At 69.3% G+C, this 53,060-nt stretch carries 62 protein-coding genes and 1 pseudogene (2 of these 63 cut by a window edge); 32 read left to right on the top strand and 31 right to left on the bottom strand.

Annotation, left to right across the window (positions count from 1 at the left end; genetic code table 11):
- On the top strand, window positions 1–3,095 hold the 3' portion of the coding sequence (locus ACLNEE_RS01140) for a DNA polymerase III subunit alpha (protein ID WP_411422915.1). 448 nt of this gene lie to the left of the window's left edge; 3,095 of the gene's 3,543 nt are visible here — the last part of the coding sequence; the start codon falls outside the window, past its left edge; the stop codon is at window positions 3,093–3,095.
- A gap of 18 nt (window positions 3,096–3,113) precedes the next feature.
- Here the strand turns inward: ACLNEE_RS01140 and ACLNEE_RS01135 are convergent, their stop codons facing one another.
- The 3 genes from ACLNEE_RS01135 to ruvA all read right to left on the bottom strand — a co-directional run bounded on the left by ACLNEE_RS01135 (window position 3,114) and on the right by ruvA (window position 4,612).
- Window positions 3,114–3,542, bottom strand: a complete 429-nt coding sequence (locus ACLNEE_RS01135; RefSeq protein WP_411422916.1) for a photosystem II biosynthesis protein — start codon at window positions 3,540–3,542, stop codon at window positions 3,114–3,116.
- 8 nt (window positions 3,543–3,550) lie between these two features.
- The gene (gene rpsO / locus ACLNEE_RS01130) at window positions 3,551–3,820 is read right to left on the bottom strand and encodes a 30S ribosomal protein S15 (protein ID WP_411422917.1); all 270 of its coding nucleotides are present in this window, start codon (window positions 3,818–3,820) and stop codon (window positions 3,551–3,553) included.
- A 144-nt stretch (window positions 3,821–3,964) separates the two neighbouring features.
- Window positions 3,965–4,612: a Holliday junction branch migration protein RuvA gene (ruvA, locus tag ACLNEE_RS01125; RefSeq protein ID WP_411422918.1), complete on the bottom strand. Its 648-nt coding sequence runs from the start codon at window positions 4,610–4,612 to the stop codon at window positions 3,965–3,967.
- Between the two features lie 21 nt (window positions 4,613–4,633).
- On the opposite strand from ruvA, the gene ACLNEE_RS01120 reads away from it, so the two are divergent.
- Window positions 4,634–5,095, top strand: coding sequence for a hypothetical protein (locus ACLNEE_RS01120; RefSeq protein ID WP_411422919.1), 462 nt, complete (start codon window positions 4,634–4,636; stop codon window positions 5,093–5,095).
- Here ACLNEE_RS01120 and ACLNEE_RS01115 read toward each other — a convergent pair.
- On the bottom strand, window positions 5,046–5,933 hold the full coding sequence (locus ACLNEE_RS01115; protein WP_411422920.1) for a DMT family transporter: 888 nt from the start codon (window positions 5,931–5,933) through the stop codon (window positions 5,046–5,048). The two genes, ACLNEE_RS01120 and ACLNEE_RS01115, sit on opposite strands and share 50 nt — an antisense overlap.
- 79 nt (window positions 5,934–6,012) lie before the next feature.
- On the opposite strand from ACLNEE_RS01115, the gene dnaG reads away from it, so the two are divergent.
- Window positions 6,013–8,136 (top strand): DNA primase, encoded by a 2,124-nt coding sequence (gene dnaG / locus ACLNEE_RS01110; protein WP_412006686.1) that lies wholly within the window; start codon window positions 6,013–6,015, stop codon window positions 8,134–8,136.
- 6 nt (window positions 8,137–8,142) lie between these two features.
- On the opposite strand, the gene ACLNEE_RS01105 is transcribed toward dnaG, so the two are convergent.
- The 4 genes from ACLNEE_RS01105 to ACLNEE_RS01090 form a co-directional block, all read right to left on the bottom strand.
- A complete protein-coding gene (locus ACLNEE_RS01105) occupies window positions 8,143–8,652 on the bottom strand; it encodes a DUF1993 domain-containing protein (protein ID WP_411422922.1) in 510 nt (169 codons plus the stop codon).
- 95 nt (window positions 8,653–8,747) lie between these two features.
- Window positions 8,748–9,032 carry a CDGSH iron-sulfur domain-containing protein gene (locus tag ACLNEE_RS01100; RefSeq protein WP_411422923.1) on the bottom strand — a complete coding sequence of 95 codons (285 nt, stop codon included), beginning with the start codon at window positions 9,030–9,032 and terminating at the stop codon, window positions 8,748–8,750.
- Complete coding sequence (locus ACLNEE_RS01095) at window positions 8,984–9,868, bottom strand: hypothetical protein (RefSeq protein WP_412006685.1); 885 nt, start codon at window positions 9,866–9,868, stop codon at window positions 8,984–8,986. Before ACLNEE_RS01095 ends, ACLNEE_RS01100 begins: the two co-directional genes overlap by 49 nt.
- A 146-nt stretch (window positions 9,869–10,014) precedes the next feature.
- Window positions 10,015–10,362, bottom strand: coding sequence for a sll1863 family stress response protein (locus tag ACLNEE_RS01090; protein WP_411422925.1), 348 nt, complete (start codon window positions 10,360–10,362; stop codon window positions 10,015–10,017).
- Window positions 10,363–11,066: 704 nt separating this feature from the next.
- Here ACLNEE_RS01090 and ACLNEE_RS01085 point away from each other — a divergent pair.
- A complete protein-coding gene (locus ACLNEE_RS01085) occupies window positions 11,067–11,318 on the top strand; it encodes a hypothetical protein (protein ID WP_412006684.1) in 252 nt (83 codons plus the stop codon).
- 87 nt (window positions 11,319–11,405) lie between these two features.
- Here the strand turns inward: ACLNEE_RS01085 and ACLNEE_RS01080 are convergent, their stop codons facing one another.
- From ACLNEE_RS01080 to ACLNEE_RS01045, 8 genes are all read right to left on the bottom strand, one after another.
- The gene (locus tag ACLNEE_RS01080; protein WP_411422927.1) at window positions 11,406–12,698 is read right to left on the bottom strand and encodes a Y-family DNA polymerase; all 1,293 of its coding nucleotides are present in this window, start codon (window positions 12,696–12,698) and stop codon (window positions 11,406–11,408) included.
- Window positions 12,699–12,704: 6 nt separating this feature from the next.
- The gene (locus tag ACLNEE_RS01075) at window positions 12,705–13,097 is read right to left on the bottom strand and encodes a LexA family protein (RefSeq protein WP_412006683.1); all 393 of its coding nucleotides are present in this window, start codon (window positions 13,095–13,097) and stop codon (window positions 12,705–12,707) included.
- A 234-nt stretch (window positions 13,098–13,331) separates the two neighbouring features.
- Entirely contained in the window at window positions 13,332–13,685 is a 354-nt protein-coding gene (locus ACLNEE_RS01070) for a hypothetical protein (RefSeq protein WP_412006682.1), read from the bottom strand.
- Between the two features lie 100 nt (window positions 13,686–13,785).
- Complete coding sequence (locus ACLNEE_RS01065) at window positions 13,786–14,091, bottom strand: DUF805 domain-containing protein (protein ID WP_411422930.1); 306 nt, start codon at window positions 14,089–14,091, stop codon at window positions 13,786–13,788.
- A gap of 108 nt (window positions 14,092–14,199) precedes the next feature.
- The gene (gap, locus tag ACLNEE_RS01060; protein WP_411422931.1) at window positions 14,200–15,201 is read right to left on the bottom strand and encodes a type I glyceraldehyde-3-phosphate dehydrogenase; all 1,002 of its coding nucleotides are present in this window, start codon (window positions 15,199–15,201) and stop codon (window positions 14,200–14,202) included.
- A gap of 36 nt (window positions 15,202–15,237) precedes the next feature.
- On the bottom strand, window positions 15,238–15,630 hold the full coding sequence (locus ACLNEE_RS01055; protein WP_411422932.1) for a hypothetical protein: 393 nt from the start codon (window positions 15,628–15,630) through the stop codon (window positions 15,238–15,240).
- Window positions 15,631–15,632: 2 nt separating this feature from the next.
- The gene (locus ACLNEE_RS01050; protein WP_411422933.1) at window positions 15,633–16,100 is read right to left on the bottom strand and encodes a hypothetical protein; all 468 of its coding nucleotides are present in this window, start codon (window positions 16,098–16,100) and stop codon (window positions 15,633–15,635) included.
- Window positions 16,101–16,133: 33 nt separating this feature from the next.
- A complete protein-coding gene (locus ACLNEE_RS01045) occupies window positions 16,134–16,718 on the bottom strand; it encodes a pentapeptide repeat-containing protein (RefSeq protein WP_412006681.1) in 585 nt (194 codons plus the stop codon).
- An 80-nt stretch (window positions 16,719–16,798) separates the two neighbouring features.
- Here ACLNEE_RS01045 and ACLNEE_RS01040 point away from each other — a divergent pair, with 80 nt between their 5' ends.
- On the top strand, window positions 16,799–17,197 hold the full coding sequence (locus tag ACLNEE_RS01040) for a YraN family protein (RefSeq protein WP_411422935.1): 399 nt from the start codon (window positions 16,799–16,801) through the stop codon (window positions 17,195–17,197).
- Between the two features lie 17 nt (window positions 17,198–17,214).
- Here the strand turns inward: ACLNEE_RS01040 and ACLNEE_RS01035 are convergent, their stop codons facing one another.
- On the bottom strand, window positions 17,215–17,553 hold the full coding sequence (locus ACLNEE_RS01035; RefSeq protein ID WP_412006680.1) for a hypothetical protein: 339 nt from the start codon (window positions 17,551–17,553) through the stop codon (window positions 17,215–17,217).
- A gap of 82 nt (window positions 17,554–17,635) precedes the next feature.
- Between ACLNEE_RS01035 and rsmA the strand changes: the two genes are divergently transcribed.
- The 7 genes from rsmA (at window position 17,636) to ACLNEE_RS01000 (ending at window position 23,732) form a co-directional block, all read left to right on the top strand.
- On the top strand, window positions 17,636–18,550 hold the full coding sequence (gene rsmA / locus ACLNEE_RS01030) for a 16S rRNA (adenine(1518)-N(6)/adenine(1519)-N(6))-dimethyltransferase RsmA (RefSeq protein ID WP_412006679.1): 915 nt from the start codon (window positions 17,636–17,638) through the stop codon (window positions 18,548–18,550).
- Entirely contained in the window at window positions 18,543–19,478 is a 936-nt protein-coding gene (gene ispE / locus ACLNEE_RS01025) for a 4-(cytidine 5'-diphospho)-2-C-methyl-D-erythritol kinase (RefSeq protein ID WP_411422938.1), read from the top strand. Before rsmA ends, ispE begins: the two co-directional genes overlap by 8 nt.
- Window positions 19,475–19,870: a DUF3082 domain-containing protein gene (locus tag ACLNEE_RS01020; RefSeq protein ID WP_411422939.1), complete on the top strand. Its 396-nt coding sequence runs from the start codon at window positions 19,475–19,477 to the stop codon at window positions 19,868–19,870. The genes ispE and ACLNEE_RS01020 overlap by 4 nt, the downstream gene beginning before the upstream one ends.
- A 160-nt stretch (window positions 19,871–20,030) precedes the next feature.
- Window positions 20,031–21,014: a pyruvate dehydrogenase complex E1 component subunit beta gene (locus ACLNEE_RS01015; protein ID WP_411422940.1), complete on the top strand. Its 984-nt coding sequence runs from the start codon at window positions 20,031–20,033 to the stop codon at window positions 21,012–21,014.
- Between the two features lies 1 nt (window position 21,015).
- Complete coding sequence (gene secD, locus ACLNEE_RS01010; protein ID WP_411422941.1) at window positions 21,016–22,530, top strand: protein translocase subunit SecD; 1,515 nt, start codon at window positions 21,016–21,018, stop codon at window positions 22,528–22,530.
- Between the two features lie 46 nt (window positions 22,531–22,576).
- A complete protein-coding gene (gene secF / locus ACLNEE_RS01005; protein ID WP_411422942.1) occupies window positions 22,577–23,536 on the top strand; it encodes a protein translocase subunit SecF in 960 nt (319 codons plus the stop codon).
- Between the two features lie 22 nt (window positions 23,537–23,558).
- Window positions 23,559–23,732: a hypothetical protein gene (locus ACLNEE_RS01000; RefSeq protein WP_411422943.1), complete on the top strand. Its 174-nt coding sequence runs from the start codon at window positions 23,559–23,561 to the stop codon at window positions 23,730–23,732.
- Between the two features lie 58 nt (window positions 23,733–23,790).
- Here the strand turns inward: ACLNEE_RS01000 and ACLNEE_RS00995 are convergent, their stop codons facing one another.
- The 3 genes from ACLNEE_RS00995 to psb28 are packed head-to-tail and all read right to left on the bottom strand — an operon-like array spanning window position 23,791 to window position 26,243.
- Window positions 23,791–24,822 (bottom strand): AI-2E family transporter, encoded by a 1,032-nt coding sequence (locus ACLNEE_RS00995; protein WP_411422944.1) that lies wholly within the window; start codon window positions 24,820–24,822, stop codon window positions 23,791–23,793.
- Complete coding sequence (locus ACLNEE_RS00990) at window positions 24,806–25,864, bottom strand: AI-2E family transporter (protein ID WP_411422945.1); 1,059 nt, start codon at window positions 25,862–25,864, stop codon at window positions 24,806–24,808. The genes ACLNEE_RS00995 and ACLNEE_RS00990 overlap by 17 nt, the downstream gene beginning before the upstream one ends.
- A gap of 13 nt (window positions 25,865–25,877) precedes the next feature.
- A complete protein-coding gene (gene psb28 / locus ACLNEE_RS00985; RefSeq protein ID WP_411422958.1) occupies window positions 25,878–26,243 on the bottom strand; it encodes a photosystem II reaction center protein Psb28 in 366 nt (121 codons plus the stop codon).
- A 125-nt stretch (window positions 26,244–26,368) separates the two neighbouring features.
- Between psb28 and ACLNEE_RS00980 the strand changes: the two genes are divergently transcribed.
- Both ACLNEE_RS00980 and ACLNEE_RS00975 read left to right on the top strand, forming a co-directional pair.
- Window positions 26,369–27,091 (top strand): GUN4 domain-containing protein, encoded by a 723-nt coding sequence (locus ACLNEE_RS00980; RefSeq protein ID WP_411422946.1) that lies wholly within the window; start codon window positions 26,369–26,371, stop codon window positions 27,089–27,091.
- 56 nt (window positions 27,092–27,147) lie between these two features.
- On the top strand, window positions 27,148–27,585 hold the full coding sequence (locus tag ACLNEE_RS00975; protein WP_411422947.1) for an ATP-binding protein: 438 nt from the start codon (window positions 27,148–27,150) through the stop codon (window positions 27,583–27,585).
- On the opposite strand, the gene ACLNEE_RS00970 is transcribed toward ACLNEE_RS00975, so the two are convergent.
- Entirely contained in the window at window positions 27,551–27,847 is a 297-nt protein-coding gene (locus tag ACLNEE_RS00970; RefSeq protein ID WP_412006678.1) for a DUF6439 family protein, read from the bottom strand. The two genes, ACLNEE_RS00975 and ACLNEE_RS00970, sit on opposite strands and share 35 nt — an antisense overlap.
- A gap of 116 nt (window positions 27,848–27,963) precedes the next feature.
- Here ACLNEE_RS00970 and ACLNEE_RS00965 point away from each other — a divergent pair, with 116 nt between their 5' ends.
- The 3 genes from ACLNEE_RS00965 (at window position 27,964) to ACLNEE_RS00955 (ending at window position 29,709) form a co-directional block, all read left to right on the top strand.
- Window positions 27,964–28,251: a hypothetical protein gene (locus ACLNEE_RS00965; RefSeq protein WP_411422949.1), complete on the top strand. Its 288-nt coding sequence runs from the start codon at window positions 27,964–27,966 to the stop codon at window positions 28,249–28,251.
- Window positions 28,252–28,317: 66 nt separating this feature from the next.
- The gene (locus ACLNEE_RS00960; RefSeq protein WP_411422950.1) at window positions 28,318–29,268 is read left to right on the top strand and encodes an FkbM family methyltransferase; all 951 of its coding nucleotides are present in this window, start codon (window positions 28,318–28,320) and stop codon (window positions 29,266–29,268) included.
- A gap of 183 nt (window positions 29,269–29,451) precedes the next feature.
- Window positions 29,452–29,709 carry a hypothetical protein gene (locus ACLNEE_RS00955; protein ID WP_411422951.1) on the top strand — a complete coding sequence of 86 codons (258 nt, stop codon included), beginning with the start codon at window positions 29,452–29,454 and terminating at the stop codon, window positions 29,707–29,709.
- Window positions 29,710–29,715: 6 nt separating this feature from the next.
- Here the strand turns inward: ACLNEE_RS00955 and ACLNEE_RS00950 are convergent, their stop codons facing one another.
- Both ACLNEE_RS00950 and glnA read right to left on the bottom strand, forming a co-directional pair.
- Window positions 29,716–30,588, bottom strand: coding sequence for a phytanoyl-CoA dioxygenase family protein (locus ACLNEE_RS00950; protein WP_411422952.1), 873 nt, complete (start codon window positions 30,586–30,588; stop codon window positions 29,716–29,718).
- A gap of 64 nt (window positions 30,589–30,652) precedes the next feature.
- Window positions 30,653–32,071, bottom strand: coding sequence for a type I glutamate--ammonia ligase (gene glnA / locus ACLNEE_RS00945; RefSeq protein ID WP_411422953.1), 1,419 nt, complete (start codon window positions 32,069–32,071; stop codon window positions 30,653–30,655).
- A gap of 207 nt (window positions 32,072–32,278) precedes the next feature.
- Between glnA and ACLNEE_RS00940 the strand changes: the two genes are divergently transcribed.
- Window positions 32,279–32,809 carry a globin family protein gene (locus tag ACLNEE_RS00940; protein ID WP_411422959.1) on the top strand — a complete coding sequence of 177 codons (531 nt, stop codon included), beginning with the start codon at window positions 32,279–32,281 and terminating at the stop codon, window positions 32,807–32,809.
- Window positions 32,810–32,877: 68 nt separating this feature from the next.
- Window positions 32,878–34,071, top strand: coding sequence for a pyridoxal-phosphate-dependent aminotransferase family protein (locus tag ACLNEE_RS00935; protein WP_411422954.1), 1,194 nt, complete (start codon window positions 32,878–32,880; stop codon window positions 34,069–34,071).
- Here the strand turns inward: ACLNEE_RS00935 and ACLNEE_RS00930 are convergent.
- Window positions 34,025–34,549: a nucleoside deaminase gene (locus tag ACLNEE_RS00930; protein ID WP_411422955.1), complete on the bottom strand. Its 525-nt coding sequence runs from the start codon at window positions 34,547–34,549 to the stop codon at window positions 34,025–34,027. The genes ACLNEE_RS00935 and ACLNEE_RS00930 overlap by 47 nt on opposite strands.
- Before the next feature lie 71 nt (window positions 34,550–34,620).
- Here ACLNEE_RS00930 and ACLNEE_RS00925 point away from each other — a divergent pair, with 71 nt between their 5' ends.
- Together ACLNEE_RS00925 and ACLNEE_RS00920 are read left to right on the top strand one after the other, a co-directional pair.
- Window positions 34,621–36,051: a pyridoxal phosphate-dependent decarboxylase family protein gene (locus ACLNEE_RS00925; RefSeq protein WP_412006677.1), complete on the top strand. Its 1,431-nt coding sequence runs from the start codon at window positions 34,621–34,623 to the stop codon at window positions 36,049–36,051.
- Entirely contained in the window at window positions 36,048–36,320 is a 273-nt protein-coding gene (locus ACLNEE_RS00920; protein WP_412006676.1) for a hypothetical protein, read from the top strand. Before ACLNEE_RS00925 ends, ACLNEE_RS00920 begins: the two co-directional genes overlap by 4 nt.
- Here the strand turns inward: ACLNEE_RS00920 and ACLNEE_RS00915 are convergent.
- The 4 genes from ACLNEE_RS00915 to ACLNEE_RS00900 are packed head-to-tail and all read right to left on the bottom strand — an operon-like array spanning window position 36,256 to window position 41,124.
- Window positions 36,256–37,809 (bottom strand): YcjF family protein, encoded by a 1,554-nt coding sequence (locus ACLNEE_RS00915; protein WP_412006675.1) that lies wholly within the window; start codon window positions 37,807–37,809, stop codon window positions 36,256–36,258. The two genes, ACLNEE_RS00920 and ACLNEE_RS00915, sit on opposite strands and share 65 nt — an antisense overlap.
- 3 nt (window positions 37,810–37,812) lie before the next feature.
- Window positions 37,813–39,984: a transglycosylase domain-containing protein gene (locus ACLNEE_RS00910; protein ID WP_411422558.1), complete on the bottom strand. Its 2,172-nt coding sequence runs from the start codon at window positions 39,982–39,984 to the stop codon at window positions 37,813–37,815.
- On the bottom strand, window positions 39,965–40,432 hold the full coding sequence (gene lspA, locus ACLNEE_RS00905; RefSeq protein WP_411422557.1) for a signal peptidase II: 468 nt from the start codon (window positions 40,430–40,432) through the stop codon (window positions 39,965–39,967). Before lspA ends, ACLNEE_RS00910 begins: the two co-directional genes overlap by 20 nt.
- Window positions 40,429–41,124 (bottom strand): biotin transporter BioY, encoded by a 696-nt coding sequence (locus tag ACLNEE_RS00900; protein ID WP_411422556.1) that lies wholly within the window; start codon window positions 41,122–41,124, stop codon window positions 40,429–40,431. The genes lspA and ACLNEE_RS00900 overlap by 4 nt, the downstream gene beginning before the upstream one ends.
- On the opposite strand from ACLNEE_RS00900, the gene ACLNEE_RS00895 reads away from it, so the two are divergent.
- Window positions 41,123–41,494, top strand: coding sequence for an NAD(P)H dehydrogenase assembly family protein (locus ACLNEE_RS00895; RefSeq protein ID WP_411422555.1), 372 nt, complete (start codon window positions 41,123–41,125; stop codon window positions 41,492–41,494). The genes ACLNEE_RS00900 and ACLNEE_RS00895 overlap by 2 nt on opposite strands.
- A 60-nt stretch (window positions 41,495–41,554) precedes the next feature.
- On the opposite strand, the gene ACLNEE_RS00890 is transcribed toward ACLNEE_RS00895, so the two are convergent.
- Window positions 41,555–42,436, bottom strand: a complete 882-nt coding sequence (locus tag ACLNEE_RS00890) for a ferritin-like domain-containing protein (protein ID WP_411422554.1) — start codon at window positions 42,434–42,436, stop codon at window positions 41,555–41,557.
- A gap of 107 nt (window positions 42,437–42,543) precedes the next feature.
- Between ACLNEE_RS00890 and ACLNEE_RS00885 the strand changes: the two genes are divergently transcribed.
- Window positions 42,544–43,032, top strand: a complete 489-nt coding sequence (locus ACLNEE_RS00885) for a hypothetical protein (RefSeq protein ID WP_412006674.1) — start codon at window positions 42,544–42,546, stop codon at window positions 43,030–43,032.
- Between the two features lie 15 nt (window positions 43,033–43,047).
- Here the strand turns inward: ACLNEE_RS00885 and ACLNEE_RS00880 are convergent, their stop codons facing one another.
- A complete protein-coding gene (locus tag ACLNEE_RS00880; RefSeq protein WP_411422552.1) occupies window positions 43,048–44,334 on the bottom strand; it encodes a M16 family metallopeptidase in 1,287 nt (428 codons plus the stop codon).
- Between the two features lie 24 nt (window positions 44,335–44,358).
- On the bottom strand, window positions 44,359–45,687 hold the full coding sequence (locus tag ACLNEE_RS00875) for a M16 family metallopeptidase (RefSeq protein ID WP_411422551.1): 1,329 nt from the start codon (window positions 45,685–45,687) through the stop codon (window positions 44,359–44,361).
- A gap of 21 nt (window positions 45,688–45,708) precedes the next feature.
- On the opposite strand from ACLNEE_RS00875, the gene ACLNEE_RS00870 reads away from it, so the two are divergent.
- The 9 genes and pseudogenes from ACLNEE_RS00870 to ACLNEE_RS00830 all read left to right on the top strand — a co-directional run.
- On the top strand, window positions 45,709–46,479 hold the full coding sequence (locus tag ACLNEE_RS00870; RefSeq protein WP_411422550.1) for a phycocyanobilin:ferredoxin oxidoreductase: 771 nt from the start codon (window positions 45,709–45,711) through the stop codon (window positions 46,477–46,479).
- A gap of 17 nt (window positions 46,480–46,496) precedes the next feature.
- Entirely contained in the window at window positions 46,497–47,408 is a 912-nt protein-coding gene (locus ACLNEE_RS00865; RefSeq protein WP_411422549.1) for an HlyD family efflux transporter periplasmic adaptor subunit, read from the top strand.
- Complete coding sequence (devC, locus tag ACLNEE_RS00860) at window positions 47,408–48,580, top strand: ABC transporter permease DevC (RefSeq protein ID WP_411422548.1); 1,173 nt, start codon at window positions 47,408–47,410, stop codon at window positions 48,578–48,580. The genes ACLNEE_RS00865 and devC overlap by 1 nt, the downstream gene beginning before the upstream one ends.
- On the top strand, window positions 48,580–49,329 hold the full coding sequence (locus tag ACLNEE_RS00855; RefSeq protein ID WP_411422547.1) for a DevA family ABC transporter ATP-binding protein: 750 nt from the start codon (window positions 48,580–48,582) through the stop codon (window positions 49,327–49,329). Before devC ends, ACLNEE_RS00855 begins: the two co-directional genes overlap by 1 nt.
- Window positions 49,330–49,378: 49 nt before the next feature.
- Window positions 49,379–49,534, top strand: a complete 156-nt coding sequence (locus tag ACLNEE_RS00850) for a hypothetical protein (protein ID WP_006171625.1) — start codon at window positions 49,379–49,381, stop codon at window positions 49,532–49,534.
- Between the two features lie 183 nt (window positions 49,535–49,717).
- A complete protein-coding gene (locus tag ACLNEE_RS00845; protein WP_411422546.1) occupies window positions 49,718–50,650 on the top strand; it encodes a glycosyltransferase family 2 protein in 933 nt (310 codons plus the stop codon).
- A 213-nt stretch (window positions 50,651–50,863) separates the two neighbouring features.
- Window positions 50,864–51,571, top strand: a pseudogene (gene rpsB, locus ACLNEE_RS00840) (30S ribosomal protein S2); the annotation flags it as partial.
- Window positions 51,572–51,643: 72 nt separating this feature from the next.
- Window positions 51,644–52,300 carry a translation elongation factor Ts gene (gene tsf / locus ACLNEE_RS00835; protein WP_411422545.1) on the top strand — a complete coding sequence of 219 codons (657 nt, stop codon included), beginning with the start codon at window positions 51,644–51,646 and terminating at the stop codon, window positions 52,298–52,300.
- Window positions 52,301–52,348: 48 nt separating this feature from the next.
- Window positions 52,349–53,060 carry the 5' portion of a hypothetical protein gene (locus ACLNEE_RS00830; RefSeq protein ID WP_411422544.1) on the top strand. 464 nt of this gene lie beyond the right edge of the window, so 712 of the gene's 1,176 nt are visible here — the first part of the coding sequence; it begins with the start codon at window positions 52,349–52,351; its stop codon lies off the right edge, out of view.

Below are 53,060 nucleotides of genomic sequence, written 5' to 3'. Positions count from 1 at the left end.
CCATCCTGCGCGGCCGTCCCGAGGTGGCCCGTGATGTGGCCCGCTGGTACCAGGAGGTGTTCGGCGAGGACTTCTACCTCGAGATCCAGGACCACGGCGGCATCGAGGATCGCATCGTCAACACCGGGATCGCCCGCATCGGCGACGAGCTCGGCATCGAGCTGATCGCCACCAACGATGCCCACTACCTGAGCGTCGGCGATGTGGAGGCCCACGATGCCCTGCTCTGCGTGCTCACCGGCAAGCTGATCAGCGACGAGAAGCGGCTGCGGTACACGGGCACCGAATACATCAAGAGCGAGGCGGAGATGCTGGCGCTCTTCGCCGATCACCTCGAGCCCGAGCAGATCAGTCGGGCCGTCAGCAACACCGCCCGGGTTGCCGAGAAGGTGGAGGACTACGACATCCTCGGCCGCTACCAGATGCCCCGCTTCCCGATCCCGGACGGGCACACGGCCGTGAGCTACCTCACCGAAGTGTCCGAGCAGGGCCTGCGAGAGCGCCTGCAGCTCCCCGCGGATGCGGCCTTCGAACCCCGCTATGGCGAACGGCTGGCCTTCGAGCTCACGGTGATGGAGCAGATGGGCTTCCCCACCTACTTCCTGGTGGTGTGGGACTACATCCGCTTCGCCCGGGACAGCGGCATCCCGGTGGGGCCGGGGCGGGGCTCGGCCGCTGGATCGCTGGTGGCCTATGCCCTGGGCATCACCAACATCGACCCGGTGGTGCATGGGCTGCTGTTCGAACGCTTCCTCAACCCGGAGCGCAAGTCGATGCCTGACATCGACACCGACTTCTGCATCGAACGGCGCGGTGAGGTGATCGAGTACGTCACCCAGCGCTATGGCGAGGACAAGGTGGCCCAGATCATCACCTTCAACCGGATGACATCGAAGGCGGTGCTCAAGGATGTCGCCCGCGTGCTCGACATCCCCTACGGCGATGCGGATCGCCTGGCCAAGCTCATCCCCGTGGTGCGGGGCAAACCCGCCAAGCTCAAGGAGATGATCGGGCCGGAATCACCGGCACCGGAGTTTCGTGAGAAGTACGAGAAGGACCCGGTCGTCAAACGCTGGGTCGACATGGCCATGCGCATCGAGGGCACCAACAAGACCTTCGGCGTGCACGCCGCCGGCGTCGTGATCGCCGCCGATCCCCTCGATCAGGTCGTGCCGCTGCAGCGCAACAACGACGGTCAGGTGATCACCCAGTACTTCATGGAGGACGTGGAGTCGATGGGTCTGCTGAAGATGGACTTCCTCGGCCTCAAGAACCTCACCATGATTGACAAGACGCTCGATCTGGTCGAACAGAGCACCGGAACCAAGATCGATCCCGATCAGCTGCCCCTCGACGATGCCCCCACCTACGCCCTGCTGGCACGGGGTGACCTCGAGGGGATCTTCCAGCTGGAATCGAGCGGCATGCGCCAGATCGTGCGGGATCTCAAGCCCTCCTCGCTGGAGGACATCTCCTCGATCCTGGCGCTCTACCGTCCCGGCCCCCTCGATGCCGGACTGATCCCGAAGTTCATCAACCGGAAACATGGGCGCGAGCTGATCGATTTCGCCCACGAGAAGCTCAAGCCGATTCTCACCGAGACCTACGGCATCATGGTCTACCAGGAGCAGATCATGAAGATCGCCCAGGATCTGGCCGGCTATTCCCTCGGCGAAGCCGACCTGCTGCGGCGTGCCATGGGCAAGAAGAAGAAGAGCGAGATGGAGAAGCATCAGAGCCTCTTCGTGCAGGGGGCCACCGAACGGGGGGTGGATCCGAAGCTCGCCGAAGGGCTGTTCGAGCAGATGGTGCTGTTCGCCGAGTACTGCTTCAACAAGAGCCACTCCACCGCCTACGGCGCCGTCACCTTCCAGACCGCCTATCTCAAGGCCCACTATCCCGTCGCCTACATGGCGGCCCTGCTGACGGTGAATGCCGGCGCCTCGGACAAGGTGCAGCGCTACATCGCCAATTGCAACGCGATGGGCATCGAGGTGATGCCGCCGGATGTGAACGCCTCCGGCATTGATTTCACCCCTGTGGGCGATCGCATCCTGTTCGGACTCTCCGCCGTCCGCAACCTCGGCGACGGCGCCATCCGGCAGCTGATCGAAACCCGCCGCCTCGATGGTCCGTTCCGCTCCCTGGCGGATCTCTGCGATCGCATTCCGGGTCAGCAGCTCAACCGCCGGGCGATCGAGGCCCTGATCCACTCCGGTGCCCTCGACTCGCTGGAGCCCAGCGCCAACCGGGCCCAGCTGATGGCGGATCTGGATCTCATCCTCGACTGGGCCAGTTCCCGCGCCCGGGACCGGGCCAGCGGGCAGGGCAACCTCTTCGACCTGCTGGGGGGCTCCGCCGCCGCGGATCCGGCGGCCGCCCCGGAGCCCGGCGTCACCGATCTGAGCACGGCCCCCAAGGCGGCCCCCGTGAACGACTATCCCCCCACGGAGAAGCTTCGTCTGGAGAAGGAACTGGTGGGGTTCTACCTCTCCGACCACCCGCTCAAGCAGCTGGCCCGCCAGGTGAAGCTGCTGTCGCCGGTGGCCCTGGGCAACCTCGAGGAGATGGCCGACAAGGCCAAGGTGAGCGCGGTGGTGATGGTGCCGGAGCTGCGCCAGGTGACCACCCGCAAGGGCGACCGCATGGCGATCCTGCAGCTGGAGGATCTCACCGGCAGCTGTGAAGCCGTGGTGTTCCCCAAGAGCTACGCCCGGCTGGCCGATCACCTGATGGTCGATGCCCGCCTGCTGGTGTGGGCGTCGGTGGACCGGCGGGACGACCGGGTGCAGCTGATCGTGGACGACTGCCGCTCGATCGACGACCTGCAGCTGCTGATGGTGGAGATGCCCGCCGACCAGGCCGCCGACATCGCCATCCAGCACCGGCTGCGGGAGTGCCTGCAGCGCCACCGTCCGCCCCAGGATGAGGCCGGGCTGAGGGTGCCGGTGGTGGCCCTGGTGCAGGAGCGGGAGGCCGTGCGCTTCGTGCGTCTCGGCCCCCAGTTCTGCGTGGCCGATGCCTCCGCCGCGCTGGCCACGCTGACGGCGGCCGAATTCAGGGCGCGGCTCAGCTCGCCGATGCGGGCCGCCTGAGCGGCCCACCGGGCGGGCTCAGGTGCTGTCGCCGCCGCCCTGGCGCATCGCCCGCACCGAGGCGCGCAGGCGGCTGATGTTGAGGCCGATCTGCTCGGTGCCCAGCGGGCTGCCGGGCTGGTCCTCCCAGCTGGCCGAGAGCACGCCGTAGCTCAGGCCGACCAGCCCGAGCAGGAAGCAGCCCCCGGAGGCCACCAGCGTGGCGCCGGGAGGGATGTCGACGATCTGGCGGCTGACCAGCACGTAGCTGGCCACGAACACCCCCATGCCCATCAGGGTCGGGATGCCGGTGGCGATGGCCACGCGACGTGCCATCCGGTTGGCGACAGCATCCGGGATCACCTGCTGGCGGGCAGGCCCGGGCTTGCCGGCGGCCGGCCGGTTGCTGCTCCTGGACGACCGTGCACCGTTCCGGGGCACCCCGTTTCCCATGCCTTTGGCGGCCATCGGTGTGCTCAGCCGCGGATGCCGAGCTTGGCGATCAAGGTGCTGTAGCGCTGCTGGCTGATGCCCTTGAGATAGCCGAGCAGCCGCTTGCGCCGGCCGATCATCTTCAGCAGACCCTGGCGGGACGAAAAGTCGTGCTTGTTCTGCTGCAGGTGGCCGGTGAGCTGGCTGATGCGCTCACTCAGCATCGCCACCTGAACCTCCACCGACCCGGTGTCGGTGCCGTGGGTCTGGTGGCTGTTGATGAGTTCCTGCTTCTTGTCGGTGGTGAGCGGCATGGAGATGGGAATGGCGGGGCCCGAGCCTGCAGCCTGAGCGCGCTGGCATGGCGTCGAATCGGGGCCAAGGAGCCCGAACCCGACCGACCTGCCCCGGCTACGCGGTGCAAACCGATACTTTACCGCCCGGCAGGGCCCTGATCCTCAGGCCGCGGGGCGGGACAGCCAGCGCAGGCAGTCGCGGATCCAGTCCTCGGAGCAGGCCGTGGAGGCCAGCCCCTGGGCCGCCACCGCCCGCAGGGCCCGGTGGATCTCGAGGCCCTCGTACCCCAGCGCCGAGAGGGTGAGCTGCACCTCCTCGCGGCTGTCCGTGTCCAGCGCCGGCAGGGGCGCCAGGTCCGGGTCCTCGCCGCCGGTGGGGAGCTGGCCGAGAAAGCGTTCCTGCAGCTTGCCCCGCAGCTCCACGGCCAGGCGTTCGGCAGTGCGCTTGCCCACCCCCGGGGCCTGGCAGAGCCGCCGCAGGTCGGCCTGCACGATGGCCTGCACGAGCTCCTCGGTGTGCATCGCCCCCTGCAGGCCGAGGGCCATCTGGGGCCCGACCCCGCTCACCGCCACGAGTTGCCGGAACAGGTCGCGTTCATGGCGCTGGGCAAAGCCGTAGAGGGTCCAGCCGTCCTCGCGGATGCTCTGGTGGATGTGCAGCGTGAGACGGCAGCCCACGGCCGGCAGCTCGCGCCACTGCCGCTGGCTCACCTGCACCTCGTAGCCCACCCCGCCGCAGACCAGCATCAGGCCGCAGCGCTTTTCCTGCTGCCAGGGATCGGTGAGTTCTCCTTGCAGCCAGCCGATCATGGGGGCAGTGTCACGCGCTCCATGCTGCCCGCCCTGCGGACCCTTGCCCAGTCGCTCCTGGCGCTGGCCCTGTCCTGGCTGTTGCTGTTGCCCCTCGGCGGCTGCTCCGGGGTGGGCCAGCCACCGCGCACCGTCCTGCTGCGGGCCCTGGGGCTGCAGATCCAGCTCACCCAGGGCTCCATCGCCGAGGCCCTGGGGCTGGAGGCCCAGGGGCTGCCGGAGGTGAGCCGGGTGCGGGTGAGCGACCAGCAGCCGGTGCGGATCGGCGAAGCCCGGGGGCTGCGGTTGAGGGGGACCTTCGACTGGCGCCTGCCGGGGGATCCGGTGCGGGTCGACAGTCCCTTCGAGCTCTACCTCGAGCGGGGTGAGCGGGGTGAGAGCTGGCGGCTGGCCAGGCCCAGCGGCGCCCTCGACGCCGACACCCAGCTCTGGCTCACCGATCCGCTGCCCCTTCCGGGTCGGAACGGCGCGAACTCAGGCTGATCAGGGTGGCCAGCAGCACCAGGGCGGCCCCGCCGATGGTGGCCGTTTCGATCCGCTCCTGGAACAGCAGCCAGCCCCACACCCCTGCGAACACCACCTGGACGTAGCTGAGGGCGGTGGCCCGGGCCGCCGGCAGCGCCGTCAGTCCCCGCGTCAGGCTCACCTGGCCCAGCTGGGTGAACAGGCCCACCCCCAGCAGCCAGAGAAGTTCGGTGGGGGTGGGGACCACCGGATCCAGCAGGACGAAGGGGAGGCTCAACGGCACGGCCACCAGGGGGAAATAGAACACGATCACCAGCGGGTGTTCGCTCCGGCCCAGGGAGCGCACGCTCACGTAGGCGATGGCCGTGGTGAGGGCGCCGGCCACGGCGACCAGCACCGGCAGCGGCGCCAGGGGGGTGCCGCCGCTGAACAGCTGGGCCGGCTGGGCCACCAGGAGCACGCCGGCCCAGCCGAGCACCATGGCGACCACAACCCGGCCACCGATGCGCTCACCCAGCACCAGCCAGGCCAGCAGGGCCGTGAAGGTGGGGTAGAGGTACTGCAGCACCGTGGCGGAGGCCAGGGGCAGGGTGGCCAGGGCCGCGTAGACGCACGCCAGTGCCACGGTGCCGATGCTGCCGCGCCAGAGCAGCAGGCCCCGCCGCTGGCCCCAGGGATCGATGCCGGCCCGGCGCAGCAGCCACCAGCTCAGCACCACGCTCACCAGGGCCCGGGCGAGCACCACCTCCGCGGTGGGGATCCGCCCGCCCACCTGCTTGACGCAGACGCCCATGGCACTGAAGGCCAGGGCACTGGCCACCATCTGCAGGGTGGGGCTCGGCACCGGGCGGCCCATGGCGGTGTTGCCCCCGGGTTGCTGCCGGCATGTTGGCAGTCCCGCCGTCAGAATCGGGTCCCCTGCCCTGGCCGTGCTGTTGAGCCTGCCGCGCCTCCATCCCCGCACGATCGAGGCCGTCAAGGAGCGCGCCGACATCGTGGATGTGGTGGGCGAGCACGTCGTGCTCAAGAAGAAGGGGCGCGAGTTCGTGGGGATCTGCCCCTTCCACGACGACAAGTCACCGTCGATGACGGTGTCACCGGCCAAACAGTTCTATTACTGCTTTTCCTGCGGTGCGGGCGGCAACGCCATCAAGTTCCTGATGGAGCTGCAGCGCCAGAGCTTCGGCGATGTGGTGCTGGAGCTGGCGCGCAAGTACCAGCTGCCGGTCGAGACCCTCGACGGGCCCCAGCAGGAGCGCCTGCGCAAGCAGCTGTCGCGCCGCGACCAGCTGCACCGGGTGCTCAGCCTGGCGGCCGGCTGGTTCCGCAGCCAGCTGCGGGCGCCTGGCGGTGCCGCGGCCCTCAGCTACCTGCGGGAGCAGCGGGGCCTGAGCGAGGGCACGATCGAGGCGTTCGAACTGGGCTACGCCCCCGACCAGTGGGACGGCCTGCTCCGGCACCTGGACCAGGTGGAGGGGCTGGGCCCCGAGTGGCTCGAAGCCGCCGGCCTGGTGGTGCCCCGCAAGGGCCAGCCCGGCGACAGCAGCCGGGGCTACTACGACCGCTTCCGCGGCCGGGTGATGGTGCCGATCCGGGACCGCCAGGGGCGCGTGATCGGTTTCGGCGGGCGCAGCCTCGATGGGGCCGAGCCCAAGTACCTCAACTCCCCGGAAACGGAGGTGTTCGAGAAGGGAAAGCACCTGTTCGGTCTGGACCGGGCGGCCAACGAGATCCGCCGTGATGACCGGGCGGTGGTGGTGGAGGGCTATTTCGACGTGATCGCTCTCCACGCCGCCGGCATCACCAACGCCGTGGCGGCCCTGGGCACCGCCCTGAGCAGCCAGCAGATCACCCAGCTCTGCCGCTGCTGCGAGAGCCGGCGCCTGATCCTCAATTTCGACAGCGACGGTGCCGGGGTGCGCGCCGCCCAGCGGGCGATCGGCGAGGTGGAGCAGCTGGCGCTGCAGGGCCAGCTGGAGCTGCGGGTGCTGCACCTGCCGGCCGGCAAGGATCCCGATGAATTCCTGCGCCAGCACGGTGCCGGCGAGTACCGGGCCCTGCTCGACCAGGCGCCGCTCTGGCTCGACTGGCAGATCGAGCAGGTGCTGGGCGATCGGGATCTCTCCCGCTCGGACCAGTTCCAGCAGGCCGTGACGGCCCTGGTGGGCCTGCTGGGCAAGCTCCCCCAGAGCGCGGTGCGCAGCCACTATCTCCAGCAGGTGGCCGAGCGGCTCAGCGGCGGCCAGGCCCGCCTGGCGATCCAGCTCGAGGACGACCTGCGCCAGCAGGTGAAGGGCCAGCGCTGGCATGGCCGCTCCCAGAAGTGGGAACAGCCCGGTGAGGCGGGCCTGCGGGAGCTGGCCGAGGCCGAGGTGCTGCGCCTCTACCTCCATGCCCCCACCCACCGGGCCGCGATCCGGGCCGAGCTGCGCCGCCATGAGCTCGATGATTTCGCCCTCTCCCACCACCGGCGGCTGTGGGCGGCGATCAGCGCCCTGGAGGAGGACAACCTGGGGGTCGGGCGCCTCGAGGCCATCAACCGCGGCCTCGATCCCGGCCATGACCTGGCCGATCTCGAGCTGCCCCGCCTGCTCGGCGATCAGCTGGTCGTTGAGGAGAGTGCCCTGCTGGCCCGGCTCACCCCGCTGATCGAACCCAGCGAACTGCAGCTGCTGCAGCTGGCCCAGCCCCTGCTGCAGCTGCGCGGGGCCCTGGCGGCCCTCGAGCGTCAGCGCAGCCTCAAGCGTTGCCGCCACCTGCTGGATGCCTGGGGCAGCCAGCGGCTGGAGACCCTGGAGCGCTGCATCGCCCGGCTGCTGGCCGGCGAACATCCCGAGGCCGAGGCCTCCGAAGGGCTGGTTCCGGTGAGCGACATGGAGAGCCGCATCGAGGCCCTGTTCGCCGACCTCAACAGTGACGCCCTGCACTTCCAGGAGCTCTACTACAACGAACGCCGCTATCTCGAGCAACTCGATGAGCGACGCCGGGCCGGTTACGCCGAGCTCAGTGTTGAGCCCCGCTCCCGGGTTGAGCCCAGCTCCCAGCCCCTCTCGGCCTGAACCGCCTCACACCTCGCCCAGGAAGTCGCGCTTGCCGACCGGCACCCCGTTGTGCCGCAGGATGTCGTACGCCGTGGTCACATGGAAGTACACGTTGGGCAGCACGAAGGCCGAGAGGAACGGCCAGCCCTGCATGGTGATCGTCTCCCCCCGGCCGATCGGCACCGTCACCTCCCGCGTCTCCGCCGCCTCCAGCTGGTCCGGCGTGATGGTCGCCAGGTAGTCGAGCGAGTGCTCCACCCGCTGGATCAGCTCCGCGAGGGTGGTCTCGTTGTCCTCCATGGCGGGCGCCTCGCCTCCCGCCAGGCGCGCGACGCCCCGTCGCGCGATGTCCGTGGCGATCTGCACCTGGCGCGCCAGCGGAAACATGTCGGGATAGAGCCGACTCCCCACCAGAACGGCTGCATCGAAACCCTGGCTGTCGGCGTGGGCCTGGCCCTTGTGGAGGATCTGGATCAGCTGGCCCAGGCTGCGCTGCAGTGGCGGCAACGCGGCCTGATGCATCGTGACGGCCATCGCGGAGAGCTTGGGACTGCATCCGGAAAACTAGGCCAGACCCTCCTGAGGGCCTCCTCCTGCAGCGGCTGGGTGGGGTTTGCGGGCTGCGGCGATCAGGCCGGATTCGTCAGGCTGAACGGCTGACCGACCTGATCATCCGGAACCTGGGCATGGCTGCCATCGCAGTAGGGGGGATGGCCCGTCTGCTTGCAGCGGCAGAGCCAGGCTTCTCCCTCGTCTTCAGCCTTGAAGGGCTGGGGGCTGAACGCCGTGCCCTTGTGGGCGCCGTCGCAGAAGGGCTGAGCGCTCGAGCGTCCGCAGCTGCAATACAGATACGTCTTCCCCTGTTTCAGGTCGACGGCGATGGGCTCGTTCGCGGCCACGATCGGCTTGTCCATGGGCAGCCTCCTTGGGAAGGGGTTGGGTGAACGTGGGTTGGCATCGATTCTGGTGCGAAGGATGTGCGCCGGCTTTCATCGCACAGTCCCTCACGGGCGCTGCCTGGGTGCCCCTGCCTGGCTGACGCTGCCGATGGAGGACCCTGCGCCAGCGGGGAATCGGCTGCGGCCGCTGCGAGCAACTGTTCGGCGAGGGCATCCGGATCGGCGATGGCCTCGATTCCCGCTCCGGCCGTGCCGAGCAACTGCGGCTGGGAACCCAGCCGCACCAGCAGGTTGGCCAGAAAGGCGTCGTGATCGTCCAGGAGCGCCGGCTCCATCCATCCGCGCCGTCCCCCGACGCTCCAGAGCAGACCGCCCCGCCGATCCTGCACCAGTACCGCCGGGCGTTGTGCCAGCCGCTCCTGGATCAGCGCCGGATCCGTGCTGGCGAAGAAGGCCTCCGCCTCATCGGCATCGCAGCGGATCAGCTGGGCCGCCTGGGCCAGGGGCCGCAGGCGACGCTTGACTTCGGCGGTCGGTGCCGCACCGACCGGGAGCCCCCAGCGCTCCGGCGACCAGTCCACGTCCAGGGCGATGGAGACACCACGGGGGAGGGCGCGCTCGAGGACCATGCTGAGCACCTCGTTCTCGGTGGTTTCGAGGAGGGCGTTGCTGGACACGCGCAGCCAGAACGCCTCGCTGACCTGGGGCAGCAGTGCCTCGGTGAGCGCGGCGGCGCTGCGGCCAGCCGATGGGTCACCCAGGGCCGTGGCGAAATCGACAACGGCAGGGCCGAACGTGGCGGGGCTGGTCTGGGTTTGGAGGGTTGTGCTGGTCGTTGTTGTGCTGGTCATGAGGCAGATTTTTGAATTCGACGAAAGCGGGACGCGATGGGCCAAGGGCCTGGAGCTGAATCTGCGGGCCTGGATCAACCCGTCCCCGTGGATGTGGCAAGGGGCTTCAGCCCTTTGCCACGGCGCCATGGTCTGGCGATCAGCGCTCAGCCCTGCTTCTGGGTGAAGGCATGGAACCGTTCCGCCAAATCCTGGAACACCTCATCGCTCTGCTGGAGCATGGAGCTCCAGCTCTCCTGCGTGGCCTGCTGGAGCTGATGCAGTTGATCCCGTGCACGGTTCCGTGCCTCGGTGAGATCCTCCAGGCGTTGTTCGGTGCCATGGCATAGATCGGAGGCCACATGCTGCAGGCTCTCCTGCAGCGTCTCGATCTGCTGGGACCACGCCTCCACCTGGGCCGTTTTCTTCTCCAGGATCGCCGTCCTGAGGTGCTCATTCACCTGGTTCTGGTCCACTCCCTGGCTGCTCTTGGTCTGCTTCGTGCTGGTGATCATGGGGGTCATCTCCTGTGGTTGGACAACGGATGCGTGGCTTCGATCGGCGCCACAGCCTTGTTCACAAGGCGCCGGTGCGGCGAGATCTGGATGCACCAGATCATCTGAATCCCTGACCGTGATGCTGGCCGTGATCGTGATCCCTGGCCTTGCTTGAGCCTGGCTTGAGCCGGATCCCTGCGTGCTGGTGTGAGCCAGGACCCTGAAGGTCGGATCGGCCAAGACCAGACCGGCAACAATCTGATCTGTGAAGACTCAGATCTGTGAAAACGTAGATCCGTGACGATCGGATCTGTGAAGACTCAGACCTGCACGCAATCTGGCGCTCACCCGGGACTGTTCAAGCTCAAGGGTCAGCGCTGACTAATTACATGACGTGCTGTCGCGATCTGCATCCGATGTCTTCAACGTACCACGATGTTCTGGATTGTCAACATCGAAACGCCGCATCTGCTGCCATCCAGGCATGGGCAGATCGGGCAGATCCCAAGCCCTCAGCAGCATTTCGGCGATCTCTTTCGCTTCTCTTGTTTCGCTCCGCTGTCCCGCATGCCGTCCTGCGCGTGCCGTCCCGATTGTTTCCCATCCGCCGCGCATCGGAGCGGGTGCCGCAGACCTTCCTGGAGTGCGGGGCAGGCCGCCCTCGCGGGCCTGCTCGCGTCGCCCTCTGTAGCCTGAGGGCCAACCCCAGCCCCGCCGTCGCCATGGGTTTCTTCGAGGTGTTCTGGCATGGCGAGGCCATCGGCGATGGTGGCGATCTGGATGAGGCGCTCACGGCCTATGCCCTGGTCAGGCCCGAGGACGGCAGCTGGGATGACGCCTGCGCCGATCCCGGCGCCGATCCCTGCATTCGCCGCTACGCCTCCTTCGAGGCCTACCTCGACAACGCCGATGAGCTCGAGACCATTCCGGTGACGGCCGCCATGATCGCTTCGGCCATGGCCCAGCTCCCCTGACGCCAGGCATCCTTCCCCTTCACGGCGTTCGCCCTGTCCCTTCATGGCGTTCGCCCCGTCCCCGAGCAGGCCCCGGCTGCGCCCTCTTCAGCAGGCCAGCACCCGGGGAATCGCCTCCAGCCGGGTGGTGGCGGCCCGCGACAGCCGCTCCCGCCGCATCGCCCAGGCGGGCTGCAGCCCGCAGGCGGCCCACTGCACCGTGCCACGGCCGTAGCGCTGGTTGAGCCGATCGATCGTGGCCAGCAGGGCAGCGCGCCGCTGCTGCTGTTCCGGCGGCAGCGGCTGCAGCAGGTGGTGCTGCAGCATCTCTTCGCCCTGGAGGTGCTGCAGCAGCACGCCGGCCTTCTGCAGCGGACGGTGCGGGTGGAACAGCCGCTCGGCCAGCGGCAGGGCTGCCGCCAGCAGCACGGCGGTGTCGTTGCTGGGCAGCGCCAGGGTCACGGTGGCGCTGTTGCTGTAGAAGCTGGTGCCGTTGAACGGGTTGCTGCGCACGAACACACTGAGAGCCCCGGCCCGCTGGTGCTGGCGACGCAGTTTTTCCGCCGCCCGCGCCGTGTAGGTGGCGATCGCTTCCCGCAGCTGCGCCAGGCTGCGCACCGGCTCACTGAAGCTGCGGCTGACGCAGGTCTCCTGCTTCGGCGGCGGCGTGAGGATCAGCGGAAGGCAGCTGTGGCCCCGCAGCTCCTGCTGCAGCCGCAGGCCCACCACCCCACACTTCTGGCGCAGTTCGCCGCTCGGCATGTCCCGCAGGGCGCGGGCATGGGCGATGCCCCGCAGCCGGCACCAGCGCGACAGCCGCCGACCGATGCCCCAGACGTCCTCGATCGCCACCTGCTCCAGGTGGGGCGTGGGGTCGGCGACGGCCCCCAGGTCGAACACCTGCCCCTGGGTGGGATCGGCCTTGGCGAGGCGGTTGGCCAGCTTGGCCAGCACCTTGGTGGGGGCCAGGCCCACCGCCACGGGCAGTCCCAGTTCCCGCCGCACCGCCCGGCGCAGCTGCTGGCCCCACGCGGTGAGATCGGCGCCGTTCCGGCGTGGCACGAGGCCGAAGGCTTCGTCGATCGAGTAGATCTCCAGGTCCTCCACCCAGCGCTCCAGGATGGTCATCAACCGCTGGCTCATGTCGGCGTAGAGGGCGTAGTTGGAGCTGCGCACCACCACCCCCAGCCGTTCCAGCTCGCGCTTCACCTGGAAGTAGGGCTGGCCCATGGCGATCCCGAGCCGCCGGGCCTCGGCACTGCGGGACACGATGCAGCCATCGTTGTTGGAGAGCACGACCAGCGCTCTCCCGAGCAGGGCCGGCTCCAGCACCGCCTCGCAGGAGGCATAGAAGTTGTTGCCATCGATCAGGGCGATGGCCCGCTGGCGGGTGGCGGGCATGGGGCCTCAGCAGCGGTGGATCACGTGGGTCGCCACTCCCCAGATGCGACCGTCGTCGTGGCCGCACAGCGGCAGGGGGGGATAGGCCGGATGGGCCGGCTCCAGCCACCGCCGGGGCCCCGCGGCGGCCAGGCGCTTGACGGTGAAGCCGCCATTCAGCAGGGCCACCACCACCTGGCCGGGCCGTGGTTCCAGCCGCCGGTTCACCACCAGCAGATCGCCATGCTGGATCCCGGCCCCCCGCATCGAATCGCCACTCACCCGCAGCAGCAGGGTGGCCTCGGGATGGCTCACCAGCAGGTGTTGCAGGTTGAGCGCCGGGGGCGCGGTCGGCTCGGGCCGATCGCCGCGCTGGAGGGGGTACGGGGGCGCCGGATGCCCCCTGGAGCTGTCGACCACGGCCGGAGCACCACGGCCCATCAGCGTAGTACAGATGTACTGGCCGGGTGCCGGGCGTCGCGCCGTGGGCGGATCGGCGGTGCAGGCGGGTGGGGATGCTGCACGAGCCTGGCAGCCATGGAACCCGAATCCAGGCGCGGGGGTGCCAGCCTGCCTGCCCGGTGTTGGCTGCCTGGCCGCAGTTGGCTCCCGGCCGGCTCCAACCCCGCTCGCACGCCCTGAGCAGGAAGCCGATCAGGCCGGGGCGGCACGGAAGCGGGCGACGAAACCCGCCAGGGGCATGGGGCCGCAGCGGCGCTGCCAGCCGATGCCGTCCGGCCTGCGGCGCCAGCAGGAGAGGCGCGGGCCAGCGCGGTGGAAGCAGATCAGATAGCGAAAACGGGCCTGGCGGCTGGCCGGGTTGGCCGTGGCGGCCTCCAGAGCCGGGAGGGGGGCGAAGACCAGCAGGAGTTCCCGCAGACTGGTGGCAGGGGCACCGGTACGGCGGAGCGGAGTGCCGAGCAGATCGGCGAGCTGGTGGGGAGAGCCTCCCGCGGCCAGCCACCAGTGGTGCTGAACGGGACGGCTCAGGGAGAGCAGGGAAATCACGGCGGCGACCACGGCAGGGGGTGGGGAGACCTCCCCCTGCCAGTGCCCGGGCCGTCCCAGCCCGAGGCGGCAGAACCGCAGAGCGCCTCCAGGGCGGGGATCAGCCGGTCACGGACGGCTGGCAGAACAGCACGATCAGCCAGATCGCCCCGAGGATGGGAATGAGCCCGATGAAGATCCAGGGCCAGGGCTTGCCGATGTCGCGGAGCCGGCGCACGCAGAGGGGAATGCCCGGCAGCAGGGTCGCCACCGTGTAGATCGTGTTGAGTCGCGGGGAGATCAGGGCCGTGATGATGGCCACGATCAGGTTGGCCAGCACAAACCACCAGTAGTCCCCACGGTTGGAGCGGCCCTCGTAATCGAAGGAGCGGATCCAGGCGGATGTGTAGGCGTCGATCAGGGGCATGGGAGGGGAAGGGCGACGACGCTGTTTAGACGTCGTCGCCCGTGTCTGCCGGCGATTGTCGTGAAGCGTTGTGCTCCACGCTGGGGTAGGGGCGGCGGGCCGGAGGCTTCAGCCGACGCTCGCCATGTGCCGCATCAGATCGATGCACTTGCAGCTGTAGCCCCACTCGTTGTCGTACCAGGCCACCAGCTTCATGAACGTGTCGGTGAGGGCGATCCCGGCACCGGCATCAAACACCGAGGTGCAGCTCTCGCCGACGAAATCGTTGGAGACCACGTCGTCTTCGGTATAGCCGAGGATGCCGGCCAGCTCGCCCTCGGCGGCGGCCTTCATGGCGGCCTTCACCTGGTCGTAGCTGGCGGGGGTGGCCAGGTTCACGGTGAGGTCCACCACCGACACATCGGGTGTGGGCACGCGGAAGGCCATGCCGGTGAGCTTGCCGTTGAGCTCGGGAATCACCCGACCCACCGCCTTGGCGGCACCGGTGGAACTGGGAATGATGTTCTGACCGGCACCGCGGCCACCGCGCCAGTCCTTCACCGAGGGGCCGTCCACGGTCTTCTGGGTGGCCGTCGTGGCGTGCACGGTGGTCATCAGACCACTGGCGATGCCGAAGTTGTCGTGCAGCACCTTGGCCATCGGGGCCAGGCAGTTCGTCGTGCAGCTGGCGTTGGAGACGATGTCCTGCCCGGCGTAGCTGCTGTGGTTCACGCCCATCACGAAGATCGGCGTGGCGTCCTTGGAGGGGGCGCTCATCACCACCCGCCGGGCGCCGGCGTTGATGTGGGCCCGGGCCGACTCATCGGTGAGGAAGAAGCCGGTGCTCTCCAGCACGTAGTCCGCACCGATCTCACCCCAGCGGAGGTTGTTGGGATCGCGCTCCGCGGTGATGCGGATCGTCTTGCCGTTCACCACCAGCTGACCGTTCTCCACGGCGATATCCCCCTGAAAGCGGCCGTGGGTGGAGTCGTAGCGGAGCATGTAGGCCAGATACTCCACAGCGATCAGATCATTGATGCCCACCACCTCCACATCGCCGAGGCTCACGGCGCGGCGGAAGGCGAGGCGACCGATACGGCCGAAACCGTTGATGCCGATGCGGATGGTCATGGTGCGCAGCGAAGGGAAAACGGTGTGGGTCTCAGCCTACGGAGCGCCCTCCCCAGAGCTGAAGATCCCCTCGGGACAGAGGCTGGAACGCCCATCGGCAAAGGCCATGCCGATGCGCACGTCCCGGCGGGCGCTGGCTCCGTCCGCCGCCTCGGTGAGCACGGGAAGCAGCGCCTCGCTGTAGTGGCGGCGCTGGGCCTGGCTGATCACTCCGTCGCGCTCGAGGGCGCAGAGGGTGCGCATCGCCCCGTTCCCCTTGCCGAACATGAGCATGAAGGCTTCCTTCCTGCCCAGGGGCGGCTTGGGGGGCTCGGCCTGACTCCGGGCCGCGGGGGCGCAGGGGCCGGCGGCCAGCAGCAGCAGGCCGACCAGCGCGGTGAACCGGGCAGACGCCCCTGGCGGAGAGCTCCACGCCGCTGGAGGATGCACGCTCAGGGCTCCTCGTCCTCCAGAAGCAACTGCTGGAATGCGGTATAGAGGTCGCCGTGCTCACGGGCCAGCCGCGGATCCGGGCGGCCCTGCCCTGCCGGGTCCCGCTGGCGGGCAGGCCGTGGCTGGGCAGGCCGCGGCTGGGCAGGCCGTGGCTGGGCAGCAGAACCAGAGCCTGGCGCCATGGCCCCCTCTCCAGCCCCGGCATCGGCCTGCCTGAGCCGGCGGCCAGCCTCGAGCTGACGCAGCCGGTCCAGCAGGTGGGGGGGCACGGTGCCGTCGGCACTGGCCTGCATCAGTTCGCGGAACAGGGCCTCCGGATCGGTCTCCGTCTCCACCTTGTGACGCCCCTGGCCGGATGGTTGGGGCGCCGGCTGGGGTGGGGGCGCCGCCAGGGGCTGCGGCAGGGGCTGGGGCAGGGTGCGTCCGAGCTGGCGGAGCCGCTCAAGGCTGCGGGGGTCGAAGCTCATGGCGATGGCGCGGGGATCGTCGTGAGGGTGCCGTCAGCTGCAGCCGAGGGTCTGGCGGGTCTGGCGGCCCGTCACGGGGTTGGTGCCGCTGGCCACCGCGCAGAGCGCCTTGAGGGCATCGCCGCGCAGCGGCACGTTGGTGAAATCAGCACCGTCGATGGTCACGTCCGTGAACTTGGTGTTGAAGGCGAAGGCGTCCTCCAGCACGGCGTTGGTGAGGTCGGTGCCGTTGAAGATGGCCGAATCGAGCGTGGCTTCACGCAGGTTGGTGTTGCTCAGGTCCGCGTCCTGGAGCTTGGCGCCGAACAGGCTGGCCCCCTGCAGGTCGGCGCCCGCGAGATTCGCGTCCCGGAGGTTGCTGAGGTTGAACGTGGCGCCCCTGAGGTCCTCGCCGTGGTAGTCCGCCCCGATCAGCACCTGCTTGGCCACATCCATGGCCGCCAGGGCCGGCGATGGGAACCACAGGCCGAGGGGCAGCAACAGGGCGCCGAGGAGCAGCACCACAGCGACCAGCGGAGCGCTGCCCAGCCGCCCGCGCCACAGCCCGCGCCACCGGCTGCGGCGCGGCGCGGGCTGGATCGGTTCAGGCGGCTGGGGGAGGGTCATCGCAGAAGCCATGCTGGCGGAACCGGGGGCCCTGACCATCCTGGCCGACCCGGGGGCCGCTGGAGAGCATTGGCCAGGCGGATGCTGTGGCCATGCTGAAGCCGTGGATGGAGCTTCAGCCGATGGCCAGCCGGGGGCGCACGGCGCTGCTGGGCGACTGGGCCGAACAGCGGGCCCTGCGGCTGCTGCGCACCCGGGGCTGGGTGCTGCTCTCCCGCCAGTGGCGCTGCCGCTGGGGCGAACTGGACCTGGTCGTCGCCAAGGGAGAGCGACTGCTGCTGGTGGAAGTGAAGGGTCGGGGCCGGCCCGGCCCCGATGGCTGGGGCCGGGCTGCGCTGGGCAGGGCCAAGCGGCTGCGTCTGGAACGGGCCTGGAGCTGCTGGCTGGTGGAGCACCCCGGCTGGGCGAACGCCACGGCAGAGCTGGTGTTCGCGCTGGTGCCCCTGCCACCGTCGCGACGGCCGGTGCGATGGATCCGCGCCTGGCCCTGACCCAGGGCTGCGGGGCCTCAGGGAGCTGGGGCAGGACTGGGTGCCGGATCCGGGGCCAGATCCGGGGCTGGGGCTGGGGCTGGATCCGGGGCGGTGGTGAACCAGACGGTGCAGCGGTAGCGGAAGTTGTCGAAGCCCACCCCGATCTCCTCGCAGCGCTCGCGGGTGACCGTGGCCCCCGCAGGCATCTGCTCGCGGGCCCGCTGCAGGGCGTTCTCACGGTTCCAGACCGAGGACGACGTGATGCTCCCGGCCAGCACGGCCGGGGCTGGCAGCAGCAGAGCGGCGCCGGCTAGCACCAGCACCCAGGGACGGCTGGACGACGGGGAGGCCGGCCGGCCGAGGGAGCGGCGCATCGGTTCAGCGGAGACTCTGATCTCCGCTCTAGCTCCGGAAAGCCACCCCGGCAGGCAATCTGGATCGGATCCGCCGGCCTCCATGAGTTTCGCCGCCCACCGCACCCGCAAGCGCTTCGGCCAGCACTGGTTGACCGATGCCGCGGTGCTGGATCGGATCGTGGCGGCGGCTGATCTGCGCCAGGGGGAGCGGGTGCTGGAGATCGGTCCGGGGCGGGGGGCCCTCACCGAGCGGTTGCTGCAGACGCCCGTCGCCGCGGTGGGGGCGGTGGAGCTGGACCGCGACCTGGTCCAGGGGCTGCACCAGCGCTTCGACGCGGATGCCCGCTTTGCGCTGCTGCAGGGCGATGCCCTGTCGGTGCCGCTGCCCGCCGCCGACAAGGTCGTGGCGAACATCCCCTACAACATCACCGGCCCGCTGCTGGAACGGCTGGTGGGGCGGTTGGACCGGCCGGTGGCAGAGCCGTACCGGCGTCTGGTGCTGCTGGTGCAGCAGGAGGTCGGCGAGCGGATCCGTTGCAGCCCGGGCAGCAGCGCCTACTCGGCCCTGAGTGTGCGGATGCAGCTGCTGGGCGACTGCCGCCCGGTCTGTGCCGTGCCGCCGCGCTGCTTTCAGCCGCCGCCGCGGGTGCAGTCGGAGGTGATCCTGATCGAACCCTTCCCGCCGGAGCTCCGGCCGGAGCTCGGGCTGGCCCGCGCTGCCGAACAGCTGCTGCGGCGCTGCTTCGCGGCCCGTCGCAAGATGCTGCGCAACAGCCTCGGCGGCCTGGTGGGCGCTGCGGAGCTCCAGCACATCGCCAGCGGCATCGGCATCTCCCTGGAGCAGCGTCCCCAGGAGATCGCCCCCCGGGCCTGGCTCGAGCTGGCGGCCGGCCTGCAGCGCGCCAGCGAGAGCTCCCCGAAGCCGAGCTCCGATGATGCGGGCCAGCGGAGGGTGGACCCGATGGTGGACCGGCGTGCTGAGGGGCGGCGTGCTGAGGGGCGGCGTGATGGCTGAACTGACGGTGTGCGCTCCCGCCAAGATCAACCTCCACCTCGAGGTGCTCGGCCTGCGGGCGGATGGCTTCCACGAGCTGGCCATGGTCATGCAGTCGATCGAGCTGGTCGATGCCCTTCACCTCGCCCCCAGCGCGGATGGAACCATCAGCCTGCGGTGCGATCGCCCGGATCTGCCGGTGGATGGCAGCAACCTGATCGTGCGGGCCGCCACGATGCTGCGTGAGCGCAGTGGTCTGCCGGAGCTGGGGGCCCACATCCGGCTCGAGAAACGGATTCCGGTGGGCGCCGGCCTGGCGGGGGGATCGAGTGATGGGGCGGCTGCCCTGGTGGGTCTCCAGGCGCTCTGGGGGCTGCGGTTCAGCCACCCCGAACTGCTGGCCATGGCCGCCGAGCTGGGCTCGGACATGCCCTTCTGTCTGGACGGAGGCACCCAGCTCTGCTTCGGTCGGGGAGAGGTGCTGGAGAAGGTTCCCCCAGCGGAGGGCGACCCCCTGGCGGTGCTGCTGCTGAAACACCCGGCCAGCAGCGTCAGCACGCCCTGGGCCTATGGCCGCTGCCGGGAGCTGCGCGGCCATGCCTACCTCCGCGATCCGCACGCCTTCGCCCAGCGCCGGGAGGCCCTGCGCCGATCGCCGCTCCTGGCCGGCCTGGCGGGGACCGCTGCGATGCCCCCCGTCCGCAACGACCTCCAGGAGGTGGTGGAGCCGGAGGTCGCGAGCGTGCGCGAGGGGCTGGAGCTGCTGCGCCGCAGCGATCGGCCCCTGGCGGTGGCGATGAGCGGATCCGGACCGAGTCTGTTTGCCGTGTTCCCCGACCTCGACTGCGCCCAGGCGGCCCAGGCCGCGCTGGCCGCCGCCTGCACGGCCGCGGGATTCGAGAGCTGGGCCTGTGCCTTCCGCCCCCGGGGTGTCAGCCTGGAGCCGTGAACGACCCACGCCCCAGCTCCGCCATGGGCGGCACCGCCTCAGACCCCGCTGCTGATGAGGCGCGTGGGACCCAGGCCCGCGCCACGGCCTCGGAGCCTCCCCGCAAGGGCCCCTTGAGCTACCTCTCGGGCGCCCTGACGGCAGGACTGCTCGGCTGGCTCTGCCTGGGTCTGAGCCAGCGCACCGTGCTGTACTACGGCGCGCACCCGCCCCACTACAGCTCCGCCGTCGCCCAGAGCATCGCCACGGCGGTGAAGACCCTGCTCGTGGGCATGGTGTTCCTGGCCACCTTCAGTTTCGGGTTCATCGCCCTGGGGCTGACCCTGGTGTTCGTGCGCAGCCTCTTGCCCGGATCCTCACCGGAGCGGGCCGGTGCCGAGGAAACCCCCTAGCCTCCGGCCATGACTCCCCACGATCTGGGCCTGCTCGTCACCCTGCTCCTGCCCGGGATGCTGCTCTCGGTGCTGATCCTCAGCACCTTTGCGGCCGGCGGCTGATCTGCCCCCGTCGCCGCCTGAGATAGGTTGGCGCCCACCCGGTGCAAGCCAACGCGTGGCCGAAACGCTGCTGTTCAACGCTCTCCGCGAAGCCATCGACGAGGAGATGGCCCGTGATCCCCACGTCTGCGTGATGGGGGAGGACGTGGGGCAGTACGGCGGCTCCTACAAGGTCACCAAGGATCTCTACGAGAAGTACGGCGAGCTGCGCGTGCTCGACACACCGATTGCCGAAAACAGCTTCACCGGGATGGCGGTGGGCGCCGCCATGACCGGTCTCCGGCCGATCGTGGAGGGCATGAACATGGGCTTTCTGCTGCTGGCGTTCAACCAGATCTCCAACAACATGGGGATGCTGCGCTACACCAGCGGCGGCAACTACACCATCCCGGCCGTGGTGCGCGGCCCCGGTGGCGTCGGCCGGCAGCTGGGCGCCGAACACAGCCAGCGGCTGGAGGCCTACTTCCATGCCGTTCCGGGCATCAAGATCGTGGCGGTGAGCACCCCCACCAATGCCAAGGGGCTGATGAAGGCGGCCATCCGGGACAACAACCCGGTGCTCTTCTTCGAGCATGTGCTGCTCTACAACCTCTCCGAGGACATCCCGGAGGGGGACTACATCTGCGCCCTCGATCAGGCCGAGGTGGTGCGGGAGGGCCGTGACGTCACCGTCCTCACCTACTCCCGCATGCGTCATCACTGCCTCAAGGCCGTGCAGCAGTTGGAGGCCGAGGGTGTCGACGTCGAACTGATCGACCTGATCAGCCTCAAGCCCTTCGACATGGCGACCATTGCCCGCTCGATCCGCAAGACCCACCGCGTGATCGTCGTGGAGGAGTGCATGAAGACCGGTGGCATCGGGGCCGAACTGGTCGCGCTGATCACCGAGCAGTGCTTCGACGATCTGGACGCCCGTCCGGTGCGCCTCTCCTCCCAGGACATCCCCACCCCTTACAACGGCGCTCTGGAGAACCTCACGATCATCCAGCCGCACCAGATCGTTGAAGCGGCGCGGCAACTCAAGGCCGGGTTGCTCTGAGATGGCGCGTCAACAGGGCTGGTTCGCCCTCATCCTGGCCCTCGCGATCGCCGCAGGCGCCCTGCTGGCCAGCTTCCCCCTGCAGCTGGGGCTTGACCTGCGCGGTGGCAGCCAGCTCACGCTCCAGGTCATGCCGGCCGGCGCGATCACCCGGGTCGACCAGGAACAGCTCGAGGCCGTGCAGGAGGTGCTCGAGCGGCGGGTGAACGGTCTCGGCGTCGCTGAATCGACGCTCCAGACCGTCGGCGCCGACCAGCTGGTGCTCCAGCTGCCGGGCGAGCAGGATCCCAGCCGGGCCGCCCGGGTGCTGGGCTCCACCGCCCTGCTCGAGTTCCGCGCCCAGAAGGCCGGAACCGAACAGCAGATGCAGGGTCTGCTGCGCCTCAAGCGCCAGGCCGAGGCCGTGCTGAACCGCGAGCGGGCCCGTCGCACCGCCCTCACCTCGCCTGACGACGGCACCCCCTCACCGTCCCCGTCGACCCCCACCTTCCCCGCCCAGGAGTTGGCCACCGCCCTTCGGGAGCTGGGCATCGCGGTCCCCGCCGGCGCCAGTGAGACCGAGCAGCTCGAACTCCTGCTCGATGCTGTGAACACCCGCATCGTGGCGCTGTATGAACCGGCCGCCCTCACCGGCAAGGAGCTGAAGACCGCGGGCCGTCAGCAGCAGCAGAGCGGCACCGGCTGGGAGGTGACCCTGGGCTTCACTCCCACCGGCGGTGAGGCGTTCGCCCGCCTCACCCAGGCGATCGCCGGCAGCGGTCGCCTGCTGGGGATCGTGCTGGATGGCCGCTCGATCAGTGAGGCCACCGTGGGACCCGAATTCCAGGCCGCCGGGATCACCGGCGGCTCGGCCAGCATCACCGGCAACTTCAGCGCCGAGGAGGCCCGGGAGCTGGAGGTGCAGCTGCGCGGCGGCTCCCTCCCCCTGCCGGTCCGGGTGGTGGAGGTGCGCACCGTGGGGCCCTCGCTGGGAGCCGACAATGTGCGAACCAGCCTGGTGGCGGCCCTCTGCGGCCTGGCCCTGGTGGCGGTGTTCATGGTCGTCGTCTACCGGCTGGCCGGGGTCGTGGCGGTTCTGGCCCTGAGCCTCTACGCCCTGTTCAACCTGGCGGCCTATGCCCTGATTCCCGTCACGCTCACCCTGCCGGGGATTGCCGGCTTCATCCTCTCCCTGGGGATGGCGGTGGATGCCAACGTGCTGATCTTCGAGCGGATCAAGGACGAGCTGCGGGAGGGCAACACCCTGATCCGCTCGATCGACACCGGCTTCTCCCTGGCCTTTTCCTCGATCCTCGATGGCCAGCTCACCACCCTGATCAGCTGCCTGGCCCTGTTTTCCCTGGGCACGGGACTGGTCAAGGGCTTTGCGGTGACCCTCGGCATCGGAGTGCTGCTCAGTCTGTTCAGCGCCCTCACCTGCACCCGCACCCTGCTGCGGCTGCTGATGAGCTACCCCGCCCTGCGCCGGCCCACCAACTTCCTCCCACGGGCCGAACTGCCTGCGGCCTCCTCCTGACGAGCCCCCCTGACCAGCCCCCCTCCCCGAAGAGCCCCCTGTACGGATGTTCCTACGCCACGCCATCGTGAGCCTGCGGGTGAACCAGCGCCGCCGGCAGCTCTGGGCCATCTCCCTGGTGGCCCTGCTGTTGAGTGTGATCGGCATCGCCCTGTGCTGGACTTCCCCCTCGATCGGGGCGCCGCTGCGCCCGGGTCTGGATTTCACCGGCGGCACCCAGATCCAGATCGAACGCCGCTGCGCTGACGGCTGTGGCGCCCTGCGGGGCTCGGAGGTGGAGGCCCGGCTCGCTTCGCTGGCCCTGCCTCCCGACAACGATCAGCTGCCACCGAACCTGCGGGGGGCGGGGGTGCAATTGCTCGACGGCGGCCGGCAGCTGCTGCTGCGTCTGCCCAGCCTCAGCCCGGAACAGGGCCAGGCCGTGATCGACGCCCTGACGCCGGTCCTGGGTGAGACCGTCCCTGGGGGCCTCTCGGTCGAGACCATCGGTCCGACCCTGGGCTCCCGCCTGCTGCGCGCCAGCCTGATCTCCCTGCTGGTGAGCTTCCTCGGCATCGCGCTGTACATCAGCGTGCGCTACGACCGGGTGTTTGCCCTGCTGGCCCTGCTCTGCCTGGCGCACGATGTGCTGATCACCTGTGGCCTGTTCGCCTGGCTCGGCCTGCTGGCCGGCGTCGAGGTGAACAGCCTCTTCGCCGTGGCCCTGCTGACCATTGCGGGCTATTCGGTGAACGACACCGTGGTGATCTTCGATCGGATCCGGGAAAAGCGCACCCAGCTGCAGGGATCCTCGCTGGCCGACCAGGCGGATGCGGCCGTGGCCGCCACCCTGACCCGCTCCCTCTACACCAGCTTCACCACCCTGCTGCCCCTGCTCGCCCTGGTGCTGTTCGGCGGCAGCACCCTCTTCTGGTTCGCTGTGGCGCTCAGCATCGGTGTGGTGGTCGGCGCCTGGTCGAGCGTGGCGATCGCCCCGACCCTGCTCCCCCTCTTCTCGCGTCCATGAGGTTCCTGCCGTGAGGCGTTCGATGCGGGTTCTCCCCATCGGCCTGGCCCTGCTGGCCCTGCTCGATCTGCGGCCCGAGCTGCAGCTGCTCGCCGATCACTTCACCCTCACATCGCTCTGGTTCGCGCTCCTCTACCACCCGCTGGCCGTGACGGTGCTGATCCTCACGCCGGACCTCTGGCGTCGCTACCGCTGATCCGCCCGGCGCTGATCCTCCCGGCGCTCGCTGAAAGTGCCGCGGGACAAGGGTTCGATCAGGTCCAGCGGTCCATCACGCCGCGGACGACCACCTCTCGGCAGATGACCTGCAGCACCACCACCAGGGGCAGGGCCAGCAGCACGCCGGGCAGGCCGAGGAGGGTGCCGAGGCAGAGCTGGGCCATCAGCGCCACGGTGGGCAGCAGGCTGACCGTGCGGCTGAGCAGCATCGGCGTGAGCAGAAACGCCTCGCCGTTCTGAAGCACCAGCCGCAGCAGCAGCACCTGAAGCATCTTGGCCGGCGAGACCAGCAGGGCCACCGCCAGGGGGAGCAGGGTCGCCGCCGTGGGGCCGATCGTGGGCACGAAGGTGAGCAGTCCGCAGACCAGGGCGCTCAGCAGGGCCAGGGGGACCTTCAGAAGCGCCAGCCCCGCCCAGGTGAGCAGGAACACGGTGACGGCCGAGAGGGTCATGCCGGCCAACCAACCGCCGAGGGCATGGCGGCATTCGTCCAGCAAGTTATCCATCCGCCCACGCCAGAAACTTGGGGTGAGGGCGATCACCAGCCGGCGGTGGCTGCGTGGATCCAGGGCGAGCAGGATCGCCAGCAGCACCATCAGCGAGAGCTGGATGGTGGTGTTCGCGGCCCCTCCGGCAAACCCGATCAGCTGCCCCCCGAGGGGCTGGAGACGATCCCAGCTGTCCAGACTGGCCAGATCGCCATCGAGGTTCGGCAACCAGTCGACCGTGGAGGTCATCGCCACCAGCCTCGCCGCCACCGCGGGAATCAGTTCGCCCAGCTCGCTGACCTGCTGCAGCAGTTCCGGCAGGAGCTGATGGGTCAGCCAGCTGCCGAGCACGATCAGGATCGCGACCACCACCCCCAGCGCTGCGGGCCTGTTGAGGCGGCAGCGGGCCATCAGCAGGCTGATCGGCACATCGAGGGAGACCGCCAGCACCACGGCGCCGAACAGCACCAGCAGCACCCAGCGCAGCTCCCAGGTCAACAGACCCAGCACCACGAGCACCAGGGCGCCGAGCACCGTGCGCCCGGTCAGGCTGAAGCCTCCATCAGCTGGTTTCGGCATGGCGCTTCCACGGGTCGAGGATGTCGTGGATCAGCACCTCACGCACCATCACCTGGAGGCAGACTGCCAGGGGCAGGGCCAGAAGGAGTCCGAGCGGGCCGAACAGCACGGTGAAGAGGAGCTGGGCCGTGAGGGTGAGGCCCGGCAGCAGCTTGAGCTGGTGGTGCATCACCGAGGGGGTGATCACGTAGCTCTCGAGGTTCTGCACGGCCACGTAGAGCACCAGCACCGCGACGGCCTTGAGCGGCGACTCCAGAAGCGCCACGGACATCGGGAACACGGTGCTCAGGGTGGGCCCGACGTTGGGAATGATGTTGAGCAGAGCGGCCAGCACCGCATTGGCCGCCACCAGCTTGACCCCGAGCAGCGACAGCCCGATCGCCGCCAGGATGCCGACACAGAGCGAACTGATCAGCACCCCCACCATCCAGCCGCTCAGGGCATCGCCGCACTGGATCAGAACCCGCCGGAAGCGACGGCGGTAGAAGGACGGCACCAGCAGCACGGCGGCCTCGCGGTAGGCCTCGGGCTGGGCAGTGACCATCAGGGCCACGGCCACCACGAAGAGCAGCTGCAGCAGCCCCGAGCCCACTCCACCGGCCAGCCCGAGCAGGCGGAGCAGTCCTTCCCGCAGGTTGGCGGGACTGTCCCCACTGACCAGGCCCTGCCGCAGCCACTCCAGCGTTCCATCGGAGCGTCCGTAGAGCATCCGACTGGCCGAGGCCATGGCCTGGCGGAGCAGATTCAGCAGGGTCTCGGCGGCTGCCGGCAGCTTGCCGATCAGTTCGGCGAACTGCTCCACGAACGGAGGGATGACGGCGGTGCCGATCACGGTCACCACCAGCAGCACCAGCAGAAGGCTGAGCACGACCGCCAGGGGGCGCCGGCATCCCAGGCGCTCGCGTACCCAGCCCACAAGGGTGCAGAGCGCCATCGCCAGCACCACGGCGGCGAACAGGAACATGAGGCTCTGCCGCAGGTTCCACAGCAGCACCAAGGCGGAGGTGAGGCCGAGAAGGCCGAGCCACTGGCCGAATCGCAAGGGGGGTGTCTCCCTACTGAGCGGAAGCCTGTTCGTCAGCCTGGTTCCCGGAGAAGCCGAGGTCATGGCTGTCCGCGTAGCGCTGGGCGAACCGCATGAACCGCTCGAAGTCGGCGGTGCTCTTCCAGGTGTAGGTCACTTCGAGGGCGCTGGCCTTGCCATTCACGAACCGGGCCTTCACCTCCCGCGTGACCAGTTCCCCTTCCTCGTCCACCATGAACATCCCGGTGATGTCGCCCATCGCTTCGGGGGCCAGGGCTTCGGGCTCCTCGAACACGAACATGGCCTGGCCGGTGCGACCGTCGCGGGACCGGGTGAGACGGATGTCGGGCACGACCGGTTCGTCCACGCCGCGGAAGAACTGTATGGCTGCGCCCATAGGGGTGTGGCAAAAATGGATCCTAGGGGGGGACTTCCGCTCGGCTGGCCCGGCCTGGACAGCCCCGGGCCTGACACCTCCTGACATAGTGGGCGCAAGCTGGCTCCGCTCAGGCACGGTCTTCCATGCTTTCCGGCCCTCCGGTTTCCGCCAATGTCACCCCTGAGGGCCTGCTCGAACGGTTCCAGGCTGCCGCCGCGCGCCAGCGGCGCACCCTTCTGAGGCAGCTTGAGCAGCGAGCCGAGGAACTGCGGCCGCTCCTTCCGGATCACCTGGCGGCCCTCGATGCCACCGGCGATGACTGGGGCGCGGGGGCTCTGATTCAGCTGCTGCTGGCCGGGGACGGGGCCGAGCGGCAGGCGTTTCTCGAGCGCCATCCCGACGGCTGGCTCGCCACCCCCAGTGCGGCAGCGATCGACTACAGCCCGCTCCAGCACCACCTGGCCCTGATGGAGTACGAGGCTGCGGACCGCCTTACCAGCACCTTCCTGCGCGAGCTGGCCGGCCCGGATGCCGTGCGGCGCGGCTACGTGTACTACAGCGAGGTGCCGCCGATACCTGGCCCCGATCTCGACAGCCTGGACCGGCTGTGGGTCTGCTATTCCCGCGGGCGGTTCGGCTTCTCGGTGCAGGGTCGCCTGCTGCGGGCCTGCAATGGCCGCTGGGAGCAGCTCTGGCCCAGGCTCGCCTGGAAGGACGGCGGCCAGTGGACGCGCTATCCCGGCTCCTTCCAGTGGTCGATCGAGGCTCCCGAGGGTCACATGCCCCTGGTCAACCAGTTGCGGGGGGTGCGCCTGATGGATGCCCTGCTGAACCATCCGGCGCTGCAACAACGCATCAACGCCTGAAGGCTGTCGTGCCGCCAGCGGCTTAGGGTCAAGACGGCACCTGCGGATCCAGGTTGATGGCCCTGCGCTGGTCAGACTTCATCACCCCGTCCACCCTGCAACTGGCGCCCCTGGTCGAACTGCTGCTCGAGCCGATCCGCTGCCTTCAGGCGCAGGCGGAACTGCAGCTCGGCCTGCACGAGGCCCTCGTCAATGCGGTGCGGCACGGCAACGGCTGCGACCCTGCCAAGACGCTGCGGATCCGGCGGATCGAAACCCCCCGCTGGGTTGTGTGGCAGGTGCAGGACGAAGGTCATGGGGTGCCCCGCGAAGCCCGTGGCGGGCAGCTGCTGCCGGAAGCCGAGGCCACCGATGGACGCGGGCTCTTCCTCATCCACCACTGCTTCGATGACGTGCGCTGGAGCGCCCGCGGCAACCGCCTCCAGCTGGCCGTGCGGCGAGGACGCCTGGGCCCGGCCGTCAGCGCCCGTGGCTTGGGCAGCCGGGGTCGCTGATCTCGGCCTTGAGCCAGAGCAGCGCGTGCTCCACCAGTTCGATGGCCCGCTCCCGGGCGGGCGTGATCTGGCGCTGGGCGGGATCGTCGGCCTGGAGGAGATGCACCATCGCCGCTGCCAGCTGCTCAGCAGCGCGCCTGGGGCGCTGGCTCTTGAGGGCATGCCACTCCCGCTCGTGGATGGCGAGCCGGCGCTGGAGTTCTCGGGCCTGGTCGGCCGTGCCCTCCGGCCAACCCCTGCCGACCCCTGGGGAGCTGGTCACTGGGGAGCTGGCTGATGGGGACTCGGCGGCGTGCATCGAGGCGAGCTCCACTGGACGAACCACGGGACGGGGTTCCATCCTGGCCGGAGAACGTCGGCCCCGGGCCGTTCCCAGCCATGCGGCCCTCCCATCCCCGCCGCTTCCGCTCGGAGACCCCGCCGGGTGTCCGTCAGCCCGTGCGGGTGCTGCATCTCCTCGATGGGCTGTTCACCCAGGCCTCCCTGGCCAGCCACAGCAGCGGGGCGGTGCGGCGGCGGCAGCGGCAGCGGCTCGCCCTGAGCCAGCGGCTGCTCGATCCACCCCCCCCGGAGCTCGTGCCGCCGCACCGCCTCGAGATCCTCTTCTGGCGCTGGCTGCGCTGGGGGACGGTGGGTCTGCTGATCACCTGGCTGCTGCGGCGCTGAGCCGCCGCCTGGCCCGGTGGGCCAACGCAACGGTGCTAGCTTCTGGCCCACGGGCGCTGCTGCTGTGTGATCGGGCTGTTTGATTCCAGCGAGCGGTTCCTTCGTTTCTGCGAGGCCTTTCAACACCTCACCAATTCCCAGTCCCTCCAGGATCTCTTTGCCCTCTACTGCAAGGGGCCTGGACCCGGCTATTTCCTGGAGTTCGGACTGGCCAACGGCACGTCACTCTCCAACACGCTGCTGCTCGAACTGCTGGGTTGGAAGGGTCTCGGCGGTGAGCCCAACCCTGTGCTGAGGGAACTGGCCCAGGCCAGGCGTTCGATCCCCGTGGTCGCGGAGGCGCTCTATGCCACCAGCGGCGATGTGCTGCACTTCGCCTGCAACGGGCTCTATGGCGGGCTGGAGGAGGCGGGTGAACGGCTCGTCCAGGAGGCCCGCGCCGCCTACACCGAGTCGATCGAGGTGCAGACCATCACGCTCGGCGATCTCCTCGATCGGGAGAAAGCGCCGAAGCGGATTGATTACTTCTCGTTGGATGTGGAAGGCGCCGAGGAGATGATTCTCTCCCATCTGCCCCTGGATCGCTATCGTTTTGCCTGCCTCACGGTTGAACACAACTATTCCGCCCAGCGTCCGCGGATTCGTCGCCTGATGAAGCAGCAGGGTTTCCAACGCGTCTTCCGGGAACTCAGCGGCCATGACGACTGGTACGTCAACAGCGCCATGCGCTTCCGCGGCTGGCCCCAGCGGACCCTGCGCCGCCTCAACGATGAAAGGGGGCGGATCCATCTGGCCCGCTGCCAGGCCGGCGCCCTCGATGACCGCGACAAGGCGATCGCGACGCTCCATGCCACGGTGCTGTCCCGGCCGCGTCCCCACCCCCGCAGCTTTCTCGAGTTGGCGTCTCTGTTGCTGCAGGCGGAACGTCCTGCCGAGGCCCGTCAGGTGCTGGAGCGAGCCCGCCAGCTCCATCCCGCCAACGCCAGGATCGGCGCCCAGCTCGAGCAACTCGAGTAACCCGAGGGCGGCGCCCCAAGCCGCAGGCTGCCGCTCCGGCAGACGCACGCAGCCTCCGCAGCCGGCAGCAGGGTCAGCGCGGCGGCCCGAGCGGGGAGCTCAAGACTTGTGAAGCAATCCTAGTTCTGGTATCAACAGCTACAGAACTGCAGGAGAGTGAAGTCGAACCAGAGGAGTTGTCCCATGGCTGCGCTCAACCTCCCCCTCCCTGCCAATGCCGCCGCCCAGGGCCTGCATCCCCGGGAATTTCTCGCCTGGGCTGACCATCACCAGCGGGATCGCCGCCGTCACGGTGCCGAGATCGCCCAGATCACCGAGCATCACGATCTGAACCCCTCCGGAGACGCGGTGCATCAGTTGCAGGCCTGGGCCCTGCGTCAGGCCCATGCCAAGCATCTCCACGACAGTGCCATCGCCCAGATCCGCTTCCAGGGCGGCTGAGCCGCCTCAGCCCGAGGGCTGCAGCATGCTGAGCAGCACGGCCCTCTCGGCCCATGGGGCCTGGGGATGGCCGCGATGCACCCCCTGCTGCATGGCGACCACCATGTCGCCGGCGCGGCAGAACACCGGGATCGGCTTCAGGCCCAGCAGGATGGGGCAGTCATCCCGTCGCCGTCCGCGGCGGGCGTTGCACAGGCGGTTCAAGCCGCGCAGCCAGGGCATCCGATGGGAGCCGGGTACGTAGCAGAACGGCCCCTCGGCCAGGCTCGTCACGTCCGAGAGGTAGAGGAAGGCCTTGGCCTTGATGCCGCCGCCGTCGGTGTGCAGGCCGCGGGTGGTGGTCACACCTGCGTTCAGGTACAGGTTGCGCACGTGCACCCGGAAGGGCCGCCGGAACGCCCGCTCCAGCAGCCCGGTGACCAGGCTGTCCTGCAGCGCGCCGACGACATTCTCCGTACAGCTCTCGAGGAGCAGTTCGGGATGGAAGACATCGACCATGCCGCCGTCCTCATCGTCGCGGACACTGATCACCGCCTTCGCGGAGTCCACCATGCGCCGGTAGCCGCGGATGGCCCGCTGGCCACCCCGGTTGAGCAGCACACGGGCGCTTCCATCCCCGGCGGCGGGGCTGGCGGCATGGGCGCGCGCCGCGGCGACCACCGGCTGCAGGGCAGCCAGCTCGTCCGGCCCCACCGCGCCCTGAATGACCACCAGGCCGGAACGCCGCAGGCATCGGGCCGCAGCGCGGAACCGGCGGGGGTCCTCGGCGAGGCCGAGGGCCTGGAACAGCGGCGGAGGCGGGCTGCTGCGGTGCTGCGGAAAGCCCTCCGGCCGCTGCGGCTGTCGCAGGGCAGGAGGGCTGGAAACGACGGTCGCCATCGGGCCAGGTTAGGTGGGGCCCAGGTCAGGCCCCCCAGTGGAGCTGCCGAGGTCCCGGCGGGGATCAGGCGTCGTAGTACATCACGAACTCATGGGGGTGGGGCCGCTGACGCAGCTGCTGCACCTCCTCGTACTTCATCGCGATCCAGTTGCTGATGAAGTCCTCGGTGAAGACTCCGCCTTCCATCAGATAGTGCTTGTCGGCGTCGAGGGCCTCGAGGGCACCGTTGAGGGAGGCGGGCACGGTGGAGATGCGCGCCAGCTCTTCGGCGGACAGCTCGAAGAGGTCCACATCGGTGCCGTCGCCGGGATCGATCTGGTTCTTGATGCCGTCGATGCCGGCCATGAGCATGGCCGCAAAGCCCAGGTAGGGGTTGGAGAGGGCATCACCGGAGCGGAACTCCAGGCGCTTGGCCTTGGGGCTCGGCCCGGTGAGGGGAATGCGCACCGCCGCTGAGCGGTTGCCCTGGGAGTAAACCAGGTTCACCGGCGCCTCGAATCCGGGCACCAGACGCTTGTAGCTGTTGGTGGTGGGGTTGGTGAAGGCCAGGAAGCTCGGGGCGTGCTTGAGCAGTCCGCCGATGTACCAGCGGGCGGTCTGGGACAGGTTGGCGTAGGTGCCCTCCCCGAAGAACAGCGGGTTGCCGCCTTTCCAGAGGCTCTGGTGCACGTGCATGCCGCTGCCGTTGTCGGCGAAGACGGGCTTGGGCATGAACGTGGCCGTCTTGCCGTACTTCTTGGCGACGTTGCGCACGACGTACTTGTAGATCATCACGTTGTCCGCCGCGCTGATCAGTTCGGCGAACTTCATGCCCAGTTCATGCTGGGCCGTGGCCACCTCGTGGTGGTGCTTCTCGATCGGCACCCCCAGGGCCGCCATGGTGAGGATCATCTCGGTCCTCATGTCCTGGAGGGTGTCGTTGGGCGACACCGGGAAGTAGCCCTCCTTCAACTGGATCTTGTAGGCGAGGTTGCCCCCCTCCTCCAGACGGGCGTTGTTCCAGGGAGCTTCGATCGAATCGACGCTGTAGAAGCTGCTGCCGCTGCCGGAGGTGTAGCGAACGTCGTCGAAGACGAAGAACTCCGGTTCGGGTCCGAAATAGGCCGTGTCGGCGATGCCGGTGGAGCCGAGGTACTCGAGGGCCTTCTGGGCCAGCGCGCGGGGGCAGCGGCCGTAGGGCTGGCCGCTGCGCGGCTCCTGGATCGAGCAGATCAGGCTGAGGGTCTTGTGGCCGTAGAAGGGGTCGATCCAGGCGGTCTTCGGGTCGGGCACCATGGCCATGTCCGACTCGTTGATGGCCTTCCAGCCCCGGATCGAGGAACCATCGAAGGCAACGCCGCTGGTGAAGGCCTCGTCATCGATCAGGTCCTTGCACACCGTGAGGTGCTGCCATTTGCCATGCAGGTCGACGAATTTGAGGTCGATCAGCTCAATGCCCTCGTCCTGGATCTGACGAAGGACCTCCTGGGCTGTGTTGGCCATGACGATGTCGGTTGGGTGCCGTCCCGGTGCCGGCGTCGCTGGAACGTACGGAGCAGCCGGACCGCCGCTATGTAGCTGTCGTAACCGAATGACAGGACCGGGCTGCGTAACTGTTTCTGTCAGATCCGCCAGATCCCTGCTCCAACCTGCGATCTGGCCAGTTGCTGGTGCTAGCTTCCGGCCCAGGTGCGTCGATCCACTCCAGCCATGCGGGATGCCATCACCGGTCTGATTGGCCGCTACGACCAGCTGGGCCGCTATCTGGACCGGGCGGCCATGGATCGGATCAACACCTACTACTCCGAAGCCGAGCTGAGGCTCCGGGCCGTCGAGCTGATCAACGCCGAGGCCACCGAAATCGTGCGGGAAGCGGCCCAGCGCCTCTGGCTCGACGATCCCGAGCTGATCCTGCCCGGGGGGAATGCCTACACCACCCGCCGTCTCTCGGCCTGCCTGCGGGACATGGATTACTTCCTCCGCTACGCCAGCTACGCGCTGATCGCCGACGACGCCACCATCCTCAACGAGCGGGTGCTGAACGGTCTCGATGACACCTACAAGAGCCTGGGCGTCCCCACCGGCCCCACCGTGCGCAGCATCGCGCTGATGGCCGATGTGGTCTGCGAAATGCTCGGCAGCGAGGGGCTCAGCGATGCTGCCGCCCTGGCGGCGGTGGTTCGCGTCCCGTTCGACCATCTCTGTCGCGGCCTGGCCGCCAGCGACGTGCGGCTGCGCTGACCTCCGTGTCCGGATCCTCAGCTGCGTAGGCTCAGGCCATCCCTCCCGTCCACCCCGTTTCCGGCCCCTTGTCTGCGCTGCACACCGTCAACAACGCCCACCGCCGCGCGCTGGGACCGATCGCCACACCCGATCGGCTTCTGCTCGGACCGGGCCCCTCGAACGCCCATCCGACGGTGCTGCAGGCCCTGTCGCGCAACCCGATCGGCCATCTCGATCCCCTCTACGTCGAGCTGATGGGTGAGGTGCAGGAGTTGCTGCGCTACGCCTGGCAGACCGACAACCGCCTCACCATTCCCATGAGCGGCACGGGAAGTGCGGCCATGGAAGCCGCCCTCGCGAACACCCTCGAACCCGGCGACAAGGTGCTGATCGCCGTGAAGGGCTACTTCGGCCTGCGCCTGGCGGACATGGCCGGCCGCTACCGGGCCGATGTGGTCACGATCGAGCGCCCCTGGGGCGAGGCCTTCACGCTCGAGGAGATCGAAGCGGCGCTCAGGGAGCATCGCCCCGCCATCCTCGGCATGGTCCATGCCGAGACCTCCACCGGCATCCTCCAGCCGATGGAGGGCGTCGGTGAACTCTGCCGCCAGTACGGCTGTCTGCTGCTGCTGGACACCGTCACCTCCCTGGGTGCCGTTCCCGTCCACCTCGATGACTGGCAGGTCGACCTCGCCTACAGCTGCAGCCAGAAGGGGCTCAGCTGCCCGCCGGGTCTGGGCCCCTTCACCATGGGCCCCCGCGCCGAGGCCAAGATGGAGGCGCGCCGGGGCAAGGTGCCCAACTGGTACCTCGATGTGACCCTGCTGAACCAGTACTGGGGCACGGACCGGGTCTACCACCACACGGCTCCGGTGAACATGAACTTCGGGATGCGGGAGGCCCTGCGCCTGCTGGCTGAAGAGGGGCTTGAGCACGCCTGGGCGCGGCACCGGCGCAACGCCGAGAGTCTCTGGGCCGGGCTCGAAGCCCTGGGTCTCGAACTCCATGCCCCGGAGCATCTCCGCCTCCCCACCCTCACCACCGTGCGGATCCCGGAGGGGGTGGATGGCAAGGCCTTCACGCTCCACCTTCTCAACAAGCACGGGATCGAGGTGGGCGGTGGGCTCGGTGCCCTGGCCGGCAAGGTCTGGCGGATCGGCCTGATGGGCTACAACAGCCGTGCGGAGAATGTGGAGCTCCTGCTGGAACTGTTCCGCACGGAGCTGCCGGCCTTCAGGCCCGGTGCCCAGACAGGCCGCCCAGCCGCCGTCGCCGTCTGAACCAGTCGCCGAGCTGTTGGCTCGCCTCCGCCGCCATCACGCCCGGCAGCACGCGGGTGTGGTGGTGAGCACTGGGGTGATGGACCAGATCCAGGTTGCCCCCCACCGCACCGCGCTTCGGATCGGGCGCGCCGAACACCAGGGTGCCGACCCGGGCCTGCACCAGGGCTCCCGCACAGAGGGGGCAGGGCTCGAGGGTCACCAGCAGGGTGCAGCTGTTCAGCCGCCAGTCACCCAGCAGCCGCGAGGCCTGGCCGATGGCCATCAGTTCGGCGTGGCCGAGGGGATCCCCTTCGCGGTGGCGTCGGTTGCTGCCCCAGCCGATGCAGCGCCCCTGCCCATCGAGCACGGCAGCCGCCACCGGGATCTCGCCCCGCATCCCCACCCGCTCGGCACAGCGCAGCAGGCGCTCCATCCAGAAGCGATGGCGCCGCTCCTCGGCCTCGCCGGGGCTGGGCCCGGCTGCTCTGGCCTCCATGCCTCTGGCTTCCATCCCTCCCTTGTAGCCCACGACCACAGGTGAGAATGGCCCCACCCGACAGCCCGCCGTTGGCAAGCGCGCCACCAGCACCGCGGGCGATCCCGCCCCTCCCCTTCGCCAGCCCCGACCAGCCCGACGCCAGGCTGCAGGCCTTTCTCGAGCAGGCGTCGGCCCAGCTCTGTGCCTGGCTGGGAAGCGCTGCGAGCCGTTCGCCGCTGCCGGGCCTCAGCGTGCTGCCCTGCATCGAGCCCCAGCGGCTGGGCCTGTCCGATGAGGTGTTGCTGGCGGATCTGCAGCTGGTGATGGATGGCGCGTTCAGCCCCAGCCATCCCGGCGCCCTGGCCCACCTGGATCCCCCGCCTCTGCCCGCCTCGATTGCGGCGGATCTGATCTGTGCCGGCCTCAACAACAACCTGCTGGCCGAGGAGCTCTCGCCGAGCCTCTCCAGGCTGGAGCGGAGCCTGGCTGCCTGGCTGGCCGAGCAGCTCGGACTCGGCAAGGGGGCCGGGGGGGTGGCAGCCAGTGGCGGCTCGCTCTCCAACCTCATGGCCCTGGTGACGGCCCGTCAGGCCGCTGGACTGGGCTGCCGCGGCGATGCCGTGGTGGTCTGCAGCGCCGATGCCCATGTCTCCCTGGCCAAGGCGCTGACGGTGATGGGGCTGCCGCCCCAGGCCCTGGTGCGGGTGCCCACCGGGCCCGAGGGCGGTCTCGATCCGGGCCGGCTCCAGGTTCAGCTGGAGCGGCTGGCGGCGGGGGGCGTACCCGTGATCGCCGTGGTGGCGACCGCCGGCACGACGGTGCGGGGGGCGGTGGATCCGCTAAAACCGATCGCGGCGCTCTGCCGCCGCTACGGCCACTGGCTGCACGTGGACGGGGCGATCGGCGCGGTCTTCGCCCTGAGCCCGAGGCACCGGCACCGGGTGGCCGGTCTGGAGGAGGCCGATTCGGTGACGGTCAATCCCCAGAAACTGCTGGGGATCACCAAGACCTCCTCGCTGCTGCTGCTGGCGCGGCCCCAGGCCCTTGAGCTCGCCTTCGGCACGGGCCTTCCCTACATGGAACCGAGCTGGGGCGGCGCCCATGGCGGCGAGCAGGGGCTGCAGGGCACCCGTCCCGCCGAGATCCTCAAGCTCTGGCTCGGGCTCCGGCAGCTGGGTCACGAGGGGATCGAGGCCGTGCTGGACGGGGCCATCCAGCGCCGACGGGAACTCCAGGCTCTGCTCGCCGCCATCCCCGAGCTGACGCTGCTGGGGGGACAGCTCCATCTGCTGGCCTTCACCCTGCGGGAAGGGAGTGGCGCGGCCGCCGAGGACTGGAGCCAGCGCACCCGGCAGGCCCTGCTGGACCAGCAGTTGATGCTGTCGCGACCGCTGCATGGCGGGCGCTACCACCTCAAGGCCGTGCTGGGGAACCCCCACACCCGCTCCGAGCATCTGCGCCGCATCAGCGGCGTGGTGGCCGAATCGGTACGGTGCCAGGCAGGTGCGCCCTGGCCATGACCCCGCAACCGAACCGCCGCGGTCGTCTGGTGGCGATCTTCACCGGGGCCGTCTCGATCCTGATCGGCATGCTGTACCTGGCGCTGATGGTGGTGCTCGACAACCGCGGCCCCCTGCAGCCGCCACCGCCCGAGGCCCTGGGGCTGAGCGCAGTCGCCCCGGCTGCTGCTGTCACCCCATCCGTGCAGAGGGACGCGGCCTCCGCTAGCGCTCCGGGCGCGGCGGCAGCTGGCGCTCCCGTTGCCGCAACGGTTCCACCACCCGGCTGAGCGCCGCGTCGAGGAACTGCCGCAGCGCCCCATCCCTCCGTCCGAGGTCGTAGTGGCGCTGCACCACCTCCTGGATGCCGCCGTCTCCCCAGTCCTGGTCGCGCTCGAAGTAGGTGATGAAGCTCTGCCCGGCCACCCGCGTCAGCCAGGCGGCACTGACCGCCTGGATGGCGCGGCTCAGCAGCAGGGCCGGGACGGAGACGCTCAGCGCCGCCGAGAGCAGATTCATGCCGCCCTTGATCAAGCCCAGGCCGGCCAGGGTGCGACCCAGGGAGAGGGCCAGGTCCTGGGCACTCTCCCGGCTCAGGCTGACGCCGTAGATCCGGCCGATCTCCACCACCATCTGGGCGTTCACCGCAGCGGCACCCAGCAGGTCAACGCCGGGCAGGGGGGTGACCGCCAGAACCCCGGCGCCGATCCACATGTAGCGGTCGACGATGCGCAGGGCGTCATCGCGGCGCTGGTCGGCCAGCAGCTGGCGGGTGGCATCCCCCAGCCGACGGCACTGGAGCAGCAGATTGTCGGCGATCAGCTCTTCGCCGTCGGCGTGGAGCACGGCGGCGAGGCGCCTCAACAGGGCCTCCACCTCGGGCGGAGGCTGCAGCGGCCGCCCCCCCGGCATGGGGATCGTCTGGGGTGAGGCACTGGCGGGGATCACATCGGCGGGCGCGATGCGGCCGGCCGTGCGGCGGCGCAGCAGCGCGAGCAGGCGTGCCTCCTCGTCCTCGCCGCGCAAGTCGCACTTGTTCAGCACCAGGAGCAGGCGCTTGCCCAGGCTGGCCAACGCCTCGAACACCTGCCACTCCGAGGCCCGCAGATCCCCGTCCACCACCACCAGGAGCAGATCGGCGCGGCTGGCCTGCTGGCGGGCGTGCCGCTCGCGGGCCTGGCCATCACGGCCGGCCTCGAGGATCCCGGGGGTGTCCACCAGCCAGACCGCCCGCTGCAGCCCCCGGAGCCGCAGGCGGTAGGGCGTGCTCTCCCGGGTGGATCCCATCGGGGCACCGACCTCCCCCACCAGCTCCTGGAGGAGGGCCCGCACCAGTGAGGTCTTCCCCGCCGATCCTGTGCCGAACACGACGATCACCAGGTCCCCCCGCTCCAGTTCGACGGCCATGCGCCGGCGCTCCTGGTCCAGCGCCTCACGCTCCACCGCATCGCGAACCCGCGCCAGGGTCTGGTCGATCGCCTCGAGGTTGCGGGCGGCCGCCTCCCGGCGGGATGACGGCGCTTCCGGCGGCAGGGCGTTGCGTTCGCCGCCGCCCTTCGAGGAGCGCCCCAACGAGCGGATCCACGGCCAGGCGAGCTGGGCCAGCAGCAGCACGGCACCGGCCAGCAGCAGGAACACCACCGGGCCCACCAGCCCGTAGGGCAGAACCCCGCTCAGTTGCCAGACCAGCTGGTTGATCGCCTGCAGCACCATCCCCACGACCAGCAGGGCCAGCAGCAGCAGGCCCGCGGCAAGCCAGAGACGGGTGCGGTTCTTCACGGCCTAGGAAGCGGTGGCCCGGAGGATGTCGCCCCACAAGCCAGCGGCGATCGCACTGGAGCCCTGGGTGGGCGCATTGTCATCGTTGCCGAGCCAGATGCCCACAACCCAGTGGCGCCTGGGCTCGTACCCCACGAACAGCAGATCGCGCGCCTCGTTGCTGGTGCCGGTCTTGCCGCCCTCCTGGCCACCGAGCCGGGCGGCGCGCCCCGTGCCGCTGCTCACGACGGCCCGCAGCAGGTGCTGCATGGCACGGGCGGCTTCCGGACTGACGGCACGCCGCCCCGGTGAGGCACTGGCCGGGTTGCTGGCCTGCCGCTGGCGGCACCGGCCTGGATCCTCCCCAGGGCAGGTCTCGGCGTCCACCAGGCGCTTGATCGTGCTGGGGACGTGCCAGGTGCCGTCGTTGGCGATGGCGGCGTAGGCGGCGGTGAGCTCGAGCAGGGTCACCTCGCTCTGCCCCAGGGCCAGGCCCGGCACGGCAGCCAGCGGGCTGGTGATGCCGAGATCCCGCGCCTTCTGCACCACGGCTTCCAGGCCGACCTTCTGGGCCAGACGGAGGGCGGCGGTGTTGCTGCTGCGGGCGAAGGCACTGGTGAGACTCAGGCTGCCGCTGCAGTCACTGGCGAAGGACTGGCCGCGCCAGCTCAGGGGACCGCACCCCACCGGGTCACCGGGTCGGCTCCCCCGTTCAAGGGCCACCAGGTAGGGGAAGAGCTTGAAGGTGCTGCCGGGCTGACGCAGGGCCATCGAAGCCCGGTTGTACTGGCTCTGTTCGTAGTCGCGCCCACCGACGATCGCGACGATGCCACCGTTGCGGGCATCCAGCACGACCACGGCTCCCTCGCCGATGCCCAGGCCACGGCTGCTGGCCAGCCGTTGCCGCAACAGGCGTTCCACCTGGCGCTGCACCGCGGGGTCGAGATGGGTGTCGATCAGGAAGTTGCCCTCGGCGGCCACGGCGGATCCGACCTGATCACTGAGATCGCGGCGCACCTGATCGGTGTAGAAGGGAGCACCGCGGAGCTCGGCGGCGCGGCGGCAGGCGTCGGGCGCCAGCTTGACCGGACTGCGCCGGGCCGTTCTGCCCGCATCGGCGCTCAGCCGTCCGGCATCCACCATCTTGTTGAGCACCCCATTGCGGGACTCGAGGGCGGCCTGGGGATCGAAGCAGGGGTCGTAACCGTTCGGGGAGGGCAGCAGGCCGACCAGCAGGGCGGCCTCCTCGAGCTTGAGCTCGGCCGCGGGCTTGTCGAAATAGTGGCGCGCCGCATCCTCGAAGCCCCATCCCACCCCGAGGTACACCCGGTTCAGATAGCTCAGCAACAGGTCGCGCTTGCTGAACCGGGCCTCGAGCTGGAGCGCCACCAGCAGCTCACGCCACTTGCGGCCCAGCGTTTCACCCTGCCCCACCTGGTCGGGGTAGAGGCTGCGGGCCAGCTGCTGGGTGAGGGTGCTGCCCCCCTCCAGCACGCGGCCGCCGATCAGGTTGGTGACCAGGGCCCGGGCGGTGCCGACCGGATCGACCCCGGGGTGCCACCAGAACCTGCCATCCTCGCTGGCGAGCAGGGCATCGATCAGCACGGCCGGGTAGTCCCGCAGGTTCGCCAGCTCCCGGTGCTCCAGCCCCTGCACCGAATTGATCGGGCGACCGCGGTTGTCGTAGAGGGCCAGGGGGCCGCGCACGGTCGCCAGACTTCCCCGGATCGGCCCCTGCAGCATCGAGAGGGCGAGCAGCAGCACGCCACCACCCGCCACGGTCACCAGTCCCAGGCTGGCCATCCGGACCAGGCGTTCCAGCTGGGGCATCGGCCGACGCTGAAACTCGAACTCCGGCACGCCGGGCTGGTGGCTGGGACCGAAGCGCACGCTGTCGCCATCCCGGAGCAGCAGCTGCTGAATCCGCCGACCACGCCACCACAGCCCGTTGGTGGAGCCGTTGTCGCTCAGCAGCCAGGTGCTGCCGCGCTGCTCGAGAAGGGCATGCTGACGGCTGACGGCGCCATGGTCGATGGGGATTTCCGAGGACGGATCCCGCCCCAGGCGGTAGGCGCCACTGTGCAGGGCGACCTGCCGGCCCCCCAGCCCGGGCAGGTGAATCAGGAGCTGGACCCGGCCCGGCTGGCTCAGCCGCCGCCAGCGCTGGCGCAGGGCCTCAAACGCGGCGATGGCCATGGCCCCTCAGCAGGTCGATGGCGAAGCAGAGCACGGCCAGGTTGATGGCGATGTCGGCGATGTTGAAGACCGGAAACGCCACGGGAACGAAGGCCAGAAAATCCACAACGGCCCCCATCCGCCAACGGTCGATCCCGTTGCCCACGGCGCCGCCGAGCAGGAAGCCCACCGCCAGGCTCCGCGGCAGGGTCATGACCGCTTGCCGGCGGATCCAGATCACCACCCCCAGGCCCACCAGCAGGCTCACCAGGCCCAGCATCTGGGTGGCCCCCGTGAACAGGCTGAAGGCCGCCCCGGTGTTGTGGGTGAGCTGCAGGGCCAGCACACCGGGAAGGAAGGGCTGGGGGAGGCCAGACACGAGGTTCGCGGAGGCCCAGGCCTTGCTGAGCTGGTCCAGCAGCACGATCAGGGCCGCCAGCCCGTAGCTGCGCCACTGGGGGGCCGTCACGAGGGAACCAGCAGAAGACGCCGCAGTCCCAGCGCCACCAGGGCGACGGCACAACAGAGCAGGAGCTGTGACAGCAGGGGAATGACGGAGTAACTGATCAGCAGCGAGAGGAGGGCCGGCCCCCAGCGGCCCGCCACCGCTCCGATCAGCAGGTTGAGCACGCCGCAGATCTGCACGACCGCCAGGCCGAGCAGGCTGGCCAGCAGCAGGTTGAGCAGGGAGTTCATGCCGCGCTGTCGGGCCAGCTTGCCGGTGACCCACCCCGCCGGAATGAACCCGGCCAGATAGCCGAAACCGGGATCCAGCAGGTAGGCCGCGCCACCGCCGCCATGGAAGACCGGCAGCTGGAACAGGCCGAGGCTCAGGTAGCCCACGGCCGCCAGAATCGCGCTGCGGGGGCCGCAGACCAGCGCCGTCAGCAGCAGGGCCGGGACCTGCAGGGTGATCGGCAGGGGGATCACGGCCCACTGACCGTCAGTGCCGGGGAAGGTCACGGCAGCCTGGATGAGCCCCCCGACCAGGATCAACAACAGGCCGGCAACCGCACCGCTCCAGTTCGCTAGGGCCCGCAATGCATCCGCACAGGTCTCGCCCCAGTCTGCCGTCTGGGGGTGAGGCTGTCGCGGCTGCACCCAGCCACTTCCCACCGGGCTTAGATGGGGAGCGTGGATGGGCAGGAGAAGGCTGGTCATGGCGGATCGCTCCAGGGCGGCGGACGACACGGCGGCTGAGCCAGCGGCTGAGGGAGCGGCTGAAGTGGCCGCTGAGATTGCCGCTGAAGTGGTCGCCGAGGTCGGCTCAACAGCGCCGTCGGTCGACGAAGACCAGCGCAGCGAAGCCAGGCGCTGGGCTGTCGGTGATTCCGCCTGTCTGCGGGGCCTGCCGCGCTACCTCAAGACCGCCGAACCGATGCCGATGCTGCGACCTCCGGATCTGGTGGACATCGGCGAGGTGGGGGTGGTCGTCGCGGAGCGGGCCCTCGGCCAGTTGGCCGTGCGCTTCCGCCGGGGCACCTTTCTGCTGGATTCAGGCCAGCTGACCTCCCCCGAGGGACTCCCCTGAGGGACTCCCCTGAGGGACTGCTCTGGGGGACTCCCCTGAGCAGCCCGCTCGGCAGGCGACTCAGTTCCGACCGGGCGCGCGGCCCTGCAGGCCACTGAGAAACATTGGCACGAACGTGTCGAAGAAGAGCTCGGGCTTCTCCTGCCACACGCGCCTGGCTGCCAGGAAGCGCGATTTCTGCAGGTCCGGTGCAAGCAGGGTCTGGGGCAGCCGTTCCAGCAGGTAGGCCGGCCGTTGCCAGGCAGGAATGGTGTTGGCGATGTCAACCAGATTGGCCAGGCGGCGCAGTTCAGCCCCTGCCGTGATATCCATGCCGGCGGCGTAGGCGGCGTGCTCGATCAGGGAATAGCGGTGCTTGGCCTCATCCACCCGCTGCCGGTGGGCGGGACTCTGACGGGCGATGCGGCTGAGCCAGCGGTTCCCCCAGCGCACATGACTGGCTTCCTCGGGAAGGATGCGCTCGAGCGTTGAACGGATCTTCTGGTTCTCCTCCGTTGGTGGCGCCTTCTTCAGGGCGTGGATGTGGGCGGAGAAGGTCTGACAGCCTCGCTTCTCGGTGGCATTGATCGAAGCCAGGGCCGCCACGATGCCATCCTCCTTGCGAAGGGTGGATTCGTTCTTGTCGAGCAGGCGATTCAGTTCGTCGATATAGGACGACGTGGGAGGATTGCCAATCGGTTCGCCCAGTTCGACCAACAGATCGGTGAGCCAGACAGCGTGGCGGGCTTCATCGTTGACATGGTGGGAGAGGTCCCGGACCAGCTCCGCAGGCTCGCCATCCAGGAACTCGATCAGGTTGGTGAGTTCCGAGCAGGACCGCTGTTCGTTGAAGCGGTAACTGTTGAGAAACAACATCTGCACATCCCGCTTCTGCACGACCTGATCCATCACCTCCCGCGCGCTGAGGTTGTTGGAGAGTTTCTTCGGGTAGGTGACAGGCATGAACCGTCAGGATCGTGACTTGACGTTAACGGCCCGGCACCGACCCGCGTGGCGGCCGGACTGGCCGCTGCCGGCTAGACCCGGGGAAAGATCCGGCGACATCGACCATGCGGCTGACCTTCGTGCCGATCCACGTGTTCCGCGAAACCCCTGCGGTCACGTTCTTTGACGCCAGCGTGCCGGAGAGCAACGGCTCCGACGTGGTGTTGCACACGGGAGCGGCGGTGTCCCCTCCCGATGCCGGGGGATTTCAGCAGTTCTACGTCCACGCGCACCAGATCGACCACAACCTGGTGCTGCAGGGTCGCCGCACCTACACGCTGCTCAACCCCGCCTGGCCGCACGTTCACCACGTGGTGCATCTCGAGCGGGTGATGGGCGCACTGCAGATTCCCACCGGCACTTACCACCGCTCGGTGTCCGGCGAGGAGGGCAGCCTGGTGCTGAACCAGGCAACACGGGATCCGGAGTTCACCTACGCCACCGAGTTCATTCCAGTGAACGTGGAACAGCGCCCCGATCTCCAGGCTGCTCTGGCCGCACCGGCCTGCGTATGGCGCTGGCGCAACGGTCACATCTGCCGCGACCCAGCCTGAACCGGCCGGCCCCGGTCAGCTCTGCAGCGCGGGCGCCCGCTTCTCCCAGATGGCCGCCGCCTGCGCGAGGGCATCCTGCGGACCGCAGAGGCTGAGGCGGGGCCGGGGCAGATGGCGCCGGGCGGCCGCGAGCAGCTGCTCGGGCGTCACGGTCTCGGCGAGCTCAAGCGTGCGGGCCACATAGTCCTCCCCGAGCCCATGGCCGAGCACGAGGGCCTGGCGATCGGCGATCTGGCCGCAGGTCTGGCGGCCCATGGCGTCCTGACCCCGGAACTTGGCCTTGGCCATGGTGAGGGCATCGGTCTCCAGGGGCTCTTCCAGAAGACGTTCCCATTCCTCCAGCAGGCAGCGGGTGGCCTCCATCGCCCGTTCCGCAGAGGTGGACAGATGCCAGACGAACGGCGTGGCACCGCAGCGGGCGGGCATGTGCACGCCCACGTCGTAGGCCAGCCCGCGCTCCTCCCGCAGCAGCACGAAGAGGCGGCTGGACATGCCCATCCCCAGATGGGCCTGGAGCAGACGCAGGGGCAGGGCATCGGGATCGCCCAGGGGCACCGTGGCGCTTCCCAGCAGCAGCACCACCTGCTCGGTGTCCTGCGGATGGAGGGCCAGCGAGGGGCCGGGCAGGCCAGGGGCACCCGCATGGCGCTGCGGCAGGGCGGTGGTCCAGGGGGTCTGCACCAGCTGGTCCACCAGGGCGGCCATCAGGCTGCCGTCCCCGGGGATGTCGCCACAGATCACCAGCAGTGCCCCCTCGTCCCCCAGCTGCTGGAGCAGGGGATGGAGTGTCCCCACGTCGAGCGCCTCGAGCTCGGCCTCCACCCCCAGGGGGTCATGGCCGTAGGGACCGTCACCGTAGAGCTGATGCCGCAGCTGGTCATGGGCCAGCTGGAAGGGGTCCTCCTGCTGGCGCTGCAGGCTCTGGAGGTTCAGCTGACGCTCCAGCTCCAGCTGGTCCGCTTCCAGGCTGGGCTGGCGGGCCATGGCCAGCAGCAGCGGCAGGAGGTCCGGGGCATCCTCGGTGGCGCACTTGAGGCTGATCACCAGCGCGTCCTCGTGGGCCTCACTGCGCAGGGCCGCGCCCCGGCCCTCGACCAGATCCGCCAGCTGTTCGGCGTCCAGCTGTCCGCACCCCCGGGTCATCAGTCCGGCCAGCAGCTGCATCGCCCCGCGGCCGCCCTGCGGGTCACGGCTGCTGCCGCCGCGGAGCCACAGGCGGGCCGCCACCAGCCCCACCCCCGGCCGGTGCTGTTGCACCAGCACGAGACCGCCGGGGAGGGTGTGCTGCAACCAGGAGGTCATGCGGGGGGTCTCATGCGGAGGGTCTCATGCGGGTACGGCCTCGAGCACGCAGGCGAGCGCGGGATCGAGCAGGGGCAGGGTCCGGGCCTGGAGCTCCGGCGCCGTCCAGCGGCTGATCTCCGCCAGAGGAGCATCGAGGCCATGCCGACGCCGCCACAGCAGGTTGCTGCCGATGGTGGCGGCCACCCCACCGGCAGATTCGAGCCCGAAGCGGTAACCATTCGCCACCAGACGCTGGGCCCGCAGCCATTCCTCTGCGGCCATGCCTGCCTCCGCGAGGTCCTGCCAGACCTCGCCGATCGTCTGGCGCACCAGAGGCAGATCGGGCTCCTCGCAGATCGCTTCGAGCAGGGCGAAGCTGCCGCACTCGAGCACGTGAAGGTCGAGGTCGACGCTCTCAACGATGCGCAGATCCTCCCGGAGCCGCTCCACCAGCCGGCTGCGGCGGCCCTCGGCCAGCACCGTGGTGAGCAGGTCGGCCCCCATCACGGCGTGCAGCTCGTGGGCGGGCGGCAGACCCCACAGCATCAGCAGCCGGGCGGACTCCAGCCGGGGCAGGGCGATGCGGTGCAGCCCGGGCTGCACGCTCAGGAGGGGGCGCGGTGCCGGTTCGGGAACGGTGGCGAGTCTGGCCAGCGCCCCCTCCCGCAGGCGCCGGGCCAGGAGCCCGGCGTCCGTGTCGGTCTGCTGGGAATCGAAGCTGGGATCCAGGGCGCCGCTGAGTGCCAGCACACAGGTGTTGGCCCCGTACAGGCGCTGCTGGAAGGCGCCCATGCTGGCCGGAGTGTGCTGCAGCAGAGCCTCCCGGCGTCCCAGGATCGGCTGGCCGTAGGCGTGGGGGCCACAGGCCTTCAGCAGCAGCTGCTGCAGGGCGACCTCATCGGGCTGATCCTCGCTCTGGGCGAGCTCCTCGAGCACCACCTGCCGCTCCAGCTGGAAGGCCTCCGCCTCCAGCCGAGGCTCCAGCACCAGCTCCAGCAGCAGATCCAGGGCATCAGCCGCCGCCGCCGGCGGAATCAGCACGTGGTAGTGCACATCATCGAAACCGGTGGCGGCATTGCTGTTGCCACCCATGGCCTCGATCCGGCGGTCGAACTCCCCCGCATCCAGCCCCTCGCTCCCCTTGAACACCATGTGCTCCAGGAAGTGGGCCAGGCCGCTTTCCTCGGGTCGTTCGTAGACACTGCCGGCGCGGCACCAGAAGTCGAGGCACACCAGTGGGGCCTCCGGCAGGGGAAGCTGCACCACCTGCGCTCCGTTCGGCAGCAGCTCCACCCGGGGGTCGGCCAGACCTGGCAAGCGGCGGGAGGGAGGGGCCAGGGGCAAGGGGTGGGTGCATGGCAGGATCGGCATTCTGCTGGCTGGTGATCCCCTGTGAGCACCGTTGAGGTCGAATCCGGGGCCCTGGGCGGGGCCGCAACCAGAGCCAGCGGTGGGATCCATCCCCTGGTCGACGCCCTTGCCGAACGCATCCGCGCCAGCTGGCAGACCCTTCCTGGCCTCGCGCCGCTGCCCATCGACCCGGAGCTCGAGGCGATCAGCGGCAGCCTCGATGGCGAGGCCCTGTTCATCCGCAACGAGCTGCGCCAGTGCCGGGGCCTGCGCAAACTCCACCTCGAAACGGCCCGGCTGGGGGCCGGCCTGCAGATCCTCCACTGCGTGCTGTTTCCTGATCCCCGCTTCGACCTGCCGGTGTTCGGCGCCGACATCGTCGCCGGCCCGGCCGGCGTGTCTGCGGCCATCGTCGATCTTTCCCCCGTGACCGGGTCACTGCCGGCCGGCATCAGCACGGCGTTGGCGAACCGTCATCCGCGCCGCTACCAGCAGGAACGGGAGCTTCCTGGCTGGGGGTCGATCTTCTCGCCCCATGTGCGCTTCGTGCGGCCGGTCACGCCCGAGGAGGAAGCCTCCTTCATCGCCGAGGTCGGCGAGTTCCTGGCGGTGCTGAGCGACGCGCTGCGCAGCAGCGAGGCTCAGGCCGTGGATGCCCCAGCTACGGTTGATCGATGGAACGGCCAACTCCGATATTGCAAGCAGCAGAAACAAAACGACAAGACCCGGCGGGTCCTCGAGAAGGCCTTCAACCGGGAGTGGGCGGACCGGTACATCGAAGAGCTCCTTTTCGACGATCCTCCGGCCCTCTGACGCTGCTGGGACGGGAGGTGAGCCCCCGGCGTCTGTCGCTGATTCTCGGAGGCGCCGTGCTGGTGATCCTCGGCGGGGTGTTGCTCGCCCGTCAGGGGCGGCCCTCGGCGCCGAACCCCGCCTCCAGCCCGGCGACCCCCCTGCAGCCGGCTCGCTCGAGGATGGTCGCGGCCCTGGGGCGGCTCGACCCCCGGGGAGAGGTGCGCCAGGTCGCCGCCCCGATCAGTGGCATCGGCGGCAGCCCCCGCCTCACCCGCCTGCTGGTGCAGGAGGGGGATCAGGTGTCCGCGGGCCAGTTGCTCGCCATCTTCGACACGGCCCCGCCCCTGCTGGCCGAACGGCGCCTGCTCGATGTGCGCATCGCCAACCTGCGCAGCCGCCTCACCGTGCAGACCCGGGACATCGCCCGCTACCGCTCCCTCAGCCGCAGCGGTGCCATCCCCAGCGGTGAGCTCGACACCCGGGAAACCGACCTGCTCGAGCTCCAGGGGGAACTCCAGGAGGCCCTGGCGGAGCGCGACAAGGTCAGCGCCGATCTGCGGCTCACCGAACTTCGGGCCCCGATCAGCGGGACCGTGCTGCGGCTGCACGCCCGGGTGGGTGAACGTCCCGGCGACGACGGCGTGCTCGCCCTGGGTGCCAGCGAACGGATGGAGGCCCTGATCGAGGTCTACGAGAGCGACATCGACCGGATTCGCCTCGGTCAGACCCTCACCCTCACCAGCGAGAACGGCGGCTTCGAGGGGAGCCTGCGCGGCCGGGTCGAGCGGATCAGTCCCCAGGTCCGGCAGCGCGAGATTCTCGAGACGGATCCCACCGGTGATGTGGATGCACGGATCGTCGAGGTGCGGGTGGCCCTGGATCCGCAGGATGCCCAACGGGTGCGGGAGCGCACCGGGCTCAAGGTGATCGCCCGCTTCGACCCCTGATGCTGGAGCGTTTCTGGCGGAGCCGGCGGATCCCCCTGGCCTGGCTGCTGTTGTCCCGCCAGCCGCTCAGGCTGGCCGTGGCCCTGGCGGGCATCGCCTTTGCCGGGATCCTGATGTTCATGCAGCTCGGCTTCCGGGACGGGCTGTTCGATGCCAGCGTCACGATCCACAAGCTTTTCGACACCGATCTGGTGCTGATGAGCCCCCGCACGATGAGTTCGATCGGCATGGCCGGGTTCCCCCGCCGGCGGCTGATCCAGGCGATGGCCGACCCCGCCGTACAGGACACGACGCCGGTTCACTGGAACCTGCTGCTCTGGAAGAACCCCGACAACGGCCGAACCCGCTCCATCCTGACCCTGGGTTTCGAGCCCAGCGATGCCCTCTTCGACGAGCCCGCCCTGAAGGCCCAGGCCCAGGTGCTCACCCAGAAGGGGCGCGTGATCTTCGATGAACGCTCCAGAAGCGAGTTCGGACCGATCGCCGCGTGGTTCCGCCAGGGCCGCATCGTCGAGACCGAGGTGGCGGGCACGCGGGTGCGCGTGGCCGGTCTGGTGAGCCTGGGACCCTCCTTCGGCGCCGACGGCAACATCCTGATGAGCCGGGAGACCTATCTGCAGCTCGTGCCGGGCACCCCACCCGGCAGCATCGAACTCGGGCTGATCCGCCTGGTGCCCGGGGCCGATCGCGAGGCCGTGCTGCAGCGTCTCGAGCGGGCCCTGCCTGACGACGTGCGGGTGTTCACCAAGGAGGGCTTCGAGGAATTCGAGAAGACCTACTGGCGCACCAGCACGGCGATCGGCTTCATCTTCACCCTGGGCGCCGCCATGGGCTTCATCGTCGGGTGTGTGATCGTGTACCAGATTCTCTATTCCGACGTGAGCGATCACCTGCCGGAATACGCCACCCTCATGGCGATGGGCTACCCGCTGCCCGGGCTGCTGGGGGTGGTGGCACGGGAGGGGCTGATCCTCGCCATCCTGGGTTACCTCCCGGCCTATGCCGCCGGTCAGGGCCTCTACGCCCTGGTGCGCAGCGGCACCAATCTGCCGGTCAGCATGAACACCCCGAGGGCCGTGATCGTCTTCACCATGATTCTGGTGATGTGCATGGGTTCAGCCGCCCTGGCCATGCGCCGCCTGGGGGATGCCGATCCCGCGGAGATCTTCTGATGACGCCCGCGCCCACCCCTGCCGCCACCGACCCGGACGCCACCTCCCCCCTGGTGGAGGTCCGGGGGCTGAGTCACTGGTACGGATCGGGATCGATGCGCCGCCAGGTGCTGCAGGGGGTGGATCTCACCATCGCGCCGGGCGAGGTGGTGCTGCTCACCGGCCCCTCGGGCTGCGGTAAGACCACCCTGCTCACCCTGGTCGGCGCCCTCCGCCAGGTCCAGGAGGGCTCGGTGCGGGTGTTCGGCGAGGAACTGAACGGCGCAGGCCGGTCTGCCCGCCAGCGGCTGCGCCGTCACATCGGGATGATTTTCCAGGGGCACAACCTGCTGCGCTGCCTGAGTGCGGAGCAGAACGTGCAGATGGGTTCCGACCTGCTCGGCGGTCTGGGCTATCGCGCCCGGCGGGACCAGGCCCGCGAATGGCTGCGGCAGGTGGGCCTTGGGGATCAGCTCCACAAGCTCCCCCACGACCTCTCCGGTGGCCAGAAGCAGCGGGTGGCGATCGCCAGGGCCCTGGCGGCCCGGCCCCGGTTGCTGCTGGCGGACGAACCCACCGCCGCCCTCGACAGCCGCAGCGGGCGGGAAGTGGTCGATCTGCTGAAGGGCCTGGCGCGGGAACAGGGCTGCGGGGTGCTCATGGTCACCCACGATCCCCGCATCCTCGACGTGGCGGATCGGCTGGTGCAGATGGAGGACGGCCAGCTGTCGGCCGGTTCCCTGGAGCTGGTCGGTGCGGGTTACCGCTGAGCCCGGTTGGTTAGGCTGATGACTGATCTGACCCCAACGTGCCGACCATATGGCCAAACGCCGGAATCTGAAGAAGGAAAAGCAGGAACGCAACCGCGCCTACGCCCGCAAGTTCAAGAAGCGCAAGCTGCGCAACGATGGCCGCGGTGAAGGCGCCGGCAACGGCGTCACCGGCACCGCCAACAACGGTGGAGCCGCGGACTGAACCCTGGTCGGCGTCGCGCCGCCCACCAGTCCGTTGATCGGGATCCCGAGGGATCCCTTTTTTGTGGCCCGGGCCGTGGGCCGGCACGGGCGACGACCGCTGGGAGTCAGCCCGGGTCTGTGGGGCCCATCCTGCGCACGTCCATTCCGATCTCCCCGCCCCGCCATCCGGCCTTCGGCGCCCATGTTCATCAGCGTCGTCATCCCCACCTACAACCGGCTCCCCATCCTCGAGAAGTGTCTCCGGGCCCTGGAGCATCAGCAGGGCCATGCCGCCCTCAGCGGATACGAGGTGGTGGTGGTCGACGACGGCTCGACCGACGGCACCGTGGCCTGGCTCGAGGCCCACGCCGCCGAACTGGCCCATGTGCGGTTGATCTGCCAGGACCACGGTGGACCGGCTGAGGCCCGCAACCGGGGGGTCGCAGCGGGCCAGGGTGATGTGGTGGTGTTCATCGACAGCGACCTGGTGGTGACCCGCTCCTTCCTGGCCAGCCATGCGGCCGCCCTGGCGCACAGCTGGAGCGAACGGGGGGACCGACGCTGCTTCACCTATGGCGCTGTCATCAACACCGCGGATTTCGAGGATCCCACCCGGGAGCGCCACAAGCTCCGGGATCTCTCCTGGGCCTACTTCGCCACGGGCAATGTGGCGATTGCACGGGAGGTGCTTGAACAGGCCGGCCTGTTCGACACCGGCTTCAGGCTCTACGGCTGGGAGGATCTTGAGCTGGGCGAACGGCTGCGGCGGCTCGGGGTGCGCCTGGTCCGCTGTCCGGAGGCGGTCGGCTACCACTGGCACCCAGCCCTGCGGCTCGAGCAGATCCCCGATCTGATCCGGGTGGAGCAGGAACGCGCCCGGATGGGCCTGGTGTTCTTCCGCAAGCACCCCACCCGCCGCGTCCGCCTGATCATCCAGTTCACCTGGTTTCACCGCCTGCTCTGGGAGCTGCTCACCCTGGGCGGCCTGCTGAACGAGCGGAGTCTGCGGCCGTTGTTGGCCTGGTTGATCCGCCGCGATCGGGCAGCCCTGGCGATGGAGATCCTCCGCCTGCCGCTCAACCGGATCGGCGTTCGGGCGCTGCAGGCCCAGGCCCGGCGTGAGGGGCTGGCCTGACGCCGCACCCCGTTTGATAGGGTTCGTGGGTTCCACTCACACCGCACACCTGCGTGTTTCGGGTGATCTGGGGCGCAGCGGACGGTCAACAGCTGCAACGCACCGGTGTCGCGGGGCCATGAAGCCTCGAGCCCAGACGTTGAGGCCACCACCACCGCGGCCCCGCGATCCCTAGGCAGGTGGAGGCAAACCCGAAACCCCAACCCCAATCCCATGGCTGTCGTCACGCTCGCCGAAATGATGGAGGCGGGTGCCCACTTTGGGCACCAGACCCGTCGCTGGAACCCGAAGATGTCGCGCTACATCTACTGCGCGCGCAACGGCGTTCACATCATCGATCTGGTGCAGACCGCCGTCTGCATGAACAACGCCTACAAGTGGGTGCGCAGTGCCGCCCGCAGTGGCAAGCGCTTTCTCTTCGTGGGCACCAAGAAGCAGGCCTCCGAGGTGATCGCCCTGGAGGCCAACCGTTGCGGCGCCGCCTATGTGAACCAGCGCTGGCTGGGCGGCATGCTCACCAACTGGACCACGATGCGCGCTCGGATCGAGCGGCTCAAGGATCTGGAGCGCATGGAGTCCTCCGGCGCCATCGCGATGCGTCCGAAAAAGGAAGCTGCCGTGCTGCGGCGTGAACTTGAGCGGCTCCAGAAGTACCTCGGCGGCCTGAAGAACATGCGCCGCCTTCCCGATGTGGTGGTGCTCGTCGACCAGCGGAGGGAGACCAACGCCGTCCTCGAGGCCCGCAAGCTCGACATCCCCCTGGTGTCGATGCTCGACACGAACTGCGATCCGGATCTCTGCGACGTGCCCATCCCCTGCAACGACGACGCCGTGCGCTCCGTGCAGCTGGTGCTGGGACGCCTGGCCGATGCCATCAACGAAGGGCGCCACGGCTCCTCGGAACAGGCGCAGAGCGACGACGCCTGAACGGCGTCCCCTGGGAGTTCCGTTCCTGCACCATCCCCATCCATCGTCACCTGATCACCACACGTCATGGCTCAGATTTCGGCAAAGCTCGTCAAGGACCTGCGCGACAAGACAGGCGCAGGCATGATGGACTGCAAGAAGGCACTGTCTGAAACCAACGGCGACAGCGACAAGGCCATCGAGTGGCTGCGCCAGAAGGGCATCGCCTCCGCGGAGAAGAAGGCCGGCCGTACGGCCGCCGAAGGTGCTATCGGCTCCTACATCCATACCGGTGCCCGCGTTGGGGTTCTGGTGGAGGTCAACTGCGAGACCGACTTCGTGGCCCGGGGTGAGATCTTCCAGGAGTTGATCCGCAACGTGGCCATGCAGATCGCTGCCTGCCCTTCCGTCGACTACGTCACCACCGACGCCATCCCGGCCGAGGTGGCCGATCGGGAAAAGCAGATCGAGATGGGTCGTGATGACCTGGCCGGCAAGAAGGAGGAGATGAAGGAGAAGATCGTGGCCGGCCGGATCGGCAAGCGCCTCAAGGAAATGGCCCTGATGGATCAGCCCTACATCAAGGACAGCACCATGACCGTGGCCGAACTGGTGAAGCAGGTCGCTGGCAAGGTGGGCGAGAACATCCAGGTGCGCCGCTTCGTTCGCTTCAACCTCGGCGAGGGCATCGAGGTGGAGAAGATGGACTTCGCCGCGGAAGTGGCCGCCATGCAGGCCGCCTGATTCCACCGGCTCCCCAACCCCCTGCCCGATCCCAACCCAGCCACCGTCGTGGACTCCCTGCTGGAGGCGCGTCACCAGCTCGCCGGCATGCGCCGGGAGCTGCAGCGCGGCAATCCGGAGTTGTACCGGCACCTGGCCCTGTATCTGCAGGTGCTCCGCCAGAGCCTCCTCCAGGTCATCCAGCAGGCCTGTTTCCACCTGGCGACCCAGGTGCACCCCGACCGCTACTGCCGCATGACGGCGTCCAGCCGCACCGAGCTGCACGAGCGGATGGAGGATCTGGTGCGACGGGCCAGTGCCCTGCTGACCGTGGAGCAGGTGGCTGCCATGGCGGCGCAGATGGCCCGCCAGGAACGCCGTCCCCCCCAGCACCTCGCCAGCAGCGAGGCGCAGGAGCCCCAGGCGTTCAGCCCGGCGGGGAGGCCCCCGGGGAGGCCGGCCGGGAGGAATGATCCCGTCGGCTCGATCCAGCTGGGCATGGAGCCACCGATCGATCCCCGCCTTCTTCAGGGCCGCGATGCGGACGCGTCGGGCCCTGCAGGCCTCGAGGCAGCGTGGCCCGAGGTCGGGGCAACGGCCCCCGATCTGGCCGCCCTGCTCGACGCGATGGTCGAGGCGTTGGAGCCATCGGGGACCCAGGCTGCCGACACCCCCCAGGCTGCCGGGACCCCGGAACCGCTCGCCTCCCCCTGGGAGGGGGCGGTGCTGCCCACGGACCCCCCGACCCTGCTGCACTGGCTCGACGGCTATGAGCGGGCCC

The organism is Aphanothece stagnina RSMan2012, from assembly GCF_046764815.1.
GTDB lineage: Bacteria > Cyanobacteriota > Cyanobacteriia > PCC-6307 > Cyanobiaceae > NIES-981.
The sequence above is the reverse complement of the archived record's forward strand: the minus strand, read 5'-3'. Positions and strand labels throughout refer to the sequence as shown.

Excerpts from the sequence above, each read along its gene's own strand:
- ACLNEE_RS01135 (WP_411422916.1), bottom strand. The coding sequence starts at position 3,542 with ATGGCCGCCAAAGGCATGGGAAACGGGGTGCCCCGGAACGGTGCACGG.
- rpsO (WP_411422917.1), bottom strand. The coding sequence starts at position 3,820 with ATGCCGCTCACCACCGACAAGAAGCAGGAACTCATCAACAGCCACCAG.
- ruvA (WP_411422918.1), bottom strand. The coding sequence starts at position 4,612 with ATGATCGGCTGGCTGCAAGGAGAACTCACCGATCCCTGGCAGCAGGAA.
- ACLNEE_RS01120 (WP_411422919.1), top strand. The coding sequence starts at position 4,634 with ATGCTGCCCGCCCTGCGGACCCTTGCCCAGTCGCTCCTGGCGCTGGCC.
- ACLNEE_RS01115 (WP_411422920.1), bottom strand. The coding sequence starts at position 5,933 with ATGGGCCGCCCGGTGCCGAGCCCCACCCTGCAGATGGTGGCCAGTGCC.
- ACLNEE_RS01105 (WP_411422922.1), bottom strand. The coding sequence starts at position 8,652 with ATGGCCGTCACGATGCATCAGGCCGCGTTGCCGCCACTGCAGCGCAGC.
- ACLNEE_RS01100 (WP_411422923.1), bottom strand. The coding sequence starts at position 9,032 with ATGGACAAGCCGATCGTGGCCGCGAACGAGCCCATCGCCGTCGACCTG.
- ACLNEE_RS01095 (WP_412006685.1), bottom strand. The coding sequence starts at position 9,868 with ATGACCAGCACAACAACGACCAGCACAACCCTCCAAACCCAGACCAGC.
- ACLNEE_RS01090 (WP_411422925.1), bottom strand. The coding sequence starts at position 10,362 with ATGATCACCAGCACGAAGCAGACCAAGAGCAGCCAGGGAGTGGACCAG.
- ACLNEE_RS01085 (WP_412006684.1), top strand. The coding sequence starts at position 11,067 with ATGGGTTTCTTCGAGGTGTTCTGGCATGGCGAGGCCATCGGCGATGGT.
- ACLNEE_RS01080 (WP_411422927.1), bottom strand. The coding sequence starts at position 12,698 with ATGCCCGCCACCCGCCAGCGGGCCATCGCCCTGATCGATGGCAACAAC.
- ACLNEE_RS01065 (WP_411422930.1), bottom strand. The coding sequence starts at position 14,091 with ATGCCCCTGATCGACGCCTACACATCCGCCTGGATCCGCTCCTTCGAT.
- gap (WP_411422931.1), bottom strand. The coding sequence starts at position 15,201 with ATGACCATCCGCATCGGCATCAACGGTTTCGGCCGTATCGGTCGCCTC.
- ACLNEE_RS01050 (WP_411422933.1), bottom strand. The coding sequence starts at position 16,100 with ATGAGCTTCGACCCCCGCAGCCTTGAGCGGCTCCGCCAGCTCGGACGC.
- ACLNEE_RS01045 (WP_412006681.1), bottom strand. The coding sequence starts at position 16,718 with ATGGCTTCTGCGATGACCCTCCCCCAGCCGCCTGAACCGATCCAGCCC.
- ACLNEE_RS01040 (WP_411422935.1), top strand. The coding sequence starts at position 16,799 with ATGCTGAAGCCGTGGATGGAGCTTCAGCCGATGGCCAGCCGGGGGCGC.
- ACLNEE_RS01035 (WP_412006680.1), bottom strand. The coding sequence starts at position 17,553 with ATGCGCCGCTCCCTCGGCCGGCCGGCCTCCCCGTCGTCCAGCCGTCCC.
- rsmA (WP_412006679.1), top strand. The coding sequence starts at position 17,636 with ATGAGTTTCGCCGCCCACCGCACCCGCAAGCGCTTCGGCCAGCACTGG.
- ispE (WP_411422938.1), top strand. The coding sequence starts at position 18,543 with ATGGCTGAACTGACGGTGTGCGCTCCCGCCAAGATCAACCTCCACCTC.
- secD (WP_411422941.1), top strand. The coding sequence starts at position 21,016 with ATGGCGCGTCAACAGGGCTGGTTCGCCCTCATCCTGGCCCTCGCGATC.
- secF (WP_411422942.1), top strand. The coding sequence starts at position 22,577 with ATGTTCCTACGCCACGCCATCGTGAGCCTGCGGGTGAACCAGCGCCGC.
- ACLNEE_RS01000 (WP_411422943.1), top strand. The coding sequence starts at position 23,559 with ATGCGGGTTCTCCCCATCGGCCTGGCCCTGCTGGCCCTGCTCGATCTG.
- ACLNEE_RS00995 (WP_411422944.1), bottom strand. The coding sequence starts at position 24,822 with ATGCCGAAACCAGCTGATGGAGGCTTCAGCCTGACCGGGCGCACGGTG.
- psb28 (WP_411422958.1), bottom strand. The coding sequence starts at position 26,243 with ATGGGCGCAGCCATACAGTTCTTCCGCGGCGTGGACGAACCGGTCGTG.
- ACLNEE_RS00980 (WP_411422946.1), top strand. The coding sequence starts at position 26,369 with ATGCTTTCCGGCCCTCCGGTTTCCGCCAATGTCACCCCTGAGGGCCTG.
- ACLNEE_RS00975 (WP_411422947.1), top strand. The coding sequence starts at position 27,148 with ATGGCCCTGCGCTGGTCAGACTTCATCACCCCGTCCACCCTGCAACTG.
- ACLNEE_RS00965 (WP_411422949.1), top strand. The coding sequence starts at position 27,964 with ATGCGGCCCTCCCATCCCCGCCGCTTCCGCTCGGAGACCCCGCCGGGT.
- ACLNEE_RS00955 (WP_411422951.1), top strand. The coding sequence starts at position 29,452 with ATGGCTGCGCTCAACCTCCCCCTCCCTGCCAATGCCGCCGCCCAGGGC.
- ACLNEE_RS00950 (WP_411422952.1), bottom strand. The coding sequence starts at position 30,588 with ATGGCGACCGTCGTTTCCAGCCCTCCTGCCCTGCGACAGCCGCAGCGG.
- glnA (WP_411422953.1), bottom strand. The coding sequence starts at position 32,071 with ATGGCCAACACAGCCCAGGAGGTCCTTCGTCAGATCCAGGACGAGGGC.
- ACLNEE_RS00940 (WP_411422959.1), top strand. The coding sequence starts at position 32,279 with ATGCGGGATGCCATCACCGGTCTGATTGGCCGCTACGACCAGCTGGGC.
- ACLNEE_RS00930 (WP_411422955.1), bottom strand. The coding sequence starts at position 34,549 with ATGGAGGCCAGAGCAGCCGGGCCCAGCCCCGGCGAGGCCGAGGAGCGG.
- ACLNEE_RS00920 (WP_412006676.1), top strand. The coding sequence starts at position 36,048 with ATGACCCCGCAACCGAACCGCCGCGGTCGTCTGGTGGCGATCTTCACC.
- ACLNEE_RS00910 (WP_411422558.1), bottom strand. The coding sequence starts at position 39,984 with ATGGCCATCGCCGCGTTTGAGGCCCTGCGCCAGCGCTGGCGGCGGCTG.
- ACLNEE_RS00895 (WP_411422555.1), top strand. The coding sequence starts at position 41,123 with ATGGCGGATCGCTCCAGGGCGGCGGACGACACGGCGGCTGAGCCAGCG.
- ACLNEE_RS00900 (WP_411422556.1), bottom strand. The coding sequence starts at position 41,124 with ATGACCAGCCTTCTCCTGCCCATCCACGCTCCCCATCTAAGCCCGGTG.
- ACLNEE_RS00890 (WP_411422554.1), bottom strand. The coding sequence starts at position 42,436 with ATGCCTGTCACCTACCCGAAGAAACTCTCCAACAACCTCAGCGCGCGG.
- ACLNEE_RS00885 (WP_412006674.1), top strand. The coding sequence starts at position 42,544 with ATGCGGCTGACCTTCGTGCCGATCCACGTGTTCCGCGAAACCCCTGCG.
- ACLNEE_RS00880 (WP_411422552.1), bottom strand. The coding sequence starts at position 44,334 with ATGACCTCCTGGTTGCAGCACACCCTCCCCGGCGGTCTCGTGCTGGTG.
- ACLNEE_RS00875 (WP_411422551.1), bottom strand. The coding sequence starts at position 45,687 with ATGCCGATCCTGCCATGCACCCACCCCTTGCCCCTGGCCCCTCCCTCC.
- devC (WP_411422548.1), top strand. The coding sequence starts at position 47,408 with ATGCTGGAGCGTTTCTGGCGGAGCCGGCGGATCCCCCTGGCCTGGCTG.
- ACLNEE_RS00855 (WP_411422547.1), top strand. The coding sequence starts at position 48,580 with ATGACGCCCGCGCCCACCCCTGCCGCCACCGACCCGGACGCCACCTCC.
- ACLNEE_RS00850 (WP_006171625.1), top strand. The coding sequence starts at position 49,379 with ATGGCCAAACGCCGGAATCTGAAGAAGGAAAAGCAGGAACGCAACCGC.
- ACLNEE_RS00845 (WP_411422546.1), top strand. The coding sequence starts at position 49,718 with ATGTTCATCAGCGTCGTCATCCCCACCTACAACCGGCTCCCCATCCTC.
- tsf (WP_411422545.1), top strand. The coding sequence starts at position 51,644 with ATGGCTCAGATTTCGGCAAAGCTCGTCAAGGACCTGCGCGACAAGACA.